The organism is Ruegeria sp. AD9 (assembly GCF_056542305.1).
The window spans coordinates 1-57,671 of the sequence record NZ_JBQFZP010000019.1 but is presented as its reverse complement, the minus strand read 5'-3'; the positions used below and the strand labels follow the sequence as shown (position 1 = coordinate 57,671).

51 protein-coding genes and 1 pseudogene (1 of these 52 running past the window's edge) are annotated in these 57,671 nt (G+C 56.7%); 25 read left to right on the top strand and 27 right to left on the bottom strand.

The annotated features are described in order from the left end of the window. Positions 1-795: the 3' portion of a LysR family transcriptional regulator gene (locus ACR0AM_RS19160; RefSeq protein WP_209504392.1), read on the top strand. 84 nt of this gene lie to the left of the window's left edge; 795 of the gene's 879 nt are visible here — the last part of the coding sequence; the start codon falls outside the window, past its left edge; it ends in the stop codon at positions 793-795. A gap of 164 nt (positions 796-959) precedes the next feature. Here the strand turns inward: ACR0AM_RS19160 and ACR0AM_RS19155 are convergent, their stop codons facing one another. From ACR0AM_RS19155 to ACR0AM_RS19110, 10 genes are all read right to left on the bottom strand, one after another. After that, the gene (locus ACR0AM_RS19155) at positions 960-2,114 is read right to left on the bottom strand and encodes a Gfo/Idh/MocA family protein (RefSeq protein ID WP_209504393.1); all 1,155 of its coding nucleotides are present in this window, start codon (positions 2,112-2,114) and stop codon (positions 960-962) included. Beyond that, on the bottom strand, positions 2,114-3,169 hold the full coding sequence (locus tag ACR0AM_RS19150) for a sugar phosphate isomerase/epimerase family protein (protein WP_209504394.1): 1,056 nt from the start codon (positions 3,167-3,169) through the stop codon (positions 2,114-2,116). The genes ACR0AM_RS19155 and ACR0AM_RS19150 overlap by 1 nt, the downstream gene beginning before the upstream one ends. 27 nt (positions 3,170-3,196) lie before the next feature. Then, the gene (locus tag ACR0AM_RS19145) at positions 3,197-4,255 is read right to left on the bottom strand and encodes a LacI family DNA-binding transcriptional regulator (protein ID WP_209504395.1); all 1,059 of its coding nucleotides are present in this window, start codon (positions 4,253-4,255) and stop codon (positions 3,197-3,199) included. Positions 4,256-4,262: 7 nt separating this feature from the next. Next, on the bottom strand, positions 4,263-5,885 hold the full coding sequence (locus tag ACR0AM_RS19140) for a dihydroxyacetone kinase subunit DhaK (protein WP_209504396.1): 1,623 nt from the start codon (positions 5,883-5,885) through the stop codon (positions 4,263-4,265). Positions 5,886-5,896: 11 nt separating this feature from the next. Next, positions 5,897-6,889, bottom strand: coding sequence for an ABC transporter ATP-binding protein (locus ACR0AM_RS19135; RefSeq protein ID WP_209504397.1), 993 nt, complete (start codon positions 6,887-6,889; stop codon positions 5,897-5,899). After that, positions 6,882-7,979: an ABC transporter ATP-binding protein gene (locus tag ACR0AM_RS19130; RefSeq protein ID WP_209597607.1), complete on the bottom strand. Its 1,098-nt coding sequence runs from the start codon at positions 7,977-7,979 to the stop codon at positions 6,882-6,884. Before ACR0AM_RS19130 ends, ACR0AM_RS19135 begins: the two co-directional genes overlap by 8 nt. Before the next feature lie 2 nt (positions 7,980-7,981). Then, complete coding sequence (locus tag ACR0AM_RS19125) at positions 7,982-8,170, bottom strand: hypothetical protein (RefSeq protein WP_209504399.1); 189 nt, start codon at positions 8,168-8,170, stop codon at positions 7,982-7,984. Further along, a complete protein-coding gene (locus ACR0AM_RS19120; RefSeq protein WP_010442361.1) occupies positions 8,167-9,105 on the bottom strand; it encodes a carbohydrate ABC transporter permease in 939 nt (312 codons plus the stop codon). The genes ACR0AM_RS19125 and ACR0AM_RS19120 overlap by 4 nt, the downstream gene beginning before the upstream one ends. Then, positions 9,102-10,049 (bottom strand): carbohydrate ABC transporter permease, encoded by a 948-nt coding sequence (locus ACR0AM_RS19115; RefSeq protein ID WP_170332156.1) that lies wholly within the window; start codon positions 10,047-10,049, stop codon positions 9,102-9,104. Before ACR0AM_RS19115 ends, ACR0AM_RS19120 begins: the two co-directional genes overlap by 4 nt. A gap of 79 nt (positions 10,050-10,128) precedes the next feature. Next, entirely contained in the window at positions 10,129-11,448 is a 1,320-nt protein-coding gene (locus ACR0AM_RS19110; protein ID WP_209504400.1) for an ABC transporter substrate-binding protein, read from the bottom strand. Positions 11,449-11,667: 219 nt separating this feature from the next. On the opposite strand from ACR0AM_RS19110, the pseudogene ACR0AM_RS19105 reads away from it, so the two are divergent. Continuing rightward, positions 11,668-12,564: pseudogene (locus ACR0AM_RS19105) on the top strand (IS5 family transposase). Between the two features lie 168 nt (positions 12,565-12,732). Here ACR0AM_RS19105 and urtE read toward each other — a convergent pair. Genes urtE through urtA form a run of 5 tightly spaced genes read right to left on the bottom strand, consistent with a single transcriptional unit; the run spans position 12,733 to position 18,695 of the window. Beyond that, a complete protein-coding gene (gene urtE, locus ACR0AM_RS19100) occupies positions 12,733-13,428 on the bottom strand; it encodes an urea ABC transporter ATP-binding subunit UrtE (RefSeq protein WP_209504401.1) in 696 nt (231 codons plus the stop codon). Between the two features lie 3 nt (positions 13,429-13,431). Continuing rightward, entirely contained in the window at positions 13,432-14,172 is a 741-nt protein-coding gene (gene urtD / locus ACR0AM_RS19095; RefSeq protein WP_209504402.1) for an urea ABC transporter ATP-binding protein UrtD, read from the bottom strand. Next, positions 14,169-15,398 (bottom strand): urea ABC transporter permease subunit UrtC, encoded by a 1,230-nt coding sequence (gene urtC / locus ACR0AM_RS19090; RefSeq protein WP_480623723.1) that lies wholly within the window; start codon positions 15,396-15,398, stop codon positions 14,169-14,171. Before urtC ends, urtD begins: the two co-directional genes overlap by 4 nt. Positions 15,399-15,401: 3 nt before the next feature. Next, positions 15,402-17,354: an urea ABC transporter permease subunit UrtB gene (urtB, locus tag ACR0AM_RS19085; protein ID WP_480623722.1), complete on the bottom strand. Its 1,953-nt coding sequence runs from the start codon at positions 17,352-17,354 to the stop codon at positions 15,402-15,404. A gap of 60 nt (positions 17,355-17,414) precedes the next feature. Then, on the bottom strand, positions 17,415-18,695 hold the full coding sequence (gene urtA, locus ACR0AM_RS19080; protein WP_209504405.1) for an urea ABC transporter substrate-binding protein: 1,281 nt from the start codon (positions 18,693-18,695) through the stop codon (positions 17,415-17,417). Positions 18,696-18,988: 293 nt separating this feature from the next. Between urtA and ACR0AM_RS19075 the strand changes: the two genes are divergently transcribed. From ACR0AM_RS19075 to ureG, 8 genes are read left to right on the top strand one after another with little or no spacing between them, the layout of a single operon-like run. Continuing rightward, positions 18,989-19,912, top strand: a complete 924-nt coding sequence (locus ACR0AM_RS19075) for an urease accessory protein UreD (RefSeq protein WP_480520396.1) — start codon at positions 18,989-18,991, stop codon at positions 19,910-19,912. A gap of 1 nt (position 19,913) precedes the next feature. Continuing rightward, positions 19,914-20,216, top strand: a complete 303-nt coding sequence (locus tag ACR0AM_RS19070; protein WP_209504406.1) for an urease subunit gamma — start codon at positions 19,914-19,916, stop codon at positions 20,214-20,216. Positions 20,217-20,232: 16 nt separating this feature from the next. Further along, complete coding sequence (locus ACR0AM_RS19065) at positions 20,233-20,394, top strand: peptidase M23 (protein WP_209504407.1); 162 nt, start codon at positions 20,233-20,235, stop codon at positions 20,392-20,394. Next, positions 20,391-20,696 (top strand): urease subunit beta, encoded by a 306-nt coding sequence (locus ACR0AM_RS19060; protein ID WP_209597619.1) that lies wholly within the window; start codon positions 20,391-20,393, stop codon positions 20,694-20,696. The genes ACR0AM_RS19065 and ACR0AM_RS19060 overlap by 4 nt, the downstream gene beginning before the upstream one ends. Further along, complete coding sequence (gene ureC, locus ACR0AM_RS19055) at positions 20,696-22,405, top strand: urease subunit alpha (RefSeq protein ID WP_480520394.1); 1,710 nt, start codon at positions 20,696-20,698, stop codon at positions 22,403-22,405. The genes ACR0AM_RS19060 and ureC overlap by 1 nt, the downstream gene beginning before the upstream one ends. 18 nt (positions 22,406-22,423) lie before the next feature. Then, entirely contained in the window at positions 22,424-22,876 is a 453-nt protein-coding gene (ureE, locus tag ACR0AM_RS19050) for an urease accessory protein UreE (RefSeq protein ID WP_209504410.1), read from the top strand. Beyond that, on the top strand, positions 22,860-23,513 hold the full coding sequence (locus ACR0AM_RS19045) for an urease accessory protein UreF (protein WP_209504916.1): 654 nt from the start codon (positions 22,860-22,862) through the stop codon (positions 23,511-23,513). Before ureE ends, ACR0AM_RS19045 begins: the two co-directional genes overlap by 17 nt. After that, entirely contained in the window at positions 23,510-24,160 is a 651-nt protein-coding gene (ureG, locus tag ACR0AM_RS19040) for an urease accessory protein UreG (RefSeq protein WP_480520392.1), read from the top strand. Before ACR0AM_RS19045 ends, ureG begins: the two co-directional genes overlap by 4 nt. Positions 24,161-24,746: 586 nt before the next feature. Here ureG and ACR0AM_RS19035 read toward each other — a convergent pair. The 3 genes from ACR0AM_RS19035 to ACR0AM_RS19025 are packed head-to-tail and all read right to left on the bottom strand — an operon-like array spanning position 24,747 to position 27,114. Continuing rightward, on the bottom strand, positions 24,747-25,406 hold the full coding sequence (locus ACR0AM_RS19035; protein ID WP_480623725.1) for a homocysteine S-methyltransferase family protein: 660 nt from the start codon (positions 25,404-25,406) through the stop codon (positions 24,747-24,749). 1 nt (position 25,407) lies between these two features. Then, on the bottom strand, positions 25,408-25,728 hold the full coding sequence (locus tag ACR0AM_RS19030; protein ID WP_480623721.1) for a hypothetical protein: 321 nt from the start codon (positions 25,726-25,728) through the stop codon (positions 25,408-25,410). A gap of 3 nt (positions 25,729-25,731) precedes the next feature. Next, positions 25,732-27,114 (bottom strand): FAD-binding oxidoreductase, encoded by a 1,383-nt coding sequence (locus tag ACR0AM_RS19025; RefSeq protein ID WP_480623720.1) that lies wholly within the window; start codon positions 27,112-27,114, stop codon positions 25,732-25,734. 161 nt (positions 27,115-27,275) lie between these two features. Here ACR0AM_RS19025 and ACR0AM_RS19020 point away from each other — a divergent pair, with 161 nt between their 5' ends. Both ACR0AM_RS19020 and ACR0AM_RS19015 read left to right on the top strand, forming a co-directional pair. Then, positions 27,276-28,298, top strand: a complete 1,023-nt coding sequence (locus ACR0AM_RS19020; protein WP_480623719.1) for a GlxA family transcriptional regulator — start codon at positions 27,276-27,278, stop codon at positions 28,296-28,298. A gap of 320 nt (positions 28,299-28,618) precedes the next feature. After that, entirely contained in the window at positions 28,619-29,200 is a 582-nt protein-coding gene (locus tag ACR0AM_RS19015; RefSeq protein WP_480520390.1) for a TMEM175 family protein, read from the top strand. A 144-nt stretch (positions 29,201-29,344) separates the two neighbouring features. On the opposite strand, the gene ACR0AM_RS19010 is transcribed toward ACR0AM_RS19015, so the two are convergent. Next, complete coding sequence (locus ACR0AM_RS19010) at positions 29,345-30,670, bottom strand: metal-dependent hydrolase family protein (protein ID WP_480623718.1); 1,326 nt, start codon at positions 30,668-30,670, stop codon at positions 29,345-29,347. A 250-nt stretch (positions 30,671-30,920) separates the two neighbouring features. On the opposite strand from ACR0AM_RS19010, the gene ACR0AM_RS19005 reads away from it, so the two are divergent. Then, positions 30,921-32,135 (top strand): carbohydrate porin, encoded by a 1,215-nt coding sequence (locus tag ACR0AM_RS19005; RefSeq protein WP_480623717.1) that lies wholly within the window; start codon positions 30,921-30,923, stop codon positions 32,133-32,135. A gap of 811 nt (positions 32,136-32,946) precedes the next feature. On the opposite strand, the gene ACR0AM_RS19000 is transcribed toward ACR0AM_RS19005, so the two are convergent. Next, complete coding sequence (locus ACR0AM_RS19000; RefSeq protein ID WP_480476172.1) at positions 32,947-34,134, bottom strand: carbohydrate porin; 1,188 nt, start codon at positions 34,132-34,134, stop codon at positions 32,947-32,949. Between the two features lie 231 nt (positions 34,135-34,365). Continuing rightward, positions 34,366-35,802 (bottom strand): amidohydrolase family protein, encoded by a 1,437-nt coding sequence (locus ACR0AM_RS18995; RefSeq protein WP_480476174.1) that lies wholly within the window; start codon positions 35,800-35,802, stop codon positions 34,366-34,368. 60 nt (positions 35,803-35,862) lie between these two features. On the opposite strand from ACR0AM_RS18995, the gene ACR0AM_RS18990 reads away from it, so the two are divergent. Both ACR0AM_RS18990 and ACR0AM_RS18985 read left to right on the top strand, forming a co-directional pair. Then, positions 35,863-36,963 carry an AraC family transcriptional regulator gene (locus ACR0AM_RS18990; protein WP_480623716.1) on the top strand — a complete coding sequence of 367 codons (1,101 nt, stop codon included), beginning with the start codon at positions 35,863-35,865 and terminating at the stop codon, positions 36,961-36,963. A 484-nt stretch (positions 36,964-37,447) separates the two neighbouring features. Further along, positions 37,448-38,974 carry an amidase gene (locus ACR0AM_RS18985; RefSeq protein ID WP_480607559.1) on the top strand — a complete coding sequence of 509 codons (1,527 nt, stop codon included), beginning with the start codon at positions 37,448-37,450 and terminating at the stop codon, positions 38,972-38,974. Positions 38,975-39,201: 227 nt separating this feature from the next. On the opposite strand, the gene ACR0AM_RS18980 is transcribed toward ACR0AM_RS18985, so the two are convergent. Both ACR0AM_RS18980 and ACR0AM_RS18975 read right to left on the bottom strand, forming a co-directional pair. Beyond that, positions 39,202-40,569: a sensor histidine kinase gene (locus ACR0AM_RS18980; RefSeq protein ID WP_480554984.1), complete on the bottom strand. Its 1,368-nt coding sequence runs from the start codon at positions 40,567-40,569 to the stop codon at positions 39,202-39,204. Beyond that, positions 40,566-41,234, bottom strand: coding sequence for a response regulator transcription factor (locus ACR0AM_RS18975; RefSeq protein WP_480505559.1), 669 nt, complete (start codon positions 41,232-41,234; stop codon positions 40,566-40,568). The genes ACR0AM_RS18980 and ACR0AM_RS18975 overlap by 4 nt, the downstream gene beginning before the upstream one ends. Before the next feature lie 139 nt (positions 41,235-41,373). On the opposite strand from ACR0AM_RS18975, the gene ACR0AM_RS18970 reads away from it, so the two are divergent. The 5 genes from ACR0AM_RS18970 to ACR0AM_RS18950 all read left to right on the top strand — a co-directional run bounded on the left by ACR0AM_RS18970 (position 41,374) and on the right by ACR0AM_RS18950 (position 46,931). Beyond that, positions 41,374-42,462, top strand: coding sequence for a tricarboxylate transporter (locus ACR0AM_RS18970; RefSeq protein WP_480554983.1), 1,089 nt, complete (start codon positions 41,374-41,376; stop codon positions 42,460-42,462). 74 nt (positions 42,463-42,536) lie between these two features. Further along, complete coding sequence (locus ACR0AM_RS18965) at positions 42,537-44,567, top strand: tripartite tricarboxylate transporter permease (RefSeq protein ID WP_480623715.1); 2,031 nt, start codon at positions 42,537-42,539, stop codon at positions 44,565-44,567. A gap of 10 nt (positions 44,568-44,577) precedes the next feature. Next, on the top strand, positions 44,578-45,666 hold the full coding sequence (locus ACR0AM_RS18960; protein ID WP_480623714.1) for a 4-oxalomesaconate tautomerase: 1,089 nt from the start codon (positions 44,578-44,580) through the stop codon (positions 45,664-45,666). Between the two features lie 51 nt (positions 45,667-45,717). Then, the gene (locus ACR0AM_RS18955) at positions 45,718-45,954 is read left to right on the top strand and encodes a hypothetical protein (protein ID WP_480623713.1); all 237 of its coding nucleotides are present in this window, start codon (positions 45,718-45,720) and stop codon (positions 45,952-45,954) included. Further along, positions 45,951-46,931 carry a D-2-hydroxyacid dehydrogenase family protein gene (locus tag ACR0AM_RS18950; RefSeq protein ID WP_480554978.1) on the top strand — a complete coding sequence of 327 codons (981 nt, stop codon included), beginning with the start codon at positions 45,951-45,953 and terminating at the stop codon, positions 46,929-46,931. The genes ACR0AM_RS18955 and ACR0AM_RS18950 overlap by 4 nt, the downstream gene beginning before the upstream one ends. Here the strand turns inward: ACR0AM_RS18950 and ACR0AM_RS18945 are convergent. Beyond that, the gene (locus ACR0AM_RS18945; RefSeq protein WP_480487417.1) at positions 46,900-47,964 is read right to left on the bottom strand and encodes an AbrB family transcriptional regulator; all 1,065 of its coding nucleotides are present in this window, start codon (positions 47,962-47,964) and stop codon (positions 46,900-46,902) included. The two genes, ACR0AM_RS18950 and ACR0AM_RS18945, sit on opposite strands and share 32 nt — an antisense overlap. Before the next feature lie 78 nt (positions 47,965-48,042). Between ACR0AM_RS18945 and ACR0AM_RS18940 the strand changes: the two genes are divergently transcribed. From ACR0AM_RS18940 to ACR0AM_RS18920, 5 genes are all read left to right on the top strand, one after another. Continuing rightward, complete coding sequence (locus ACR0AM_RS18940; protein WP_480484186.1) at positions 48,043-48,723, top strand: GntR family transcriptional regulator; 681 nt, start codon at positions 48,043-48,045, stop codon at positions 48,721-48,723. An 11-nt stretch (positions 48,724-48,734) separates the two neighbouring features. Next, positions 48,735-50,129, top strand: coding sequence for an FAD-dependent tricarballylate dehydrogenase TcuA (gene tcuA / locus ACR0AM_RS18935; RefSeq protein ID WP_480623712.1), 1,395 nt, complete (start codon positions 48,735-48,737; stop codon positions 50,127-50,129). After that, entirely contained in the window at positions 50,119-51,198 is a 1,080-nt protein-coding gene (gene tcuB, locus ACR0AM_RS18930; RefSeq protein ID WP_480623711.1) for a tricarballylate utilization 4Fe-4S protein TcuB, read from the top strand. Before tcuA ends, tcuB begins: the two co-directional genes overlap by 11 nt. A gap of 612 nt (positions 51,199-51,810) precedes the next feature. Further along, positions 51,811-53,472, top strand: a complete 1,662-nt coding sequence (locus tag ACR0AM_RS18925) for a caspase family protein (RefSeq protein ID WP_170417841.1) — start codon at positions 51,811-51,813, stop codon at positions 53,470-53,472. Between the two features lie 360 nt (positions 53,473-53,832). Then, a complete protein-coding gene (locus ACR0AM_RS18920) occupies positions 53,833-54,249 on the top strand; it encodes an Hsp20/alpha crystallin family protein (protein ID WP_170617576.1) in 417 nt (138 codons plus the stop codon). Positions 54,250-54,365: 116 nt separating this feature from the next. Here the strand turns inward: ACR0AM_RS18920 and ACR0AM_RS18915 are convergent, their stop codons facing one another. The 3 genes from ACR0AM_RS18915 to ACR0AM_RS18905 form a co-directional block, all read right to left on the bottom strand. Next, the gene (locus ACR0AM_RS18915) at positions 54,366-55,883 is read right to left on the bottom strand and encodes a bifunctional aminoglycoside phosphotransferase/ATP-binding protein (RefSeq protein WP_480490425.1); all 1,518 of its coding nucleotides are present in this window, start codon (positions 55,881-55,883) and stop codon (positions 54,366-54,368) included. Between the two features lie 43 nt (positions 55,884-55,926). Further along, the gene (locus tag ACR0AM_RS18910; RefSeq protein ID WP_480623710.1) at positions 55,927-56,508 is read right to left on the bottom strand and encodes a c-type cytochrome; all 582 of its coding nucleotides are present in this window, start codon (positions 56,506-56,508) and stop codon (positions 55,927-55,929) included. Positions 56,509-56,677: 169 nt separating this feature from the next. Continuing rightward, complete coding sequence (locus ACR0AM_RS18905; RefSeq protein ID WP_480623724.1) at positions 56,678-57,448, bottom strand: AMP-binding protein; 771 nt, start codon at positions 57,446-57,448, stop codon at positions 56,678-56,680. Positions 57,449-57,671 lie beyond the last annotated feature (223 nt).

Genomic DNA, 57,671 nt, shown 5'->3' with positions numbered 1-57,671 from the left:
CAACCAGCGCTTACCAAGGGCGTCAAGTCATTAGAGACCGAACTTGGCGCACAGGTTTTTCATCGGGAAGGCCGGAAAATTTTGGTCAGCGACTTTGGAAAGTCAATGCTGCCGCATCTACAGCACATCGTTGACGAAGCAGAAGCTACACAAGCGCTGGCTCAGAATTTTCGTTTGCTTGAAAAGGTGCCGTTGCGCTTAGGTGTCCTTTCAACAATTGGGCACGTTCGCCTTGCACGGTTTCTAGCTCAATTCGAGAAAAACCACAGCGGCTTGGAGTTGTCAGTCAATGAAGCAAGCGCGTCGGATCTCAAGAAAAAACTTTCTGATGGTGATATCGATGTCGCTTTGATGACGCTGACTGAAGAACTGGAAGAAGAGTTTAGGGCTAGACCACTTTACGTCGAAAGATATGTGGTTGTTTTTCCGCCGGAGCACCGCCTTGGACAACTAAACTCAATTTCGCTCCAAGATTTATCTCGAGAAAACTATGTAGATCGTTTGGCTTGCGAGTTGCGCGAGATGGTAATGTCCGTTTGTCAGTCAAAAGGAGTGGAACTTTACGCTCGCTTCCGTTCTGAGCGCGAAGATTGGGTACAAGCAATGGTTGCTGCAGGCATTGGTTTTGCTTTCATGCCTGAGTATTCGGTTACTCTGCCGGGCTTGTTGCAGCGCCCGCTTGTGGAGCCAGAAGTTTCAAGAACTATCGCGGCCTTTACAGTCCCTGGCCGAAAATACTCGCCGGCTCTCGATGCGCTGATGAGGTTTTCGCAGACTTTTGCATGGCCGGGATAAAAAACTTCGGTTTTGGGCCTGCTCTGAAACCCGATTTTCCTGCCGTTTGTAGTTAGAGTTTTTCGCTCGTATTTTCCTTTGGTCGTTCCAAGAGTTTGCGACACTTTCATTAAACGGCAAGTTAACGTGACAACCCCCGTCTGCCCTATGCCCACAACCAGATTCTAAGCTAAGTCGATCCAAGCCGCATTCCTTGAAGAGCTTTGCACGCATGCGGCCACAAATTTAACGCCATTGAGCCCGTCATAGACTGTTGGATAAACAACCGAAGCGTCAGGTGAAATACCATTTCGGAAAGCTTGGATCGCTTCAGCAGCCTCTCCATAGATATTCGCGAACCCCTCAAGATATCCCTCGGGATGTCCCGGAGGAACTCTACTCAACCGGTTGGCTGCATCAGCAGCACTAGCTCCATTTCGTGTGATTAGACGCTTTGGTTCGTTGTATGGCGTGAACCACAGGTAATTGGGATCTTCCTGAGCCCACTCCAACCCGCCTTTTTCGCCATAGACGCGCAAACGAAGTGCGTTTTCGTTGCCGGGAGCCACCTGAGAAGACCACAGCATACCGCGCGCTCCGCCTTTGAAGCGAAGTAAGACGTGGGCGTTGTCATCGACTTTGCGCCCCAGCACAAAGGCCTGCAAGTCTGCCGCAAGGCTTTCCGCTTTTAGCCCGGTCACGAAGCAGGCAAGGTTGTATGCATGAGTTCCGATGTCACCGGTTGATCCACCCGCGCCCGAGCGTTCGGGATCGGTTCGCCATTCCGCCTGTTTGAAATCCTGCTGCTCGGTCAGCCAATCCTGTGGGTATTCAACCTGAACCACGCGGATCTTGCCAATGTCGCCGTTGGCAACCATTTCACGCGCCTGCCGAACCATTGGATAGCCTGTGTAATTGTGGGTCAAAATGAATAGGGCATTCGCACTTTCTGTTGCTTTGACCAGCTTTTTCGCATCGGCAAGGGTCGAGGTGAGTGGCTTGTCACAAATTACATGAATACCGCGTTTCAGGAACTCACGTGCGGCTGCATAATGAACGTGATTTGGCGTGACAATTGAGACTGCCTCGATCCCAGATTTCAGTCGGGCTTCCCTAATCGCCATTTGTTTGAAGTCTTCATAGACCCGTTCGAGCCCCAATGCCTGACCACTTTCAAGAGATTTCTCTGGCGTCGAAGACAAAGCACCGGCAACCAGCTCGAACTTGTCGTCCAATCGCGCGGCGATGCGATGAACACCCCCTATGAAGGCGTCGTTTCCGCCGCCAACCATGCCAAGCCGAATGCGTCCTGAGGTTTCTTCACTGCGTCCTGTGACCATCACTCAATCCCCAGCATTTTACGATTGGCGGCTTCGTCAGCGCCACCGTCGGCGAAATCATCAAAGGCTTTCTCGGTCACACGGATGATGTGATCTGACACAAATTGAGCACCTTCACGCGCTCCATCCTCGGGGTGTTTGAGGCAGCATTCCCATTCGACCACAGCCCAGCCATCAAAGTCATTCGCGGCCATTTTTGAGAAAACTGCACCGAAATCCACCTGACCATCGCCCAGTGAGCGGAACCGCCCGGCCCGATCTACCCAGCTTTGATACCCGGAATAAACACCTTGCCGCCCGGTCGGGTTGAACTCGGCATCTTTGACATGGAACATCCGAATTCGATCTTTGTAGATGTCGATGTTGTCCAGATAGTCGAGGCATTGCAGCACGTAATGCGACGGGTCGTATAGCATGCAGGCCCGTGGGTGATTGCCTGTCCGCTCGAGAAACATCTCGTAGGTCACACCATCGTGGAGGTCCTCTCCGGGGTGAATTTCGTAGCAGACATCGACACCGCATTCATCGGCGTGATTCAGGATGGGCACCCAACGGCGCGCAAGCTCATCAAATGCCGTTTCAATCAAACCGGCAGGGCGCTGCGGCCAAGGATAGACATATGGCCATGCCAACGCGCCTGAGAATGTCGCATGTGCCGAAATGCCTAAATTTTTCGAAGCGGATAGCGCTTTGTTGACCTGGTCTACGGCCCATTCTTGACGGGCTTTAGGGTTTCCTCTGACGCTTTCCGCTGCAAAGCCATCAAACGCACTGTCATAGGCTGGGTGAACGGCAACAAGCTGACCCTGAAGATGCGTTGAAAGCTCGGTGACTTCGACGCCATTTTCTTGGGCCTTGCCTTTGAACTCATCGCAGTAACCGACGCTGGATGCGGCCTGTTCGAGGTCGAACAACCGGCCATCCCAACTGGGAACCTGAACGCCATTGTATCCACAGTCAGCCGCCCATTTAGTGATCGCGCCCCACGAATTGAACGGCGCTTCGTCCCCGGCAAATTGTGCAAGAAACAAAGCTGGACCTTTGATTGTCTTCATTGAATTTCCTCCCCAAAACCTGAGTCTCTATGGCGGTAAATTTTCCTTCAGATAGATGTCGATACGGATACGTTCCTGGGCTTTGTTGAATGGCACTTTGTCTGAAGTTGCACGCAGCAGACGGACGGCTGAACGAACAATGTGCCCAGTGTCTTGCGAGATAAGAGCGTCAAATGTACCGAGCGTAAGCGCCTCACGACTAAGCGGAGTAAGCTCATGAGCTATGATCACCAGATCTTTGCTGAGCTTGTTTTCTGAAAGAAATTGAATCAGTCCTGCATTGCCTGCTGCGGAGGAATAAATTCCAACCAGATCCGGGTAGGTTTCAAAGATCTCGGGCATCATCTTGTAAATCAGATCCGGGTCATCCCGGCCCTCGACAGACGCTACGACTTCGAGGTGTGGAAATTCCTCAGCTACAACTAGATCAAAGCCTTGACGGCGCTCTAGGTGGTCACGTGCCAAACGGGATCCTGTAAGTACCAAAACCTTGCCGTCACGATGCACAAATCGTCCCATCAGCTGAGCTGCGGTTCGCCCTGCCGAAACGTTATCAATTCCTACAAAGTGGTCTCGCTCAGAACTCGGCAAGTCAGACACCAACGCAACCACCGGAACGCCTTTGTCCCTGAGCCTTTTTACAGCATCACGAACAGAAGGCGTTTCGGGCCCAAAAACGGCAACGCCATCAACATCCGAACTGGCGACAGCATCCAAAATATTGACGATATCTTGCGGCTCAAACGGAGCTACCTTTTTTATCGCAATGCGAGTTCGCTCGATAAATTGGTCACGTGACTGTTCTGCGATCTGACTGCTGATTGCCTCCACAAACTCGTTGTCCGTGTCCGGCAGAACAAAGAGGAAGTTGTAAACTCGGTTTCGCGCAAGGTTGGCCGCAGCGGTGTCGCGCACATACCCCAGCTCGTCAATTGCCTTTTGTACTTTCTGTACGGTAACGGCCCGCACACCGGGGCGTCTGTTCAAGACCCGGTCAACAGTCGCCAGACTGACACCGGCGACGCGCGCGAGGTCGTTGACGGTTGGCTTTTTCACCAATTCTAGTTTTTGTTTTTGGTCTTCCACGTGTTCTTCAGCCCTCAATCTCCCGCGCCAAGCCTTCAAACAACAAAGCAACAGCCTCGGCACCGGGATCGTTATGTCCAACTAGGTTTTCTTCGGGAACATAGGCCGCGCGGCCTGCCTTCGCACGACGAATATTCGCGGTGTTGTTCGCGCCTTCGCGGGCAGCCTCGGCCGCATCGGTCAGTCCAGACGGGAGGGCGGCAAGTGCAGGTGCCAGAGCGTCAATCATTGTCCGGTCACCGACCTTGGCACCCCCAACCTGGCTCACGCGATTCAGGCCTTCGACCAGAGACTTCGATACCGAAGCCCCGCTTGCACAGGCATCTCCGGCTGCATTGAAGAAGATTGCGAGTATCACACCGGACGACCCGCCCATTGTCTGGCTTAACTCATTGCCCAACGCCGGAAACAGTTGCGTCAGATCAGCAAGAGGCATGCGGTCAAGGCTACCTTGCAATGCTCTTGCGGCGGTGGCCAGTGTGCTTCCTGTATCGCCATCTCCGGACTTCGCGTCCAGCTCGTTCAGAGACTTCTCTGCGTTGATGAGCAGCTCAGATAAGCGGGTGATCGTTTCCCTCGTGGTGGGATTGTTCGAAGGGATTGGATCGATTGGTGTCAGGCCATCAGGCAACGGGGCTACTTTGATCGGGTCGATGGAATTGACGCCGGGCCATGCGGCCAGATCAACAGGTGCTTCAAGAGCTGACAATTCGTCCTGATCCACAGGCAGAATGGATACCGAAAACCCGTGCATATCCAGCGACGTCATCATCGGTGCCGGGCCAATGATATGGTGGGCAATACCAGTTTCGGACAACGCATGCGTGAGGACAGCCATTTCCAGAGGAGTTGTAGAGCCCAGGTTGTTGACCAACGCTACACAATGCCCGGCACCCACCCTTTGCTTCAGCTTCTCCACCACCGTGGACATGGCCGATACAGCATTTGAAAATTCGACTTGTTGTACACCGGGCTCGCCGTGGATGCCCAAGCCGAGTTCCGCTTTGCCAGGGGCAATCCGGTCTTCTTTTGGAGAGCCCGGAACAGTGCAGGTGTCCAAGCTCATTCCGATGCTGACAACCTTTGCTATGGTACTTCTTGCTGCTTTGGTAACGGTGTCCAGATCGGCACCCCCTTCAGCAAGCGCTCCGGCAATTTTGTGCACCAATAACGTACCTGCCACGCCACGTGGTTGCGGAAGGTCGGGCAAGGCGATGTCATCATCAACTACGACCATCTCTACTTTGCGGCCCAATGCACGGGCGCGTTCAGCCGCCAGTCCAAAATTCAATCGATCACCGGTGTAATTTTTGACGATAAGCAGGCACCCGGCCTCACCCGTGACCGCAAGAATGCCCGCCAGAACTGCCTCGACCGAGGGTGAGGCGAAAACTTCGCCGCAGACCGCGGCTGTCAACATACCGGCGCCAACGAAACCTGCATGGGCGGGCTCGTGACCAGACCCTCCGCCAGAAACCAAGGCGACTTTCGACTTGTCCCAATCCGACCGGTAGACAACCTTGATATGCGGGTATCCGTCCAGCCGTGTAAGCTGCCCGCCTGAGGAAGCCAAAAGGCCATCTATCGCCTCGGTTACCAGGGTTTCTTTTGTGTTGAGGAACTGGGCCATGCTTTTGCTCCTTAATTCACGCGCGCGCCAGACGCGTCAAAATACAACGGGTTATGGGGGCGAATTTTTATAATTTTTCCAGAGGGGTAATCCTGATGAACATCAATCAGGGTGACAACCGGGTGGCCATTCAGGTCCAGGTGCAGCCGTGTTTGGTCGCCCAGATGTTCGGCACGTATGACACGCGCTTCACTGCCCTCGCCTTCAATGATGTTTTCCGGGCGAAGACCAATCTGTGGTCCTTTGTGATCGCCTCCGAACAACTCGGACGGCAGGATGTTGATTCGCGGCAGACCCAACCTGCTGGCAACGTAAACACTGCCCGGGTTTTCGTAGATATCCCGGGGTGTCCCGTATTGAACCAACCGGCCGTTCTCTAAAACGCCGATATGCGTAGCCATTGTCATGGCTTCGACCTGATCGTGGGTCACGTAAAGCAAGGTTGATCCCAGATCGGCCTGAATCCTTTTCAGTTCGACCCGCAAATCCGCCCGAAGCTTGGCGTCCAAAGAGCTGAGCGGCTCGTCCATCAGGAAAATCTGGGGATCGCGCACCAGTGCCCGTCCAATTGAAACGCGCTGCATTTCGCCGCCAGACAGTTCAGTGGCTTTGTTGTCCAGCTTGTGCGGGATCTGCAGGATCTCCGAGACTTCGTTGACCTTCCTGGCGATCTCATCCTCTGGCGTCTTCAGGATCGGTGACCTCAGAGGGAAGGACAGGTTCTCACGCACCGTCATATGGGGGTACAGCGAGTATTGCTGGAAGACCATCGCCACATCACGCTGGGCAGGTGTATCTATCCCAACGTCACGCCCGGCAATGCGCACCGTTCCGGAATCCAGTTTCTCAAGCCCGGATATCAATCTCAGCGTCGTTGTTTTTCCCGCGCCCGTCGGACCCAACAAAACCACAAAGGCACCGTTGGGGATCGTCATTGAGATATCATCCACCGCTTTGATTTCGCCGAATGACTTCGAAATGTTTTCCAGAACGACTTCAGCCATTGCTTAGTACCTCGTCGTTCAGAGCGGACCTCAACGCGCGTCCGGTAGAATTTTCGAAAAGGGTCACTGCGGATGAGCGGAACTTCAAGCCAACCGTCTCGCCGGGGTTAACGGTTTCGCGCGCATCAATGCGGGCTTTCAGCTCTCCGTTCGGGCTTTGCAGCGTCACGATCTGGGTGGTTCCAAGATATTCTGCGGCCAGGACCTTGGCTCGGTAGGCACTGGCATCCGACAGAAAAACATGCTCAGGGCGAACACCGAAAACCAAGTCACCTTCCGCCCCTTCCAACAGTGTGGGTACGGCTTCGTCGTGACCATTCAGTCGCACCGTTTCCGAGCCAGGCGCGACCTTTCCCTGAAACGGCAGGAAGTTCATCGAAGGAGACCCGATAAAATCTGCAACGAACATCGTAGCTGGTTTGTCGTAGATTTCCTGAGGTGTGCCGAATTGCTCGATCACAGCGTTGTTCATCACCACGATCTTGTCCCCCATTTGCATGGCTTCCAGCTGATCATGTGTGACGTAAACAGTGGTCGCCCCCATGCGATCATGAAGCGCGCGCAGTTCTTCGGCCATGTGCTCACGAAATTCGGCATCCAGGGCACCAAGAGGTTCGTCCATCATGAACGCCTTGGGTTCGCGAACAATCGCGCGTCCAAGCGCCACGCGCTGCCTATCGCCGCCTGACAACCCACCTACCGGGCTATCGAGGATGTCCTTGATCCCCAGAATTCCCGCGACTTCTTCTACTTTGGCTTTGACAGCAGCACGCGGCATGCCCTGCGATATCAGGGGGTAGCTGATATTTTTTCGCACGTTCATGTGCGGATACAGCGCAAACATCTGGAACACGAAGGCAATGTCTCGCTCCGATGGGGGGCGCTGGCTGATCTCCTCGCCGTCCAGGTAGATTTCACCCGACGTCGGAAGTTCCAAGCCTGCGATCATCCGCAGCGTCGTCGTCTTTCCGCAGCCGGATGGCCCTAGCAACATGAAGAACTCACCGTCCTCAATCGTGAACGAGCTTTCGCGGACAGCCGTGAAATCGCCGAACATCTTCTTTACGTTTTTAACTACGATCTGGGCCATTTCTACTCCGGGAAATGGCTGACGATGATGAACATGACGGTTCCGATCAGCGTGACGATGAAAGAATATGTGAAGGCCCAAAGGACAAAGGGCTGCATAAGCATGAAGACACCCAGAGCGATGAGGATGGTCGCGATCATCTCCCATGGGCCCCGGCGAAAACGCATCAATCCGGTAAGAAACTCGCTCATTTGCGCACGGCTCCGAATGTGATCCCACGCAGCAGGTGTTTGCGCATCAGGATGGTGAAAATCATGACAGGGATCAGGAAGATCGTGGCACCTGCCGCCACTGCAGGCCAGTCCAGGCCGCCAATACCGATAATGGTTGGGATGAACGGTGGTGCAGTCTGCGCGTTCGCGGATGTCAGCAGCACGGCAAACGCGTACTCATTCCAGGCGAAGATCAGGCAAAAGATAGCTGTTGAGGCTATGCCGGTCGCGGCTTGCGGCAGCACCACTTTGTAAAACGCCTGAAACCTCGTGTAGCCATCTATGAGCGCGGCTTCTTCGTACTCTCTTGGGATTTCGTCGATGAAGCCTTTTAGCAACCAGACCGCCAAGGAAATATTCACGCCCGTATACAGCAGGATCATCCCCAGATGCGTGTCGCTTAATCCAAGGTTTCTGAACATCAGGAAGATTGGGATGGCGACAGCGACCGGTGGCATCATCCTTGTACTCAGGATAAAGAACAAAAGGTCGTCCTTGAGCGGGACCTTGAACCTGCTGAACGCATAGGCGGCCAGCGTACCAAGGAAGATACTCAAGAACGTCGAGCCAAATCCGATGATAACCGAATTCATAAAGCGCTCGCCAAACTTTGATGGCCCGACAATCACCATGTCGTATTGGCGGACGATCTCATCGGCCCAGTTCTGCGGCGGGTTCGCTTCCAAAAACTCCTGCGTCTGCCGCGTGCGCGTGGTGAAGAGATTTACATACCCTTCAAGCGTTGGGTCAAAGACCACTTTGGGTGGGTAGCTGATCGCATCGGCTGGAGACTTGAAACCTGTCAGTAAAATCCAAACCAGCGGGATCATTGTGATCAGCGCATAAGTGATGACCAGAAAACCGGCGATCCACTTGGAACGGTTCGAAGGTTCGGTTACGGAAAAACTGCTCATCTCTGTTTCACCTTGTTCAAGGCTTTGACGTAGATCGACGCAAGGCCGAACACGGTGACGAAAAGGATGATCGCATAGGCCGAGGCGTAGCCCGTACGCCACTTCTCAAACGCCTCCCGCTTGAGATTGATTGAGGTGAGTTCCGTTACAGAACCGGGCCCTCCGCCGGTTAGCTGAACCACCAGGTCGAACATCTTGAAGTTCTCGATCCCTCGAAACAGCACGGCAAGCATCAGGAACGGCAGGACCATCGGGATGGTGATCGTAAAGAACTGCCGCAGCTTGCTGGCCCTGTCGATCTCAGCCGCCTCGTAGATGTAATCGGGAATGCTGCGCAGCCCGGCCAGACAGATTAGCATCACGAAGGGGGTCCACATCCAGGTGTCGACAATAACGATCGCCCAAGGGGCCAAAGTAACGGATCCCAGCATTTCAAAGCTCGATGGATCTTTGCCTGTGAACCATGACACGATGTAGTTAAACAGCCCGATTTGAGGTTGATACAGGAACTTCCAGAAGTTCCCGACGACTGCAGGAGACAGCATCATCGGCAGCACGATGATCGTGGTCCAAAGATCGTTGCCCTTGAATTTCTTGTTGATCAACCAGGCCAAAGTAAACCCGATCAAGACCTGGAAAAAGATCGTCCAGAACAGGAAGTGCGCCGTCGCCTGCATATTTAGCCAGGTGTCCGAGTCTGTCAGAATACGCTCGTAATTCCTGAGCCCGACATCTTTGACTTCGCGCCCGATCCGGTTGGCCTTGTAGTTGGTAAAGCTCAGTTGGATGGTCCAGATCAACGGAAAGATGTTGATCGCCAGCAATAGAAAAATCGTCGGGGAGATGAATATCCAGGCGATCGCGCGGTCGGATAACCCTCGGATTTTTCGCGCAACTCGCTCGGGCGTTGCCTGGGCAACGCGATCTACGGTCCGGTCAGACATCTCTTTGCCAGTTCTTGTTGGTTTAGGACTCACGGGTGAAGGTGGAGCGGGATTGCGCCCGCTCCTGCCTGTGTCCGGACTACAGCTTGCCTTCGTCTTCGAAGACTTCAGTCCAATCTTCGATCAAAAGATTAAGAGCTTCTTGAGCTGTACCTTGATCAGCAACGACGTAGTCGTGGATGCGTTTCTGCATGGCCAGCAGGAGTTCTGCATAGGCAGGCTCTTGCCAGAAATCCTGAACCCCAGCCATTGCTTCCAGGAAGTCACCGGCAAACGGTTGGCTGTCCACGAAACCAGGATCTTCCAGCACTGAGTTATGCGCCGAGTAGCCGCCTAGCTCCCACCACTTGGCCTGCACTTCAGGCTGTGCGAACCACTTGATGTACTCAAGTGCAGCGTCCTGTTTGTCAGAGTAGCTGACAACAGAGATACCTTGTCCGCCCAGCGTCGAACCTGCCTGATTTTGCGGTGGGTTCACAAAGAAGTCGATCTTGTCACCGCCGGTATTGGGGTCAGCATAGAGACCTGGGAAGAACGCAAACCAGTTCATGGCCATGGCGACCTGACCGGACTTGAAGGCGTCCAAGCTCTCACCCATGTAAGAGTTGGTATATCCCGGAGGCGTCGCCGTTTCGTAGAATTCCTTATAGAATTCCAGCGCCTCTACCGCTTCGGGTGAGTTTACGGCGCCTTCCATGTCATATGAGCCCGGGGTGTTTTCGTATTTAAAGCCCCAAGGATACAGTGCTCCGGTCACACCCATGGTGATCCCTTCCGAGCCGCGCTCGGTAAAGATAGCTGCGCCGTAGACTGTCTTGCCGTCGATCTCACGACCCTGAAAGAACTGGGCGATCTGTAATAGTTCTTTCTGAGATTCAGGCTCACGTAAATCCTGACCAGTTGCTTCTTTGTATGCGGCTTGGATTTCAGGATTTTCGAACCAGTCCTTGCGATAGAACCAGCCATTCGCATCGCCCATCGCAGGCAGGGCATAGTAATTGGGTGTGCCCTTGGGCCAAGTTGAATAGGCGTAGACAGTGGCCGGCGCGAAATCGTCCATGCTGATGCCTTCAGCATCGAAGAAGTCGTTCAGTTTGACATAGTGGCCATTTTCAGCGCCACCGCCGATCCATTGGCTGTCACCAATAAGCAGATCGCAGAGCTTACCACCGGAATTCAGCTCATTCAGCATCCGGTCCGCAAAATTTGGCCAGGGAACAAATTCGAAGTTCATCGTGTGGCCGGATTCTGCTTCGAATTCTTTTGATAGTTCGACAAGCGCGTTGGCCGGGTCCCATGCAGCCCAACATAGCGTCAGATCTTCAGCATTTGCCTTGGTAGAAAGAGTAGTAGCGGCAAGGACTATTGCGCTGGCCGAGGCCAGTTTTGTGTAAGTCATCCATTCCTCCCTTTTTGCGCCGTCAATCGAGGATGTGCGAATCGCGGCATACTTCCAAGGCTATTTGAGGTACGCACCTCATGTCCAGATTTTTTTGAGGTTCGTACCTCAAACTGTCAGAAGAGGCCGTCAGATATTCTTTTAGCTGTTGATTGGCTTTGTTGCGCAAAGGTTGGGTGAGGGATTCATCTTGTGAATCCAGCGTGGTAGCTGGACTGCATGAGCAGACCTATCCCGCCGAGCTACAAGACCAAGAACTGGCCAGCCTACAATGAAGCCCTCAAGCAACGTGGCTCCCTGGCGATCTGATTTGATCCGGACATGGTTTGGGTACCACCGCCGACCGGTAAGCAAGGCCGGCAGCCGCAGTATAGCGGCGCTGCGATTCAGACATGCCTGACGACGATGAAGGTCCTCTTCGGCATGGCCCTCAGGCAGACCACGGACTTCGTGGAGAGCCTGCTGCGCCTGGTCGGCCTCGACTGGTCGGTGCCGGATTTCAGCACGCTGAGCAGGCGCCAGAAGACCCTGGCGGTTTCCATACCCTATCGCGGCTAGCAAGGTTCCCTGAACCTTCTGATCGACAGCGCCGGCTTCAAGGCGGAGGGCCAAGGCGAATGGCATGCCCGCAAGCATGGCCGCGCGAAACGCCGTCTCTGGCGCAAGATCCACATCGGCGTTGACGAACAGACGCTGGAGATCCGCGCCATCGAAATCACCGGTAACAACATCGGTGATGCGCCCATGCTGCCTGAACTACTCAGCCAGATCCCGGTCGATGTCGAGATCGCCTCGGTCACCGCAGACGGGGCGTATGACACGCGCAAATGCCACGATGCCATCGCAAACCGGGGTGCCCACGCCGTTATCCCGCCGCGCAAGAACGCAAAACCGCGAAAGCCATCGACAGCAGGCGCTATCGCCCGTAACGAGGCGCTGTGCGCCTCGAAATACCTTGGCCGTGCCATCCGGCGAAATTGGAGCGGATACCACCGCCGCAGTCGCGCCGAAACGAAGATGCACTGCGTGAAGCTGTTGGGGCAGAGCCTCATGGCGCGCGACTTCGAGCGTCCAGTCGCCGAACTCCCAATCCGTGCAGCCGTCCTGAACAGCTAAACCGCGCTCGGCATACCGGTCACAGAGCCCACAGGATAAGTACGTCCGGGGAAAAGGGAAGTCCGGGCTTCAGGCTCTTCGCGCAACAAAGCCTAGCTGGAGTGCTAAATTGCGCCCCTTAAACCCTGAAGCTTCTCGCCGCTCAATAGGCTGGTTCCTTTATGAATGTCAAACCGTTACGCCTTGCAGAACCTGTTCCCGCGATAGCTCGTCCCGCGTGCCTTGCATCAGGACCGCGCCGCGCCGCAGGACGATGAACTTGTCGGCAAGATCATAGGCGAAATCGAAATACTGCTCGACCAGAATGATGGCCATCTCTCCTTTGGTTCGGAGGTGACGAATTACTTCGCCGATCTGCTGGATGATGTTGGGCTGAATGCCTTCGGTTGGTTCGTCCAGCAGCAAAAGTTGAGGCTTGGCGATCAGCGCCCGGGCGATGGCAAGTTGCTGTTGCTGGCCACCCGACAGATCACCCCCGCGCCGGTTCTGCATTTTCTTCAGCACCGGGAACATATCGAAGATCTCGTCCGGAACGAAATGTTCGCTTGCTGACAGGCAGGCAAAACCGGTTTCCAGATTTTCGCGCACAGTCAGCAACGGGAAAATCTCGCGCCCCTGCGGCACATAGGCCACGCCTTTCCACGCCATGCGATGGGCTGGCAGAGGCGGCAGGGCCTCGTCATTCAGCATCAGATCGCCGCCCGAGCGCGGATGCGTGCCCGAGATCGCCTTGATCAGGCTGGTCTTGCCCACACCATTGGTGCCCATCACGCAAGTCACCTCTCCTCGCGCGGCCTCCAACGAGATACAGTTGAGGATTTGCGAGTGCCCGTAATGCAGGGTCAGATCGGTCAGTTTCAGCATTGTTTAGCGCCCCAGATAAACGTCGATGACATCCTGATTTGATGTGACATGATCCAGCGAACCTTCGGCCAGAACCGAGCCTTCATGCAGAACCGTGACCCGACAATTCAGGCGGCGGACGAACTCCATGTCATGTTCCACAACCACGACGGCGCGGGTCTTGGCGGCCTGTACCAGCAGGTCGGTTGTGTGTTCGCGTTCTTGCGAGGTCATCCCGGCGGCGGGTTCGTCCACTAGCAACAGACGTGGTTCCTGCGCCAGTAGCATCCCGATTTCCAACCATTGCTTTTGTCCGTGGCTTAGTTCGCCGGATTTGCGGAGCAGTTCGCCATACAGGCCAATCTCAGCGGCCAGTTCCTCGACCTTCTCCAGATGATCCGTCGAAGGGCGATAGAACAGCACACCCAGCCAGCCCCGTTTATTCTTCAACGCCATCAGCAGGTTTTCCTGCACGGTCTGGTCCTCGAACACGGTGGGTTTCTGGAACTTACGCCCGATGCCGGCTTGCGCGATCTTGGCCTCGCTCATTCGCAGCAGGGAAACGGATTTCTCACCCCAGGTTACCCGGCCCTCGTCAGGCCGGGTCTTGCCGGTGACAATATCCATGAAGGTCGTTTTACCTGCCCCGTTCGGCCCGATAACCGCGCGAAGCTCGGCCTTGCCAATCTGGAAGGACAGGTTGTTGATGGCGCGGAACCCGTCGAAGGTGACTGAAACGCCGCTGACCTCCAGCAGAGTGCTCATTCCAAGGCCTCCATTTCGCGCAATGCGCTTTCATCGGGTCCAAGCGGGGCACCGTAGCGTTGCGGCGCGCAGTGGTTGGTCCAGAGGTCGAATAGCCCTCCAATACCCTTTGGTGCGAACAGGGTTACCAGCACGAATGAGACGCCCAGCAGCACCTGCCACCAGTCGACCCATTTGATCGTGTAGAACCCAAGTGGGATGTCCGGCGCTTGTCCACCTGTGAACCATGTGCTGAGCAGGCTGACAAACGCCGCGCCGATGACCGCTCCATACAGGCGACCACGCCCGCCGATGGCGACCCAGACGGCAAGATATATCGAGGCAATGGGGGCCATCTCCTCGGGGTTGATGATCCCCGCCTGCGGATAATACAGCGCGCCCGCGATGGCGGCGATGCAGGCGGTCAATGTGAAGACAGCCAGCTTGTAATTCTCGACCGAATAGCCAAGGAACCGCACTCGCGCCTCATTATCGCGGATGCCGCGGATAACCGAGCCGAACTTGCCCGCCACGATCCATGCCGCCAGCATGTAGCCCAGCCCCAGGGCCAGCGCTGAGGCCCAGAGGAACCAGATTGACACCAAGTCCTGCGAGGCCGTGACGCCCGGCAGGTTCTGCAGGCCCGACAGGCCGTTGTTGCCACGCATACCGCTGTCGTTCTGGAACAGGTACAGCGCCAGTGCCAATGTCATGGCTTGGGTCAGGATCGACAGGTAGACACCCGTGACCCGGCTGCGGAACGCCAGCCAACCAAAGATCAGTGCCAGAAGGCCCGGCACCAGCACGACCAGCGCCAGTTGCAGGAACAGGCTGTCCGAAAAGGCCCAGATCAGCGGGAATTCGGACGATCCGACGACGCCGAAGATTTGCGTGCCGATGGCATCCACGACCTCGGCCGATGTTGGCGGAATGTCGGCTTGGGAGAGCGACTCCACCACGATCAGGCGGGTACGTTCATACATCAGCCACATGCCGATCATGTAGCCGCCCAGCCCGAAGAACGCGAAATGGCCGAGGGACAGGATGCCCGTAAATCCCCAGACCAAATCCATGGCCACAGCGATCAGGCAAAGGCACAGGGTCTTGCCCAGCGTTTTGACAAAGCTGGTCGAGATCACGCCAATCCCGAACCCTTCGGACAGGACGGTGACGCCCAACGTGAACAGGGAGAGGATGGCCAGAAAGACCAGTACCGATGGGTTTTTGGCGACAAAGCTGCGTTCCATGGCTCAATCCCCCGCCGCACGACCTTTGAGGGCAATGATGCCCCTTGGCCGGAACTGGATGAAAATGATGATGAAGATGATCATGTATGTTTGCGCGGCGAGGGTGTTCGAGGGGTTCATCCACTCGATCCCCTTTTGCAGGAAGCCGATCATGCCCGCACCTGCCAGCGCGCCCCAGATGTTTCCGACGCCGCCAACAACCACGGTCATGAAGCTTTGCACGATATAGTCGCTGCCCAGATCGGACGTGACCTTTGCGAACAGACCAATCGCAACCCCGGCAATCCCGGCGATGCCCGAGCCCAAGCCGAAGGTCAGCATATTCACCCGCCCCGGATTGATACCCATCGACCCGGCCATGCGTGGGTTCTGTGTCACCGCGCGCATCTCAAGCCCAAGCCGCGTGCGCTTCATAATGTAGAGGAACAGTCCCAAAAAGATCGTCGCCAGCACAAAGATCGCGATGCGGATATAACTGATCGAAACCACATCGTTCAGCACCCACGCCCCATCCAGCCAGCCGGGCGCGGTCAGCGGGCGGGCCTGCGTGCCAAAAATGTTCTTGGCCAGCTGTTGCAGTGCGATTGAGATGCCAAAGGTCGCCAGCAGCGTCTCAAGCGGACGGGCATAGAGCCAGCGGATAACTAGCCGCTCCATCGCGACGCCCATCGCGAAGGTGACGGCAAAGGCCATCGGGATGGCGACGATTATCGACAGCGTGTGGTCGGGGATGAACTGCTGCACCACGTATCCGGTATAGGCGCCCATCATGATGAACTCACCATGAGCCATGTTGATCACACCCATCACGCCGAAGGTGATCGCCAGACCGATGGCTGCCAAGAAATAGATCGACGCCAATGAGATCGCGTCCAGTGTCAGGTCGAGCGTCTGGTTCAGGCCGACCTTCAGCTCGATCTGTTCAAGTGCCTGCACTGCAGCTGCGGTCACTTCGGGCGAGGGTTCCGTGTAGGTATCAATGAACACATGTTCAGCCAGCGCCGTGTTTATGTCGGCCTCGGTTACCAAGGCGGGAACGACCCTTGCCTCTGCCAAGGCTACATATGCCCGAGCGCGCGTTTCATCTGTATTCAGTTGCGCAAGCGGAATGTCACCAACGCGACCCCCGTCAATATTGGCCGCAAGAGCTGTCCGGATATCATCCCGTGACAAGCGTGGGGGCGCCAGATTGCCAGTGACCAGCAAGTCATAGGCCTCATCGCGCGTCAAATCACTCGAACCCGGTTCTAAAACGGCGGCGATATTCACATTAGACGGAAGTTCCGGTGCTGCTTGTCGCGTCGTCGCGATCAGTGGATTTAATGCGCCACGGACGTCCACGCCCAGATCGTCGGACATCTGCTCAATCGCAGCCACGCGCGCCGCGGTATCTTCGTCATATCCAATCGTCAGCAACCGTTCGAGCCGTTGTTTGTGAGCTTTCAGATCAGCATCAGCTTCATCGGCAATCGACGCGCGTAGGGGCTCCAGCAAAGCACGTTCGGGGTCACGTTGGATGGATTGCAAAGCGGCCAGCCGCCGAGCGCGGTCCGGATCTGTTAGCTGGTACTGCACCAGAGCCGTGCCAATCATCGCGCGGATGCCGCTATTGGGCTTCAACTGCTTCAGGTTGGATTTCTCGAAAATACCAACGACCTCGCCAGTATCGAAATCGGTAAGCTCATACGACCGGCCTTCGACCTTTTTGCCTGCAAAGAACAGGCCGTCCGACTTGCGCATCCACACGTCCTTGGCGGCCCATGTCTCAAGCATCACCTGCGCTTGCGGCAACCCGCTGCTGGCAATCGCATCAATCGCGGGCCCGATTGTCTTGCGTGAGCTTTTGGCGATGATCTCCTGATGCTCTTGCAGGATCGGTTGCAGACCGGCCTCTTGCGCGTTGGCGGTCAGGTGGGCGCATAGAATTGCGAGGCCCGCAAGGAAAAGTCGTAACATGTGGTGAAACCCGAGTGTCTTTGGGGGCAAGGCGGGCATCACACCCACCTTGCGTGTCGGTTAGTAGTTCGACAGGGTCTGAACGCAGGTCTCGGTCTCGGTGTTGTACATACCGCAGCCCAGCTCTTTCCAATCCGATACCAGCACCGCCGATTCCGGTAGGAAGTCGGTCCAGGCGTCGCCCGGCACAACGTCGGTTTCGCTGATGATGTCGAACTGGCCGTCTTCCTGAATCTCACCGATCAGAACCGGCTTGGCCAAATGGTGGTTCGGCAGCATGACAGCGGTTCCACCGGTCAGGTTCGGGAATTCCTGCCCGTACATCGCGGCGCGCACGGCATCTACGTCGGTCGAACCGGCCTCGGTCGCGGCGTTAACCCACATGTTGAAACCGATGTAATGTGCCTCCATCGGGTCGTTGGTCACCCGGTCTTCGCCCATGGTAGCTTTCCATGTTTCAACAAATTCAGTGTTGGCGTCGGTATCCGCCGACTGAAAGTAATTCCAAGCAGCCAGATGGCCCACAAGGTTGGTTGTATCCAGGCCCGACAGTTCTTCCTCTCCGACCGAGAACGCAACGACCGGAATGTCATCCGCCGAGACGCCAGCCGCAGCCAGTTCCTTGTAGAAGCCGATGTTGGCGTCGCCATTGATGGTTGAGATCACTCCGACCTTCTTACCATCCGCACCCAGCGCAACCACATCCGCCACGATCTTGGACCAGTCGGAATGGCCAAAGGGCGTGTAGTTGACGAAGATATCACCGTCCGCGATGCCCTTTTGCTTCAGATAGCTTTCGAGGATATTGTTGGTGGTGCGGGGATAGACATAGTCTGTGCCAAGCAGCGCGAATTTCTCAACGCCAAGCTCGTCGAGGAAATAGTCGGTCGCCGGGATCGCTTGTTGGTTCGGCGCGGCACCGGTATAGAAGACGTTTTTCGAGCTTTCTTCACCCTCATACTGCACCGGATAAAACAGAAGGCCGTTCAGTTCCTCAATCACCGGCAGCACCGATTTGCGGCTGACGGACGTCCAATTGCCAAAGATCACATCCACCTCATGCACGGTCAGTAGCTCACGCGCTTTTTCCGCAAACAGCGGCCAGTCGGATGCAGGATCAACCACAACTGCCTCAAGCTGCTTGCCCAGCAGGCCGCCTTTGGCGTTCTGCTGGTCGATCAGCATCAACATCGTGTCTTTCAGCGTGGTTTCCGAAATCGCCATAGTGCCTGACAACGAGTGCAGTACGCCGACTTTGATCGTGTCTTCAGCAGACAGAGCGGCCGTTGCCATGGCGGCAAAGACAACCGATCCGAAGAGCGTGGATTTGAGAGATGTCATGTAATTCTCCTGGCGGGGCGGGCACAGAAGCCTTGCGTTGACACGCTGTCTTCTACTACCTGATCCCCGCAACTGTATGTTGCGTTACGTGTGGCGGTTGTGTCCGAGGTCCAATTCGCGCAGCCGTCACACACCCCCGGCGGTCGTTAGCCCGGCAGGCCCCACATCGATTCTGCATTGCAGCGAAATAGGCAAATCTGGCCCCATAGCATTCTGGCAAAGTGGACTGATATGCCCGATTTTTGATCTACATGCTGCATGCGTGATTAAAAATTGCACTTACGGTACGGGACTTGGTCGAAAATCTGCACCTGTCGATAGAGTTTCGACATCCCAAAGGTGAAAAAGCGCCAAACGTTCATGACGCGAAAGCCGCTGCCATCACTCAATTCACGCCCATATCGTCAGCGTCACATGCGAGACCGCCACGCGCTGAAGGCCGGGTTACGCTGTCGGCCAAACTGTTCCACGGGCGCAGTGTGATTGATCGCTTGCGGCCGGCGGGTTCGTTCAAATGTCTCTTCCCACGCGGACACGGCAGCCAATTGGACGCCGTGCTTTTGAACACGGCTGGTGGTGTTACTGGCGGTGATGATTTCCGGTTTTCAGGCCGCGCAGGCCGGGGCACCGAACTGACAGTGACCACGCAGGCTTGTGAGCGGGCATACAAAGCACAACCCGGTCAGGCCGCACGCATCGTCAACACTTTAACCGCCGGTCCGCAGGCAAGGCTGAACTGGCTTCCGCAAGAGACGATCCTGTACAGTGGCAGCGCATTAAACCGGCGCTTGCGTATTGATTTGGCCGAGGATGCCTCGGCCCTTATGGTTGAACCTTTGATCTTTGGTCGTACCGCGATGGGTGAAACTCTGACGGATATCCGCCTCAGCGATCGGATCGAGATTCGGCGCAACGAAAGGATGGTGTTTCTGGACGCCACCCGGTTCACCGGCGACCTTAGCGCGCATCTGGCCCGTCAGCACATTGCAGATGGCGCGGGCGCGATGGCCTTAGTCGCATTTGCCTCGCCCAGGGCCGAAGGGCATCTGAAGGCAATCCGCCAGATGCTGCCCGATACCGCCGGGGCCAGCCTGTTTCAACCTGACCTGCTGGTCGTCCGACTGCTGGCCAAGAACGGGTATGCCCTGCGCCGAAGTCTGATGCCCGTGCTTCGGCGACTGAACAACGACTCGCTTCCAAGATGCTGGACAATCTGACATGAACCTGACTCCCCGTGAAAAAGACAAACTGCTGGTCGCCATGGCCGCTGAAGTTGCCCGTAAACGACTGGCCCGTGGTGTCAAACTGAACCATCCCGAGGCGATTGCCCTTATCACCAGCGCCGTGGTTGAAGGCGCACGCGACGGGCGGTCGGTCGCCGATATGATGCAAGCCGGGGCCGAGGTGATCACCCGCGCGCAATGCATGGAAGGCGTCCCCGAGATGATTCACGAGGTTCAAGTTGAGGCCACCTTTCCCGACGGCACCAAGCTGGTGACCGTTCACAACCCTATTCGCTAAAAAAAGGAACACTGATATGACCCGCATGCTTTTCCCTGTTCTGATCCTGGCTGGCCCCGCCGCCGCGCATAACGGCACGCATATCCACGCGCATGGCACGGACTATGCCGCTCTGGCCGTGGGCCTCGCGATTGTCGCGTTGGCTGCTGTTGCCTTGATGGTGAAGCTAAACAAATGATCCCCGGCGAGCATTTCCCCGCTGAAGGCGAAATCACGTTCAACCTGGGCGCCGAGCCGTTGACGCTGATGGTCGCCAATACTGGCGACCGCCCGATTCAGGTCGGCTCGCACTATCATTTTGCCGAGACCAACCCGGCGCTGGAATTCGACCGCGCTGCCGCCCATGGCCTGCGTCTGGACATCGCCCCCGGCACCGCCGTGCGGTTCGAACCGGGACAGGAACGCGAGGTTTCGCTGATCCCGATCGGCGGCGCACGCAAGGTCTATGGGTTCAATCAAAAGGTCATGGGGGCGTTGTGATGCCAGCAAAAATCAAACGCTCCGACTATGCCGCCATGTTCGGCCCCACCACCGGCGATAAAATGCGGCTGGCCGATACCGACCTGATCATCGAGGTCGAACGCGATCTGACCATCTATGGCGAAGAGGTCAAGTTCGGCGGCGGGAAAGTGATCCGCGACGGGATGGGGCAGTCTCAGGTCACACGGGACAAGGGGGCGGTGGATACAGTCATCACCAATGCGCTGATCGTGGATCATTCGGGTGTCTACAAGGCGGATGTCGGTCTGAAAGACGGGCGTATCGCCAGGATCGGCAAGGCGGGGAACCCCGACACGCAGCCAGGTGTCGACATTATCATCGGCCCCGGCACCGAAGCCATCGCGGGCGAGGGGCGCATCCTGACCGCAGGCGGGTTCGACAGCCATATCCACTTCATTTGCCCTCAGCAGATCGAAGACGCGCTGCATTCCGGCCTGACCACCATGTTAGGCGGCGGCACGGGTCCGGCCCATGGCACGCTGGCCACCACCTGCACCCCCGGCCCCTGGCATATCGGACGGATGTTGCAGGCGGCGGATGCCTTCCCGATGAACCTCGCCTTTGCGGGCAAGGGCAACGCCTCATTGCCAGCTGCGCTCGAGGAACAGGTCAATGCCGGGGCCTGCGCTCTGAAACTGCATGAGGATTGGGGCACGACCCCTGCCGCCATCGACTGCTGCCTGTCGGTGGCCGATTCGATGGATGTACAGGTGATGATCCACACCGATACTCTGAACGAATCCGGTTTCGTCGAAAACACTGTCGCCGCCATGAAAGGACGCACCATCCACGCCTTCCACACCGAAGGCGCAGGTGGCGGCCATGCCCCTGACATCATCAAGATTTGTGGCGAGAATCACGTTCTTCCCTCCTCGACCAACCCGACGCGACCTTTCACTGTAAACACGGTCGAGGAACATCTGGATATGCTGATGGTCTGCCATCACCTCGACAAGTCCATCCCCGAGGACGTAGCCTTTGCCGAAAGCCGCATCCGGTGCGAGACCATCGCGGCCGAGGATATCCTGCACGACATGGGTGCGTTCTCGATCATCGCGTCTGACAGCCAGGCCATGGGCCGGGTCGGAGAGGTGCTGATCCGCACATGGCAAACCGCCGACAAGATGAAGAAACAGCGAGGGCGTCTGACCGAGGAAACCGGTGAAAACGACAACCTGCGGGTCCGCCGTTACATCGCCAAGTACACCATCAACCCGGCGATTGCCCACGGTCTGAGCCATGAAATCGGCAGCATCGAGGTAGGCAAGCGCGCCGATCTTGTCCTGTGGAACCCGGCCTTTTTCGGCGTGAAACCCGAGATGGTTCTGCTGGGCGGTACAATTGCCTGCGCGCAGATGGGTGACCCAAATGCCTCGATCCCGACACCGCAACCTGTTTACAGCCGTCCGATGTTCGGGGCTTATGGGCGGTCGGTGGAGCACTCGGCGATTACCTTTGTCTCGGCAGCAGCGCAGGCGGACGGGATCGGTGAAACTCTAGGCCTGGCCAAGAAAACAGTCGCCGTGCGGAACACACGCGAGATTGGCAAACGCAATTTGCTGCTAAACGATGCGACGCCCCATGTCGAAGTAGACGCGGAAACCTACGAGGTCCGCGCCGATGGTGAATTGCTGACCTGCCAACCTGCCGAGGTGCTGCCGATGGCGCAGCGATACTTTATGTTCTGAGATACAAGGAGCACCAAGATGACCACCGCGATCAAAACCGCTCGTATCTACCACGACCATGCGCATGCACCCGCTCATGCGCAGGTCTCGCTGGACTATGATGGCCGCTTCCTGCGCCGCAAGATGCTGGCCACGGATGATGGCGAGGCGTTTCTGGTTGATCTCTCCAACACCAAATCGCTGGATCATGGCGGGGTTCTGGTATTGGAAGACGGTCGTGAGATTGAAATCGTCGCGGCCCCCGAAGAGCTGCTGGAGGTAAAGGGCGACCACCTGCTGCGCCTTGCCTGGCATATCGGCAACCGGCACACACCCTGCCAAATCGAATCTGACAGGCTGCTGATCCAGCGCGATCACGTCATTCGCGACATGCTGATGAAACTGGGTGCCGATATTCGCGAAGTCGTCGAACCCTTCACCCCCGAAGGCGGGGCCTATGGCCACGGCAGGACCCATGGTCACGCCCACTAGCTCTGACATCCTGACACTGACCCAATGGTTGTCCCCCGCCTATCCGGTTGGGGGCTTCGCCTATTCCCACGGGCTGGAGGCAGCGATTGAACTGGGCCGGGTCGCCAGCGCAAACCAGACAGGCGACTGGGTCGCCACGATACTGCAACATGGCTCGGGCTGGAATGACGCGCTATTTCTTGTGGCCGCGTATAACGCCGATGACAGGGCCGCGTTGGCCCGAATCGATGCCTCCGCCCGCGCCTTTTGCGCCGGGTCGGAACGGCTGATGGAATCCGACCTTCTGGGTCAGGCTTTCGGATCCGTGACCGGAGATATCTGGGGGCTCGACCTGCGGCGCCTCACCTACCCGGTCGCGGTGGGCCGTGCCGCGCGGATGCAGAATCTGCCGCGCCCGCTGGTGTCGCAGATGTTCCTTCAGGCCTTCATGAGCAATCTTGTGGCCTGCGCAACCCGCCTTGTCCCTTTGGGACAGACCGATGCTCAGCGGCTGATTCGTGATCTGACCCCGCTCTGCACTTCGATTGCGGAAACAGCACAACACACGGGCCTTGATGAACTGGGTTCAACCGCATTCCTGTCCGATATCTTGTCGATGAAACATGAAACTCAATATTCAAGGATATTCCGAACATGAGCAGTATGAACGGCCCCCTGCGCGTTGGTATCGGCGGCCCGGTTGGCGCTGGTAAAACGACCCTGACTGCCGCTTTGGCAGAGGCCCTGGGCGAGGCCTTTTCGATTGGTGTCATCACCAACGACATTTATACGCAAGAGGATGCCGAAGCGTTGATGCGGATGCAGATTCTGCCCCGGGACCGGATTATCGGTGTCGAAACCGGCGGTTGCCCGCATACCGCGATCCGCGAGGATGCCTCGATCAATCTGGCCGCCGTGGCAGAGATGCAGGCCCGTCACCCCGGCTTGGATATAGTTCTGATCGAAAGCGGCGGCGACAATTTGTCGGCCACATTCAGCCCGGAACTGGCGGACCTGACACTCTACGTGATCGACGTTGCAGCGGGTGAGGAAATTCCGCGCAAGGGCGGTCCTGCGATAACGAAATCGGACATTCTGATCATCAACAAAACAGATCTCGCCCCCCATGTCGGCGCGTCGCTCGAAGTGATGGAGCGCGACGCCACGCAAATTCGAAAGGGCCGACCTTTCGTGTTTTCGGCCCTACGCCACCGAACGGGCGTTGACGCGATCGTCAGTTTGTTAGCGCAGATTGGGGGTCTGAAAATTGCAGATGGATGTGTTGCAGAGGCTTCTGGCGGTTGACGTGTGCCTTTGACGGCGGAATGACGACCGAACCATGTAGCTCGTAGTCCGCTCACAATTTCGTTCTTGGGCGCGGCGAACCGGCCCGATCGCCGATACAGTGCTCCACCGCAAGGTGTCGTGCCGACACCCCCCGAGGATGAACGCAATCGTCATCAATGGGTTATCTTCGGCAAGTCTCCGAAAGAGCTCGTTTGTCTCGTTGCTCGAAGGGTCCACCAGTACTTGCAACCAGTCTTCGCCTTGCCTCAGTTTTCCACTTCAAAATTTGTTGGCGTAACCTGACCATGTTGATCAGTTTATGGGATATGGCCAAAGTATAGAACCCGCCTGAGCATTGGACTTTAGACACTAGGCGACGTGTTTGGGCGGCCAAGGAACCTAGTCATTTGAAGCAGCTAAGTCTGAGTACCCGAGTCCTCAGAACGTCCGAACTTGTGGGCGAAATCGGCCCGAAGCGGACGTTCATCGACACATGTCGCCGCTGCGGTGCGGTCCGTCGAACCGGCCGTTCGCTGCAGGCGCAAATTTTCAGGGTGCACGAACTCACAGTCTGCGGGACAAACCGGCCGCAAGCACATAAAACTTAAACGGCAGGTTCGTTCCGCGCTGCCGCATTCTCACACGTCAAAGCCAGCGCGCGGGCGATCTCGCGCAGATGGACGTGGCCGGTGCCGCAGCAGCCGCCGAAGATGTCCATATGCGGATAGCGCGTCCGCAGGTCGCCCAGTTGCTGGCCAAGTTCCACAGGGTTGCCATCTTCGATATGGCCCAGTTTGCACAATGCGATTTTCTCCATCTTGGAGGCATTGGGCCGCACGCCACGCAGGCGGTTTATCCAGTTGCCATCGGTCAGTGCCGGTTCGTATTCCAATGGGTGCGAGCAGTTGAGCAGGTAATAGTCCGGGGCGGCGTCCCCGGCTTGACAGTCAATCTCAGTAATGGCGTCCGCCAATGTAGGCCCGGAGCGCAGCCGATGAGAACTGTCTAGCGTCAGTAAAACGGTCAGCGGAACGCCTATGCCCGCCGCAGCGCGGGACACGCCGACAGCCTCGGGAATGTTGTTGAAGGTTGCCGCGCAGGCGAAATCCACATTTGCCGCTTTCAGCGTTTCCAGTTGCACCGAATGATAGTCTTCAGCACTTTCGATGGCAATTTCGGTGTTCAACCCATAGGCATCGCCACGCGGCCCAATGCAGCCGCCGATCAGAAGTTGCGGGATCTGGCCAGCATAGGGCTTTGCGATTTCACGCAGGAACTCGATGCTGGCGATATTGGCCTCGGCCAGACCAGCGGGAGAATAGCCCAGCTTTGCCCCCCCAATCGGGACTGGCGCGACAATCCAACCCGGTCAGCATGAACGACAGGCCAAATTCGGCGGCGACGTCCAGCATGTCTGACATGACCTGTCGCATGGCCGTTACTGCCTTGGGATTGTCCAGCAGCGGGAACATGGCGAACTCAGGCAGTTCGAAACCGTGGCGATACATGATTTCAGTTTCGGTGCCTCCTTCGGTCAAGAAAATTGCGCCGGTGCCAGTGGCCGGGGTTGGATTAGTGCGGGTCATGCCTCACGCCTCCGGCTTGATGTTCTGGTTAAAGCGAAAGCGGTTCTGCGGGTCGTATTTCGCCTTGATTTCGACCAGCCGTTGATAGTTTGCCCCGAAGGTCGCACGGGTCAGCGCATCATTGTCTTCGCCATGGCCGGGAAAATTGAGATAAGCTCGGCCCTCGTGCCCGAAGCGTGCGGCACTTTCCCAGCCATCGCGCGCCCAGGCAATGTTTGCAGCGTCGTCTGCTGCATCCGGCCAGACGCCATCGAGCGAATACATCCATCCGAAAGAGCGGTCGCCAAAGGCGGTGGCATCTGCAGGCACGCGCGCAGTGGCCCCGCCGAAGTTCCAAAGTGAGGAGATCGAGTTTTCCGACGGCGCGGCCTCAGCATTGGCCATGGCAAGATCAATCATCTCGTCAGAAAGATCGGTCAGGTAGCGCGCCTTCCAATAGCAACGGAAGTCACCGGCGGGCATCAGCGTGTCAAACAGCGTCTGAACCTCGCAATAGTCCATCCGGCCCGAGAAATCGGTGACCATGTTACCCAGCTCTCGCAGGGGTTGCATCAGCACTTCGCCTTCGGCCGCGTCTCCGTTGTACACGCAGGCCAGAGTATAAACGCGCTTGCCCCAGCTTTCCTCGGGGAAGTCTTCGCCGCCTGCGGTGGAAAACTCACACAGTGACCCGATCAGCCCGTCATGTTTGAGCATAAAATCCCGCCAGGCGCGGATCGGGCCAGGGCCATCTTCAACTGCGTAAATCGGGGCGGCGAACATTACTTCGGGCCCGGCCGGGTGTAGGGAGAATTCGAACCGGGTCACCACACCAAAGTTACCGCCACCGCCCCTGAGCGCCCAGAGAAGCTCTGGATTCTCATCAGCGCTGGTATGAACCAGTTGGCCATCGGCCGTCACCACATCCGCCGCCACGAGGTTGTCAATCGACAGCCCGTGCTTGGCCCGCAGCCAGCCGATGCCACCCGAGAGTGTCAACCCTGCCACGCCGGTATCCGAGATAAGTCCGCCGGGGGTGGCCAGCCCATGGGTCTGGGTGGCCTTGTCCACGTCACCCCAGAGTGCGCCGCCCTCCACCGAAGCGATGCGTCGTTCGGCATCAACACTGACACCTCGCATCTGGGTAAGGTCAATCATCAATCCGCCATCGCAAACCGCATGGCCCGCAACGTTATGGCCGCCCGCGCGGATTGAAATGCCCAGATTATGGGATGCGGCATGGCGCACAGCTGCCATCACATCCTGCGCATTCTTACACCGCGCAATCAGCGCGGGTCGCCTGTCGATCATCGCGTTCCAGACGCCGCGGGCCGCGTCATAGCCGTCTGCCCCTGCTGTAAGAAGCTCACCTTCAAAGCCGGTAATATGTGTGTCTGGGGTGCTCATGATCAAATCCTTTCCTTCATATTCAGAAAGGCTAACGCATCGGGCTTGGCGCGCTCAGTGGCAATTTTGCCAGTTTTGCGGCATACTGGACAAGCGATTATGGCAAATCGGCCGGAACCGGGCCGTTTTGGACATTTGTGCCGTAAGGGGGAATTGAGAAAATGGCAAAAAAGCCGCAGATCTTGTTGCTGGCCGCGCCAGAGACTTCGGCTTCGGTGCTTTATGGGCTTTATGATGTGTTGATGTCGGCGGGGGCTGTTTATCTGGATATGGTGATCGGCAAACCAGGGGATGAGTTGCTGGACGTGAAGATTGTCACCGCCAACGGAAAGCCATTCCGTTGTATTGGTAATATCCCGGTGGAGCCGCACGCCGCCATCGGCGATATAGAGACCCCTGATGCGGTGGTTGTCTGTGACATGTACACCACGATCTACGATGTGCCTCACGGGCGCTACCCGCGTGAGATTGCCTGGCTGAAGGCGATGCATGCAGGCGGGGCGCTGTTGTCGTCGGTCTGCTCGGGATCGCTACTCTTGGCCGAAGGGGGCTTGCTGGATGGCCATCGCGCCACAGCGCATTGGGCCTATCGTGACATGTTCCAACGGCATTTCCCCAAGATTTCGTTCCAGACGGAATCGGTGCTGTGCCTAGCGGCGGAGAGAGACCGGATCGTCACCGCCGGGGGCGTCAGCGCCTGGCATGATTTGGTGGTCTACCTGATTGCACGCTTCTGTGGTTATCAGGTTGCGATTGAAACCGCTAAGGTGTTCCTGATCGGAGGGCACGCCGAAGGCCAGTCACCATATGCGGTGATGACAAGGCCCATGGAATCCAACGACGGCCCGATCACCGACAGTCAGGAATGGATTGCAGAACATTACGCTACCCCCAACCCGGTGGAGAAGATGGTTGAACGTTCAGGCCTCAACCCGCGCACGTTTTCACGCCGCTTCCGAACGGCCACGGGCTTTGCCCCGATCGAATATGTGCAGGCGCTGAGGGTTGAAGAAGCCAAACAGATGCTGGAAATGGACCAGATGAGCAATGACGACGTGGGGGCCGCCATCGGCTATGACGATCCGGCGTCCTTTCGACGGGTTTTTAAACGCGGGACCGGCATGACACCCGCTGCCTATCGCAAGAAGTTCCAACGGATTGCCCGGATCGCACAACCGGCTTGAGCACGGCATTGCAGACATTGGTTGGGAATGCAGAATTATGCACTTTGGGCTCTTCGCGGTCATCGGATGCAACGCAGCATCCGCTAAGCTGTACGATTGCGCCATCTTCGAGGACGGCCCAATCCCGACCTTCGCCTCACCTTAACGTTGCTGCAGTCGCAGCCTGCTTACCGGCCATTCGCAGCGCGTGCAAAATCTGGAGATGATCGAACTCACACTCTACGGACAAATCCGCGGTACATGAATACAAGAGACGAGGCGCCATCAAGGTTTACCCTGCGAGCCTGACAAAGTAGCGTGTGCTCGGAGGAGTTTGCCCAATGCAAAAGTTCGACGTCGCTCGATTAGCAGCCCTGTCTGACGGTGTATTTGCGATTGCTATAACTCTTCTTGTCCTGGATCTGGATCTTCCGACCGGCACGGAGAAATCTGTTGGAACACTGATCCTTGCGGACCTTCCGAAGCTGTACGGCTGGCTGATCAGTTTCTTGGCCATCGGTGCGCTTTGGCTCCACCACCATTACATCGTCGCGCAGCTCCGGTTGGCCGACATCACGGTCCTGTTGCTCAATCTGGCCTTGCTCCTGTTCATCTCCGTCGCGCCCTGGACCACCTCGCTGATCAGCGCATACGGCGATAGCCCGGTGTCGGTAATATTGTTCTCGGGCACGCTCGGAATGGGATGGTTGTCGATTGCAATGATGGCAATGCATGCGCGCGACCGCAGCCTCCTCGTCCCGGACGCACCCGCACCGGAGCCGGGACTGGCAACAACCTTGCTTTCAATTCGGGGCACATTGATCGCGATCCTGTCCATTGCACTGGCGTTTGTTGACACCACGCTGGCAATACTTGTCTGGGTCTCGCTAATCGTGATGCACCCATTTGTCTATTACCGCTGATCGCGACCCGCAAGCCAACAACTCCCGACTGGGAATTCCGCAACTCATACCGTTGCGCAATGCCAAAGGTGGAACTCAGAATGCGCGCCGATCAGGGATGGACGGCGCGCATGGGCATATGGGCCGAGCATTCGACCGACGGCCTCACTCGAGCGTGTTCTTGTGGATAACCCCGTCCTTCATGATCAAATCGAAGTTCTGGTCCGGGTCCGCCATCAAGCTTAGATCATCCAGTGGGTTGCCGGCAACGATGATCAGGTCGGCTAAGGCACCTTGGGAAATGACGCCCTTCTCCTTGGGGTATGGGTCCCGCGGCCCTGACAGCTTCAGAAGCTGCGCATTGTCATAGGTCACCATCCGAAGCGCCTCAAAGGGCGTGTAGCCGAAATGCGACCCAAGAAGTGCCACCATCTTGTTCTGCTGGATACCGCCACCTGGCGAAAACAGTATATCGGTCCCGAAGGCGACCTTCAGGTCGTGTTTTTTTGCCAATTCATAGGCTTTTGCGGTTCCCTGAACCATTATCTCTTGCTTGGCTTTCACGAACGGGTTTGCCGCGTATTCCGAGTCATCCTCAATTGCAAAGGGTTGCAGAGAGAGCCAGATGTCCTTTTCGGCGAGAAGTGCCATGGTTTCATCGTCCAGAAGCTGGCCGTGCTCCACGACCTTGACCCCGGCTTCTACAGCTGTTCTGACGGCGGTGGGCGTGTAGGCGTGAACCGTGACGTAAGTGTTCCATGTGCTGGCCACCTCGACGGCCGCTTTTATCTCTTCCAGCGTGTACTGCTGCACATCGAGAGGGTCGAAACTCGACGAAGTGCCGCCACCTGCCGCCAATTTGATTTGCGTGGCACCCATCCGAAGTGCCTCACGCACGCGCTTGGTAACCTCGGGCACGCCGTCTGCCGTCATCAGGATCGCATTGCGTTCCCAGTAGTCCAGAGGGTCAGCCGGATTGGCAGGGACAGCGTTTTTGCTGCGGAAGTCAAAATGACCGGAGGTCTGGCTGATCGGCGGGCCCGATGGATAAATTCGCGGGCCCACAAGCTCGCCTGAATCCACCAACTTCTTGATTGCGAAGGGATTGCCGCCCATGTCTCTCACAGTGGTAAAACCGCGCATCACGGTGGCCTCAGCCCCAATCGCACCGCGCAGCGCAACCTCCGACACATCGCCCGCTGCAAGGATATCGACAGGAATTTCGGCAAAGCTAACGTGCCAGTGATTGTCGATCATGCCGGGCATCAGGGTTCCACCCTTGCCATCGATCACCGTCGCATCGCCTGGGTCGATCTCGTCGGTCGAGACGCTTTTGATTGTGGTGCCCTCTATTAGAACATTCGCGTTTTCGATCAGGTCGGGGTTCTGTCCATCAAAAACGGAGACGTTGGTTACCAGGACATCGGATGTCGACTGCGCTTGAGCCGTTCCCGCCAACATTATGGAAATTAATAAAAAAAAGCTTCTCACCTTAGATTCTCCTCGCCGCCAACTCGATTAGACTCTATGATAGAGCAACAAGTCGAACAACATTTTGGGGTGTGACAATCTGGGCAGATGTCGGCGTCTGATCGATTTTGCGTTGGCACCTATAGTGGGCGGACATCTTGGCGCTAAAGGCGCTCTGAGTGGTTGCAACCGACGGGGATTGAAAGGTGGATCGGAAATGGCACAACGCACGGCGAGCGCTGCGTCTGCTTTTCAGGGTCGGGGCGCGCGCATGACAGCGGTGATCGCTGGCCGCGGCTGTGCCGTCCGTTTCTGCCTGACGCTGCTAATCTCCGTCGGCGCAGCGGAGTATACCTGTGCCGAGGTGCTTGGCGGGCCTTCATCGGTCCGGTCCGATTTACTGCTCTCCTACGCGCCGCCCGATCCGAACTATCGCTTCGATTTCCCACGCAACCTGGTCCCCGGTTATTTCGACTGGAAGGACAGGCTCGAAGCGCGGGGAATCAAGTTCAACTTCGAGTATCTTTCGCTTGGCCAATCGACCAACGCGGCGTTTGGACCGGGTAAGGCCGTCGGCGGATTGGCACGGCTTTACGGCACTTGGCAGGCAACCTCCAACGGGTCGCTGACATTCAAGGTCGAGAACCGCCGCAGCTACACAAGCGTATCGCCGCAAGGTCTCGGAGAAGCATCCGGGGCGCTGTCGGTGACCGGCACCGTGTTCAGCGACGCTGGCACGATTCTTACCAATCTGTTTTGGACGCACACCGCTAAAGACAAGCGTTGGGCGGTTCGCTTCGGCTTGATCGACGTCACCGACTATCTCGATTCCTACGGTCTCGTCAGCCCGTACGCCGCCTTTCAAAATGCGGCCTTCAGCACCAGTCCGACGATTGCCGCGCCCAGTCAGGGTCTTGGCGTTGCCGGGGCCGCACAACTAGGTGACAACTTCCTTGTTTTCGGATCGGTGGCAGATGCCAATGCCGACCCGACGACCTCGCCGGACTTTGACGTTGTAGTGGATGGAGATCTCTTCAAGAGCCTCGATTTGGTCTACACGACGGATGTCGGTCTAGCCTTCTACAACAATGCTCATGTCACGATATGGCATTCGGATGCCGCCAGTGATGGCAGCCGTGCTGAGGACTACGGAGCGACTGTTTCGTTGTCAGCGATTTTGCAGAACGGATTTTACCCGTTCTTTCGGGCCGGGCGTTCGCGCGGAACAGCGGCCCTTTACGACCGTTCCATCTCTACCGGATTGGGGTATTTCGCGTCCAATGGCGATCTCGCCGCGGTCGGCTTTGACTGGTCCGGCGCCCGAGATATCGAGGGGACCCAGTTCACGGCAGAAGCGTTCTACCGGTTTTCGCTCTCGCCTGGTCTGGAACTGACCCCGTCGATCCAGTTCATCAATAACCCGCTGCTCGACCCTTCGGGCGACGGCATTACCCTGATCAGTTTACGCGGACGTTTCGTGTTCTGAGATATGTGGTGTGGCGCAGGCGAGCGACTGTCAGAAACCGTCCGTCAACCCGCCTTCGGTTAGTTGCGGCGCGCACGTCCAGATCCCGCCATTGCCACGGAATGTTTCAGTCCGCATGAACTGCGGCTTCCGGTCGTGAACGCGTCTTCCGTGAATTCTCGTCAGAATTTCACATGGTCGGCATTCTACTCGTCGATACTGAGCGTAGCATCGAACTTGATGAACTCGGAGCCGACTTGCCCGGTGCGGAATGTCGGGTGTTAGAATCTTCGTCTGAACGTCCGCTCTATCGGTTGTCGCATTCACAGGACGCACATGCGGCGGAGGTCCGCAGTCCGCCGCAGGTGCCGGGCACGGTGGTCTTGATACGTCTTCACCGGACTTTGAAGCCTTTTGCAGCGAAATGGCGCTTGGTCCGCTTGTGAGACATCAAGCTGCCGCGCGGCGAACGACCGCTTCCGATCTGGCCCTTACGGCGATGCTCGAACGACCGCTTTTGTGAAACCAAGCTGCGCTGCAGCGATGGGCTGACCGTCTGATGGTGATCTGGACGATCAGGCTTGCCGCTCGTACATCGGTCCGATTGGTCCCGCATCTGAGACGTCGGAGGCATAAGTGCCGAACGGCAGCTGCCTGCGGGAGCAGTCGTTCGGGCACAAAAGCGGACTTCATCACGCGGTCCGGCCTCCTCAAATGGCTGCTGAACCCGGCTTTGCGGACATCTGACCGAACCGCTCAGATGTCTCAGAAGAGCCCGAAGCGGCCGCTCCTCGCCCAACGAAATGGCCATCCTCAAAAGTCGTATCAGCTGCTAGAAGACAACCCGTGCACGCAGACCCACGATCGTGATGCTGGACTGCCCCGGATTTAACAGCGGATTGTTGATGAGCTGGACCGACGGTGTGATCTGGAGGTTAGGGGAAATCGAGAAGCGATAGAATGCTTCCAGCGTTGTCTGGCTGCCGGGAATGCCATTCGCCTCGGCCCAGTTCAGCCCTAGTCCAGCTAGATCTGTATTGCGGCCATAGTAGCCCAGACCGATGGAGACTGAGTTTTCGTAAAGAGCCGCGGTGCCCTTTGATTTTCCGGCGCGCACGAATGGCATCCATTTGTTGTCGACAAACCAAGCGGCGGAAAACGCCGCACCGTAGTCCTCAGGTCGGCTGCCGTCGTCCGCGGCATCTGAATGCCAAAGCGTGAGATGGATGTTGTCGAAATAGATGCGGTCCATTCCACTGGTGTAGCCGATCTCGATACTCTTGAAGAGATCGCCATGGCTAAACACATCCAGATCGGGTGAGGAAGGATCGGCATTTGCATCGGCGACGCTGCCAACGAGGTAAAAGTTGTCGTTGAGCTTTAGGCCTCCGGCGATCCCAAGTCCCGGATTAGGCGCGTTGATGGTGGGATTGGTGTTGAAGGCGAGGTTCTGAAAACCGGAATAAGGGCTTACCAAACCATAGACATCCACAAAGTCGGTGACGTCAATCTGGCCGAATTGCAATGTCCACGACCCGTCCTGCGCCCGCTGTGTCCAAAATAGGTTGGTCAGCATCGTGCCATTGTCATTGAACGCCGTGCCGGTGATTGAGAGAGCGCCGCCATCCAGCCCGAAGAACTGCGGAGCAACAGCGCCATAGGCATGACGGTTTTCAATCTTGAAGGTCAAAGAGCCTTGTTCCGTTGCTTGCCAACTGCCGTAAAAGCGGGCGATACCACCTCCGGTTTCTTCTTCACCAAGGTCTGCGTTGGACCATTGTCCAAGAGACAAGTAATCGAGATTGAACTTGAAACCGTCTTCGGCCAGACCTTCTTTCCAGGCGAACCAGCCGGGCGCGATATTGCGGGGAAAGTCCGAGCGGAACTGCGGATCGGTCAGACCGTCGCCGGGGGCCAGATCCGCTTGGGTAGATGATGGGCCAGATAGTCCCTGCGCGGACGAGACGTCCGGAAAAAGGACCATGGCGGCAACAGCCACGATTGATCGAAGGATGGTCATTGCGATTCCTCTGCGGATCACTTCTCGGGGCGCTGGTTTATCCGCGATTTGATTTTGTCTTTCAACTTCCTGGGCGATTTCGCGTCGTCGCAGCGCATTGATGCTCTGCGAAAACTGAAACGACACGGAAGAGGCACACATCTAAGTGGCACATGTCGAGCGGTCCCAAGGCCTAAGAAGGATCAGACGGGGCAACCCGTTAAGAGGTCGCCCCAGCGCTTGTCTCAAGACTTACGGATAGGTTTTCGGTTCCCGAACCGCTGGCCGGTACATGATGCTGTCGGTATCGACCATGGTGTTCTTGTAGGCGCGGCCATCCTTCATCACGAGTTGCAGCTTGCTCTCATCCAGGATCAGGTTGATGTCCTCAAGCGGGTTGCCGTCCCAGATCAGGATGTCGGCATAGCTGTCAGGTGCGATCTGGCCCAGGTTATAGGTCGGATAGGGGTCTTTTGGACCAGACCACTTGAGCACGATCCCCGCGTTGCCGGTCCAGTGCTTCAAGGCCTGCGCAGGGCTGAAACCCGCATCGACGTTGCAGGTGATGTCCTCCTTGATCTTCTCGACCAGTCCAGGGCTGAACATGTCCGACCCCCCCACAATGAACATGCCGTACTCATTCATCCACTTGGACATCCGGCGCACGCCTTCGCCGGCCGCTACGCCCTTGAGCTTCTGTTCATGTGTGAAGAATGCCGGCATGGAATCATAGCTACCGAAGGACTTGACGCTCATAAAGCACTGGAAGCTCCAGACAATGTCCTTGGTTTCATTGTATTTTGCGACCATTTTCTTCACCATGTCCTCGGAGATCAGGAAGCCATGTTCGAAAGAGCGGGTACCGAGCCTCAGGTGCCTCTCGTAGCTTTCGTCGTGGTACGCATGCACGGCCACATAAGTGCCGTTGTCACGTGCGATTTCGACTGCCCGGGCAACTTCGTCCTCGGCGAGCCCAAGAATCTCGAGCGGATCGAACTCGCTTGCAACTCCTCCGCCACCCATGACCTTGAGAAAGGCTGCGCCCCGGCGCAAGTTCAGACGCGCAGCACGCGTGACATCATCCACTCCGTCGACCACCCAGGTGTTGCCGGTCGCCTGCCCCATATCCTGACCGTTCTCGAGCGTCGACGGCGGAACGTTCCGCCCGGCCCAGTCGCTGTGACCGCCGGTCTGGCCGATCGCGCCACCGGAGGAATAAACCCGCGGGCCGCGAATGAGGCCCATATCGATGGCCTTGGCGACATCCAGCGGATCGCCGGCGATGTCCCGAACCGTCGTGATCCCCTTCATCAGCATGTGATCGTTCATGTATTGGATGGCAATTGCTCCACCAGCCGCGCCGTCCCAGCGGGTCTGATAGGCTGCTGTGCCTTCGGGCGGGTTGAGCATCACGTGTTGGTGCATATCGATCAGACCGGGCGTCATCACTTTTCCAGTTGCTTCGATGACGAAGGCGCCCTCTACCTCGATCGGATCGGTCGAGACCTGCGTGATGACGTTACCCTCGACGAGCACGTTGGCATCCTCGATCAGGTCCGGGCCGAACCCGTCGAACACATCCACATTTGTGAACAGGATCGGTGGTGGCCCCTCTTGCGCATGCGCGACGACGACAGGGGAAAAAGCGAAAACGGTCGCGAGCAAAACAGATTTGATTGAACTGGGCATGACTCTGGCCTCCTTTGTGGCGTATTCCAAAGAGGATAGACGAGAAAGCGTTCAAGCCGGTTGCCAGTTTCGATTCCAAAAAGTCGATTCTTAACCCTAAAAGTGGCAACACTCTTTCAGCCATGCATGCTAGGCTTTCCTCAGGAGACGCCAATGCCACTTCAGACCAACTACGAATTGCACCGGGAAGGCTTCATTCGCCTCGCGCTGGTGGCTCCCTTTCTGAACTACCTGGAAGAGCGCGGCATCCACCCGCGTCCGGCGCTGGACAAGGTTGGATTAAGTGCCGATCAAATCAATGACACGGGCGTTTATGTCCACTCCGAACTCGTCTTCGGGCTCTTGAACGGGTTATCGGACCTGGCTGGCGACAAGTATCTCGGCCTTCGCGTGGGCGAAGCGTTCAACCTGCAGGCCTGGCCTCCTTTCGCGACGGCCCTGCAATCAGCAACCACCCTGTTCGAGTTCCTTGCCAGTTTTGTAAGCCTTGTCCCACAAGAGTCGAGTTCTGTGCGCCATAGCTTGATCGTGGAGGCAGAACGAGCGATCTACCGGATCTCGCGACTTCAGGAACCCGCGGTCGCCCCTGTCCAAGTCACTGGTTTCGGAGCGGCGATATATGTCCGGCTGTTGCAATCTGTGGCCGGCGACATATGGAACCCCGCAGAGGTTGTATGGGAAACCCGCTATATTGCCTGCCTGCCACCAAACTATGCCGGTGTCCAAACCCGGTTCATGCCTGACCCTGGCATGCAGCTAAGTTTTCCCGTCGATTGGCTGTTTCGGGACGTGTCGAAGATGCCTGATAACACACCGCCGAAACGGCTAGCCCTTGATGACGAGGTAACGATCGTTGCGGCCATGCGGTCCATTTTGCGCGACAAGCTTGATGAACCAGATCTTAGCTCTGACGCTATCGCGGGTTTTCTGGGTATTCAGACTAATCGTTTGCACAAAGCCCTGAAGCATCATGGCACGACCCTGCCTCGCGAAATCAAGCGCCTAAAAATCGATCTTGCCGAAGACCTTTTGCGTAACAGCGACAGGACCGCAGCTGAAATCGGCGCGAAGTTGGGTTATGTGGACAAGGCCCATTTCACGCGATTCTTTAAGTCCCAAACCGGGATGACACCGACGGCCTTTCGATCCAGTTCGTCGTAAATGCAATCCGCAGCCGGGTCGGTAACGACAGCGTCGTTCTCTTCAGGCAGTCGCCGCCGACAAGACCGTTTCAATACGAGTGGCTGGTTTGTCCGCAACTCGGACATCGGCACCCGAAAACTTGCTGCGCAGTGAATGAATGACCGCTTTTCTTTCTGCGGTGCGGCTCAGGGATCTGGCGACTAGTTCGCTGCGCATGCGAGGTTCAGAGATGGAGCACTTCCGCTTTGGGCTCGGTGCAGACGTTCGCCCGATTATCGCGAGCGACCGCAATGCCGACTAAGCGGTCATAGGCAAATAGTGCATGGAGCGAGAAAGCAATTGACCAGCATGCAGCCCGTCCGTCGCGCTATTTTCTTCTGCACTCAGCCTTAAAACACAGACTTCACGGATATTCCATTTGTCGCTGCCTCGGTTCACATTTTCGGTGCGGCATGTAACAGTTCAGATGTTTGTCGTCGATCATGAACCGGAGGCCGATCCCTTGGCATTTCCCAAAAAACGCCTGACGCGCCGAAAATTCCTTGGAACAGTTGGGGCAACAGGTGCCTTTCTTGGCAGTGTGAGCCTTTCGTCAAATTCTTCATTTGCCGGAACGCGGCAACTTGACGACCTGGTCGAATACGATGCAGTCGGGCTAGCGCAACTTGTAAAAACGAAAGAAATCTCTGCGATCGAACTCGTCGAGCGGGTTATCCGCCGGATTGAAGCACTGAACCCCATAGTCAATTGTATGGCGACACCTACCTTTGACCGCGCGCTGGAAAAAGCGCGAGAAATATCCCCGGATACGTTTTTCGCCGGTGTGCCAACGATGCTTAAAGACATGGTTGATGTTGGGGGTGTCAGACGGACAGATGGCTCCCGGCTTTGGGCAACGAATATTCCGCAGAAGTCCGTCGCCTATGTCGATGCTCTGGAAGCATCGGGGCTTAACATGATCGGAACAACCGTTGCCCCCGAGTTCGCCAACGGTCTTGACAGTGAACTCTACGGGATGGCGATCAATCCTTGGAACCTTGACTATTCGTGCAATGCCTCAAGTTCTGGCGCGGCCTGTGCGGTTGCAGCGGGAATAGTGCCGCTTGTGCATGGCACAGATGGCGGTGGGTCAAACAGGCTTCCCGCCAGTGCCTGCAATGTCATTGGTTTCAAGCCCTCTCGGGGCCGCATGATGTCAGGCGAACAGGACGGCAGCCACGATACGTTCAAGACGAATGGACCGATTTGTAGAACCGTGCGCGATGCGGCTGCATTGATCGATGTCTGCGAAGACAAAGCCGGTCCTTTTCCGCCGATCGGTTTCATCGAAGGACCATCGAAACGCCGTCTGAAGGTCGCGTATGCCCGGATGGGCACCAAAGGTGTTGAACCCGTCGCTGCCATAGTGCGGGCACAGGACGCCGTCGCAGAATTATTGCGTGAACTCGGGCACGAAGTGACTGTCATCGAACATCCGATCGACGGAGCAGAGTATCTTCGCATGTTCCGCTATGCGTTTTTGCCAAAGTTTGCGCCGCTGCTCTCTTTGGCGCGCAGCACCAGTGGTCAGACATCGCTTGATACTGGGCTCCTGTCCAACTGGACGGCAACAACGATGCTGGAGGGGCAGTCCTATTCCACGGAACAACGGCAGGAAGGGTTGGATTATTTCAATGACATTTCGGCCAAGTTCGCGGCAGTTTTTGCGAACTACGACGTTATCTTTAGTGCCACTTCCCCTTCCGAGACATTGAAGCGGAGTGCGGTCAGCCACCGTGACGACTTCGCGTTCAAAGCCCATCTTCTTGAGAATTTGCTGGCGCTGACTTCCCCGGTGAATGCCGTGGGCGATTGCGCGATCTCACTTCCGCTTTCATTCTCCTCTGAAACAAACATGCCGGTTGGATCAATGTTCCATGCAGCAGCCGGAAACGACGCCACGCTTGTCGAGCTATCTTACGAACTTGAACAGGCCAGACCATGGAAAGAAAACTGGGCGCCATATTCCGCCAAGTTTATTCCAGTATGACCATAAACGAGGTCCGCATTGGGCTCGAAGCGGACAGTCGGCAAATTTGGTGGAGCGTCTGCTTCGCGGACCAAGCGCCATTTCGCTGCAAAAGGCTTCAAAGTCCGGTGAAGACGTATCAAGACCACCGTGCCCGGCACCTGGGGTGGAAACCGGTCATTCGCTGTAATCGAAAAACTCTCTTTGATTGTGACAGGTTTCGGGTTCCGAGCAGAAATTGAAACAAACTACAGGGCTATGGGAAGCTGAAGCGTGACGCTTGCTCCTTTTTCGACTTGGTTGATCGCGGCCACTCCTCCGTGGCGCTTCGCTACAGCTGAGACAATCGACAACCCTAAACCGCTGCCTTCGGAATATTCCAGCTGCGAAAATCGACTGAAAACGGCTTCGCTTTGTTCGGGTGAAAGGCCGGTTCCGTCATCGGATACGGTAAGCTTTACGTTCTCGCCATCAGAGCGCAGCGCGACTGAAATTTGGCTCAACTTAGTCCCACCGTGCTTAACTGCGTTGTCCAGCAGGTTTTTGATGGCCTCAGTTAAAAAAACCTGATCTCCTGAAACCGGAATTGTCGAGTCCGGCATCGTAACATCAAACTCGATCCCTTTTGCGAGGATCTGTACACCCATGTCAGCGCAGGCTTCTTCCACAACCGCACGGAAATCAATCTTGTCCATCTGATCCTGATGCGTAGGTTGCCGCAACCGCTCCAACGACAATAGCTGCTCGGCCACCGTAGCGGAGTTTTTCGCTGCCGACACAAGCTCGATAATCCGTTTGTCCTTGTCCTCATCCGATCTTGCGTCCCGCAACGCCTCGGCCATGGACTGGACCGCTGCCGCCGGATTTCGCAGCTGGTGCGCGGCTTCTGAGATAAACACCTGATGGGCGTTGATGCTGTGCTCGACCTGTCCAAACAGCCGGTTCAGGGTCTGAACAATACCATAAACCTCGACCGGGACCGGGCGTTTGATTTCGCTCAGGTCGTCAGGTGAGCGTAGGTCGATCGCATCCTGCAAATCCAGCAAGGGCCGCAACCCGCGTGCGACCCCGAACCACACGACAACAGCAAGGGTGGCCAGCAAGATACCCATCAGGATCGCCGCGCGGATCGACAGTTCGTTGGCAAAGGCGTTGCGATCGGCAACGCGTTGCCAAGCTGTTACTGTCGCATCGCCCACCAGGTTATCAAGTGTGACGCGCTCGGTCATTTTCAGTACGCGCACCGGCTCATCCCGATAGATCGCCTCGAAAAACCTCGGCTGGTACGCGTCTTGCTCAGACGGGTTTGCAGCGGCCGGAGGGTATGCATACCCTGTGACGTAGATGCCACCGGGTCCGGTCACGTGATAAAAAATCTCTCCGCCCGATGCGTCGCGGATCAAGCTGCGCGTGGTGGGCGACAGGGCATCGCCTTCTGACACCGCCACATCGCGAGAAATGGCCAGACCGGCGGACAATAGGCTGTCGTCAAAAAGCTCCTGTGCCGTTTGTTGAGCAACCGTGTAGCGCCAGTATCCAAGCAGGATTGCGAGCAGCACCAATGGCGTCAGGATCAGAATGAAAAGCCTGAGCCTGAGTGAGCCGTGCCGGATCACTTCTGCACCTCTAGCAGATATCCAAGGCCACGGGCGGTCTTGATCCGGATGCCAAGGTTCTGAAGGCGTTTTCGCAGTCGTGACACATGCGGCTCGACGGCCGAATCGTCGACATCGGCTCCCACGCCGTAGACGTAGTCGATCAACTGACTTTTGGGGACGATCCTGCCGCGACGTTCCAGCAGGCATTCAAGCACAGCCATTTCCCGACGCGGCACATCGAGAACTTGGCCCTTTGCGCTCACCTGCCGGGCGGTGCGGTCGAATTCCAGGTCTCCGATCGTTTCGCGCGCACCGTAATCCAGTTGTTTGCGGCGGGACAGGGCACGGATGCGGGCCTCGAGTTCATCCATCTCGAAGGGTTTCACTAAGTAATCGTCGGCGCCCATATCCAGACCCGAAACGCGGTCGCTGGTCTCGGTGCGCGCGGTCAGCAGGATGACGGGCGCGCTGTCACCCCGGTTGCGAAGGGACCGCAAAATCTCAAGCCCAGACCGACCCGGCAGGTTGATGTCCAGAACGATCAGATCTGCGCCTTCTTGCTCCAGATACAAATCGGCCGCGCCGCCATCTGTCAGCACGTCAGCGGCATGGCCCCGATCCCGCAGGCGATAGGCAATGGCGTTGGCAAGGGTCTCATTATCCTCGACGATGACGATCCGCATCAGGTCTCCCGCAAGTTTCGCGCAAGGTTGGCGCCCCATGATTGCCAGATGGGAGGGGGAATCAACCCCGCAGTTCTAATTGCAATCACGGTGGCGCGGAGGGCGCCGACGTGGTTGTCTGGTCAACAGGGAGGAACCAATGGCCATTTCCAACTTCACTCGTCGTGCCGTCGTGGGGCTGATCGCCGCTGCCGGATTCGCTGCACCTGCCGCTGCCGAGGTCGATTTCTCGGGCAAGACCATCGAATGGGTCATTCCGTTCTCGGAAACGGGCGGGTCGGCTAAATGGGCCAACTTCTTCGCGCCACTATTATCCGAGGCATTGCCCGGTCAGCCGACTGTGGTGGTCAAGTTCATGCCGGGCGCGGGATCAACCAAAGGCGCGAACTGGTTTCAGGAAAAAAGCCATGATGACGGTACCCTTTTGTTTGGCACGTCCGGGTCTACTCAGTTCCCGTATCTGCTGAGCGATCCCCGCGTACGCTATGAATACAACGATTGGATTCCGGTAATGGCATCTGGAACGGGTGGTGTTGCGTATCTGAACGCCGAGGACGGAGCCAAGTTTGACGGCTCTGCCAATGCGCTGAAGGACACCAATTTCATCTACGGCTCGCAGGGTGCAACCCGTTTGGACCTTGTGCCTCTGCTGGCCTGGCAGATGTTGGGTATGAATGTGGAACCGGTATTTGGGATCAAAGGCCGCGGGGATGGTCGGCTGATGTTTGAACGTGGTGAAGCCAATATAGATTACCAGACGTCCTCGGGCTATCTGGGTGGTTCGGTCCCGCTGGTCGAAGCCGGTCAGGCCGTTCCCATGATGACTTGGGGCGCATTGGATGCTGATGGCAATATCGTTCGTGACCCGACCTTCCCGGACATTCCGACTTTCAAGGAGGTCTGCGAGGCCACCGATGGCTGCGAAACCAGTGGTGAGGCATGGGACGCATGGAAAGCCTTCTTCGTGGCAGGTTTCCCGGTTCAAAAGCTGGCCTTCCTGCCCGGTGACACGCCGCAAGAGGTCGTCGACGCCTATACCGCAGCGTTTCAAGCAGTGACCGAGCGGGGTGATTTTGCTGATATCTCCTCGAAGCACGTCGGCAAGTATCCGGTGTTCGTCGGCGACGGCTCGAAATCTGCTCTGCAGACGGCGACCAATGTGGATGACAATGCCAAGCAATACGTCCTGAACTGGCTGAAAGAGGCCTACGGCGTCGAGCTGAACTAAGCTGACACGTCGTCGCGCCCAACGAAGGGCGCGCGTTTCTCTACATACAAAACAGTTTATGAAAGGCGGCCGCTATGGAGGTTTTCGCCACCGCTCTACCTGCGCTTGGTGACGCGTGGGGTTTGATCCTGCAACCCATCGTTCTGGGGTATCTCATTCTCGGCGTCGTCATGGGGCTGGCTGTGGGCGTCTTTCCGGGGCTTGGCGGTATTGCCGGTCTGTCCCTGCTGTTGCCTTTCATGTTCGGAATGGACCCGATCCTTGGTCTGGCGCTGATGATCGGGATGGTCGCGGTGGTGCCGACCTCGGACACGTTTGCGTCCGTCTTGATGGGCATCCCCGGCAGTTCTGCTTCGCAGGCCACCGTGCTGGACGGCTTTCCGATGGCGAAAAAGGGCGAGGCTGCACGGGCCTTGTCAGCAGCCTTTTCCTCGTCCCTATTCGGAGGGCTCGTCGGCGCGACCTTCCTGACCATGTTCATACTTATCGCGCGACCCATCGTTCTGGCCTTCGGCCTGCCCGAGATGTTGATGATCACAATTCTCGGCCTGTCGATGGTCGCCATTTTGGCCGGGCGGATCCCGCTGAAAGGAGTCGCCGCCGCCGGTCTGGGCCTGATGGTCGGCACGATTGGTGAGGCGGATGCAGGCGGTTCGCTGCGCATGGCAACTTACGACATTCCTTATCTGACGGACGGTTTGAAGCTGGTCATCGTTGGCCTGGGTATCTTTGCGGTGCCCGAGATCGTATCGCTGCTGCGTCAAGATCGGTCGATTGCCAACGGGGCCTCACTGGGCGCCGGTTGGCTGGACGGCGTCAAAGACTGGTTCGCAAATATATGGCTGTCGGTGCGTTGTTCGATCATTGGCGTGATTGTTGGAGTCATTCCCGGCCTCGGCGGCTCGGTTGTCGACTGGATCGCCTACGGTCACTCGGTGCAATCCACCAAGGACAAGAGCAATTTCGGCAAAGGCGAAGTGCGCGGCGTCATCGGCCCGGAAAGCTCGAACAACGCCAAAGAGGGTGGAGGGCTGGTGCCAACTCTGCTGTTTGGCATCCCTGGTTCAGGCTCGATGGCGATCTTCATCGGCGCGGTGGCTTTGCTGGGGTCAGGCGATATCGAGGTCGGTCCGAGCATGCTCAAGGACAATCTCGACATCACCTATTCGATCGTCTGGCTGCTGGCGTTGGCCAACGTCGTCGGGACCATCCTGTGCATCGCGGCATCGGGCGGGATCGCCAAGCTGACCACGATCCGCTTCACCTATCTGGCGCCGTTCCTGTTCATGTTGATCAGCTTTGCGGCGTTCCAATCCGGCCAAAACTTCGAAGACTTGCTGGCCCTGTTCGTGATCGGCCTGATCGGCATCTTTTTACGCCGTTTCGACTGGTCGCGCCCGGCCTTCCTGATCGGTTTCGTTCTGTCGAACCCGGTTGAGAAGTTCACCAATCAGGCGTTCCAGATCGCCTCATTCCGGTTCCGCAAAAGCTTTGGCGAGGGGATGGAATATGTCTTCAGCCCTATCGTCATCGTGCTGATCGTGGTCACGGTTGTTTCGGTCATTCTGGGTATCCGGCAGGCCAAGATGATCATGGCCGAGGGTGATGTTCAGGCCGGTACCAAACGCGCGCCGCTTATCTTTCTGCTGGTGATCATGGCCTATCTGATCGTCGCATTGGTCAACGCCAACATGATCCCCGACTACAATATGACCGACAAGATCATCCCGCTGGTTATCGGCAGCGTCTCGCTATTCTGTTGCGTGATCCTTCTGATCCAGATGATGCGACGTCCCGAAGGCGACGTGATCTTTTCCGACAAGGAAATCGCCGGTGAAGACGCCAGCGCACCCCACGGTCTGTGGTCCACTCTGGCGTGGTTCGCCAGTATGATCGCGGCCACGTGGGTGGTGGGCTTCATCCTCGCCCTGATAGGGTTCCTGATCGCCTTTCTCCGTATCCGCGCCGGGTCCAGCTGGCAGATGACTCTGATCCTGACCGCCTGCGGCATCGGGTTCATGTGCCTGATGGCGGGCGCTCTGAACCGCGATTTCCCGCCAGGTCTGTTGCAGGACATGGTCAGCCTGCCCTGGCCGTTGAAGTGAGGGGTTCAAAATGACTCAAACCGCAATCCCTTATATCTTGATGCGTGGCGGCACGTCGAAAGGCCCGTATTTCCGCCGCTCGGATTTGCCTGAGGATCTGGACGCGCTGGCCGAGGTGCTGATCGCCGCTCTTGGGTCCGGGCAGTCGCTGAACATCGACGGCATCGGCGGCGGCGCGGCGGTGACCACAAAGGTCGCGATGCTGTCGGTCGGCGAGGATGACTGGGCCGATATCGACTATTTCTTCGCGCAGGTCTCGGTCGAGGACAAGCTGGTCGATTTCAAACCCACTTGCGGCAATATCCTGTCTGGCGTTGCCCCTGCTGCCATCGAGATGGGCTTGTTCAAACCGCAGGGTGATGAAACTGAAGTTCGCATTCGGGCCGTCAACACTGGGGCTCGGATCGTGGCCAAGGTGAATACACCCGGGGGCGAATTGACCTATGAGGGTGATGCGGAGATCGCCGGCGTTCCCGGTCATTCAGCGCCGGTGCAGTTGAGTTTCATGGGCGTGGTGGGCTCGGCCACCGGAGCGTTCCTGCCTACGGGCAACCTGCGCGATGCAGTTCAGGGCGTCGAACTGACCTGCATGGATGTCGCTATGCCGATGGCTATCGCCCGCGCCACAGACTTCAGATTGACGGGCTATGAGAGCGCCAATGAGCTGGACGCAAACCGCGCGTTCTTTGACCGGATGGAGGCCGTTAGGATCGAAGCAGGGCAGCGGATGGGTATGGGGGATGTGTCCAAATCGGTCACCCCTAAGTTCGGCCTTGTTGCTCCGGCCAGAGAAGGCGGAACGCTCGCAGTGCGGTATTTCATGCCGTGGAAAACCCACCCGACCATGGCGGTCACCGGCGCGCAATGCATGGCGTCTTGCGCTTTGACTCCCGGAACCGTCGCCGACGGTTTGCTGGATCGCCCCACGAACAGCCCGGCTGAAGTCGTTCTGGAACACGCCTCGGGCAATATCGACGTGTTGGTGGATTTTTCCACCACCGACGGGTTCACAGTGAACGCGGCGGGTTTGGTGCGGACCGCGCGCAAGTTGGCGGACGGGCATGTTTATGTGCCTGAGTCTGTTTGGAACGGGAGTTGATCAAGTGCAACCCAAATAGTATACTATTGTATACATAGTGGGAGGGACACGATGGACAACTACTCGGAATGCCTCGATATCGCGCGTCAGGAACTCATGTTGGCGCAGTTGGCCCTACGGCGGGACATCGCGGACTACCCGACACCGATTGCTGGCTGCGATGAGCAGTTCAACCATCTGCTGGATCAAAGCGAACGGGTCCGCAATGCACTTTCCGCTCTCAACACATGTCATTTTGTGCCGACGCCAAGAAAACTGAACACCGAGCAGGGTATAGAAAGCCGATGAAGGTCCACATTCTTGATGACTGGTTTGACACGCTGCGTGGCCTGCCTTGTTTTGAGAAACTCACCGGTCATGAGGTGACGTTATGGACGGATCATGTCGAAGAAACTGACACTCTGGCCGAACGACTGCATGACGCGGAGGTGCTTGTCCTGTTCCGCGAACGTACCAAAGTCACCCGCGCTTTGCTGGAGAAATTACCAAACCTGAAACTTATCAGCCAGCGCAGCGTTTATCCGCATGTCGATGTCGAAGCCTGTACAGATCAAGACGTGCTGCTGTGCTCAAACATGCACGGCGGAACGCCGTCTTATGCTGCAGCTGAACTTACTTGGGCGCTAATCATGGTCGGGATGCGGGATTTGCCCGCACAAATGGCCTCGGTCAAAGCAGGGCACTGGCAGGCGGGCGTGGGCAAGACGCTGCGGGGGCGTCAGTTGGGGCTCTATGGCTATGGCCGCATTGCTCGCGCCATTGCAAGTTATGCCGAGGCCTTTGGGATGAATGTGGTCTGGTGGTCATCCGTAGAAGGCCGGGCGCGTGCGCAGGCGGATGGCGCACAGGTCGCGCCCAGCCGTGAAGCGTTCTTTGGCAGCAGCGATGTTGTCTCGGTCCATGTGCGCTTGAAACCGGATACGCGCGGGATCATCACCGCATCGGATTTCGCACAGATGCAGCCGGAGGCGCTGTTTGTGAACACCTCGCGAGCCGGGCTGATCGCACCTGGTGCTTTGCTTGAGGCGCTGAACGTCGGTCGCCCCGGCAAAGCGGCGATTGATGTGTTTGATTCCGAGCCACTGATTGATCCGACCGACCCGCTTTTGTCACATCCCAACCTGATCGCGACCCCACATATCGGCTTTGTCACTGAAGACGAGTTCGACCTGCAATTCGCGGATATTTTCGATCAGGTGAACGCCTATGCCGAAGGCGCTCCGATCCACATGATCAACCCCGAGGTTTGGACCAACGCAGAATAAGATTCGCGGCGATGGGCGCACCGATGATCACCAGCACGATCCTTGTCAGATGGTGGGTGATCACAAAGCCCAAATCCGCGCCCGAGACGATGGCCAGCACCGTCATCTCTGCCTGCCCACCGGGCGCGAAGGCCAGAAACGCCTCGACAGGTTGGCCCAGTCCCAAGGTGGTGACAACGGCGGTGAAAGTGGCTGCCAGGACGGCAAGGACAATGACATAGGCGAAGCCCGCTGCCACTACCCGGCGTAGTTCGACCCATGTGACACCTACGAATTTCACACCAATTCCGCAGCCAATGAAAAACTGCGCTGCAAGGATGGCCTCGCGAGGCGGTCGGGTATGAATTAAGTCGCCCAGTGACAAGGCGGCTGTAAGGATCATTGGCCCCAGGATTGACGCCCCGAACAGGCCGATCCGCTCCCCGCCTTTCCAGCCGATAATGGCGGCCAGAACCATCAGCGCCAATTCATGTATTGGCAGGTTGTGCGCGGGCTCGCCAATCGGATTGGTGAGTTGGGCATCATAGAACACGGTGAGGAACAAGGGGGCCAACGTCACGATGATCAGCACGCGCGTACCGTGGATCAAGGACAAGGTACGCGGATTGGCCCCCGCCTCAGTGCCAAAGATGATCATGTCTTGCAAACCGCCCGGCATGGCTGCGTAGAAAGCCGTTGTGGAGTCAAAGCCCCAGAATTTGCGAAAGAATGGCACACCTACCAGCGCGATTAGCAGGATGAAGAACGGGATCAGCGCAATTGACGCGGCCATTTTTGGCAATTCAGCAAACAGAGCCGGCGTAATCGATGCCCCTACCGCCACGCCCAGTATAGTGCGGGCGGCAACCGAGACCTGTCCAAAGCCTTCCATCGGTGCGTGCGCAAGAGCTGCAATCAAACATGCGCTCATTGGCCCGAACAGAAAAGGTAGCGGCAGGTTTAGCGCCCAAAATACCCCTGTGCCCAACACCGCCAGGCCGAGCGTGACGGCCCGTTTCGTCAGAAGAGAGGGGGTATCAGTTTGGCTGTGCAAGGTAAGCGTTCCAGCTTCGTTGACTTATAATGTATCCATGTGTATACAACTGGACGCAAGATGACAAGAGAGCCTGCGATGACCCTTCAGGACGACCCGTTACAACCTGGCCCACAAGGCAATTCTGCGTATCAGCGCCTGCTGGGCGAGATTCGCGAGGGCACTCTTTTGCCCGGCGACCGGCTGCGTGAGATTGAGCTGTCTGAACGGTTGGGCGTCAGCCGTACCCCGGTACGCGAGGCGATAAGGCAGTTGGAGGCCGACGGGCTGGTCACGCATGTGCCACGGCAAGGTGCCACCGTGCGCAGTCTGGATTACGCCGAGGTCATGGAACTCTATGAGATGCGCGCCGTGCTTGAAGGGACAGCGGCCCGTCTGGCAGCCCGCGCGGCGTCTGATGTCGAACTGGACGAGCTTGAAGTTCTGAACGACCGGCTGGCCGAGGCGGGTACTGGCCCCGATGCGGCCCAAATCAACAAGATCTTTCACGAAACACTTCTGGATGCGGCCAAGAACCGATTTCTGGCAAAATCCATGTTGTCCTTGCAAAAGGCGCTGTTGATCCTGGGTCCCTCGCAATTGCTGGATAGCGACCGCGCCGAGGCCGCAGTGGCCGAGCATCGGCGCATCATGGCGGCTTTGAAGGCCCGCGATGGCGCAGCGGCCGAGACAGAGATGCGCGCGCATATTCAGGCTGCGCAGCGGATGCGCATCCGCGCGTTGCAGGACCGCGACCGCTCAATCGACGAAAGCCAGTAGGTAGACAGGATATGGCCACCCCAAAGGAAGCTTACGATATCGCTGTGATCGGTGGCGGCAATGCGGCTCTCTGCGCTGCGATGACTGCAGCCGAGGCAGGCGCCCGTGTTCTGATCCTTGAAACGGCGCCAAAACCTTATCGCGGCGGAAACTCACGCCATACGCGCAATTTTCGCTGCATGCATTCGGGCCCGTTGGGTCCGCTCGTCGAGGCGTATCGCGAAGACGAATACCTCTCGGATCTGCTGAAAGTCACCGGTGGAAAAACCGATGAACATCTTGCCCGGTTGGCGATCCGCACGTCGGAAGAATGCCTTCCCTGGATGCAAGAACACGGGGTCCGGTTTCAGCCGTCGCTTTCCGGCACATTGTCATTGGCACAGACCAATGCGTTTTTCATGGGGGGCGGCAAATCTCTGGTGAATGCCTATTACCGCACGGCGGCAGGTTTGGGTGTAGATGTGCTGTACGAAGCCGCCGTCACGCATTTGGAACTGAATGGTGATCGGATCGAGTGGGTCGACTATAGCTATGAAGGCCAGTCTCATCGCATCGCGCCCAAGGCGGTCATCGTTGCCTCCGGCGGCTTTCAGGCCGACACGGATTGGCTCACCCGAGCCTGGGGTGAACCTGCCAAGAACTTCCTGATCCGGGGAACGCCTTACAACCGAGGCGTTGTCCTGTCTGATCTGCTGGACCAAGGAGTAGAAAGCGTTGGCGACCCGACCCAATGCCACGCCGTTGCCATCGACGGGCGCGCGCCGAAATTCGACGGCGGCATCGTCACCCGTCTGGACTGCGTTCCGTTTTCCATCGTCGTGAACAAACATGCCGAGCGGTTCTATGACGAGGGCGAAGACGTCTGGCCCAAACGCTACGCGATCTGGGGCCGTTTGGTGGCGGCGCAGCCGGATCAGGTGGGATATGCCATCATCGACGCCAAATCGCTGAACCTGTTCATGCCGTCCGTGTTCCCTCCGCTAAAGGCGGACACGTTGGACGAATTGGCCGGGATGATGGACCTGCCCGCGGAGAAACTGAAAGCAACCGTCAGCGCATTCAACGCCGCCTGCGGTAACACCAGCGGGTTTCATCCGACCGAACTGGACGGGGTGGCGACCTCGGGCCTGATCCCGCCCAAGACCAACTGGGCGCGCCCAATTACCGAACCGCCGTTTTACGGCTACTCGATGCGGACCGGCGTGACCTTTACCTATCTTGGGTTGAAGGTTGACGAGACAGCCCAGTGCTCGACCCCAAGCGGCAAGATCAAAAACCTTTGGGCGGCCGGGGAAACGATGGCCGGGTCCATCCTTGGGCAAGGCTATCTGGCGGGCTTTGGCATGACCATCGGAACTGTCTTTGGACGCATCGCAGGACGAGAGGCCGCCGCTTATGCAAACTGATCTTATTCAGGAAGCCCGCCGCCAGGCCGAGATCTGCAACGCCTGCCGCTATTGCGAGGGTTATTGCTCGGTCTTCCCGTCGCTGCACGCAGCGCGCGCGTTCTCGGATGGGGACATCACGCAATTGGCCAACCTGTGCCACAACTGCCGGGGCTGTTACTACGCCTGTCAGTACACCGCCCCGCACGCGTTTGACCTGAACCTGCCCAAGGCGCTGGCTGAAGTGCGGCGCGACAGTTGGGAAAGCTTCGCCTGGCCGCAGCCGCTGGCACGCCGGTTCCACACCCATGGCGGAGCCATCGCCCTGGCGTTGGTGGTCGGATTTGCCCTGTTGTTCTGGGCGACCCGCGCCATCGGTTCCAGTGGAGGCGAAGGGTTTTATGCCGTCCTGCCCCACAACGCGATGGTCGCGATCTTTGCGCCTGCATTCCTGCTTCCTCTGTTCAGTATCGCCTTCAGCCTGAGGCGCTATTGGGCAGAGGTTGGTGGCAAACCGATCCAGATGTCTGATCTGACGGTTGCGCTCAAACGCGCGGGCAAGATGCAGGATCTGGCCGCAGGCCATGGCGAGGGTTGTAACTTCGAGGACGAAGACCGGTTCAGTCAGGGCCGACGTCACATCCACCACGCTGTTATGTATGGTTTTCTGCTGTGCTTTGCGTCGACCTCGGTGGCGACGATCATGCACTATGTCTTCGGAATGTACGCGCCTTACGGGTTCTGGTCGTTGCCGAAACTGTTCGGGATTTCCGGGGGGCTTCTGCTGACGGTGGGGTGCGGTGCGATGGCGCTGCTCAAGCTAAAGTCAGACCGAGACCTCGGCGATCCGTCGGCCTGGGGCGGGGATATCGGCTTCATCCTGTTGCTCGGGTTTGTGGGGCTCAGCGGGCTGGTTCTTTACGCCCTCGGTTCAACACCTCTGATGCCCGCACTGCTGGCCATCCACCTCGGATCGGTCCTGACCTTCTTCCTGCTGACGCCCTACACAAAAATGGCACACGGCTTCTATCGGCTTGCGGCGCTGGTCCGAGACGCACAACGAAAAAGAGATGCGTCCATGGTCCGTTAACAGCCCGTCGCGTCTGAGTGAGCAGAAAGAACATGCAATAGGATCAAATATGATTGTGAAGAACTCTGCGTTGCGGCACTTCGAGTGGCGGTCAACGTCCGGAATGGGCCGTCCATTGTAGGACCAACGGCAGCGACGCACGCTTCGCACGTATTTGGGCCGACCGCAGCAATTTGCACTCTGGGCTCGAAGCGGACAGTCGGCAAATTTGGTGGAGCGTCTGCTTCGCGGACTCTGCTGCCGTTGCCAGTTCAAAAATGAATGGCAGCTGTGCGCGATTCGCGCAGGCAGCGAAAAATAGCAAGGGCGGGAAGTGGAAGTTCGCTGCAGTCGCTACGCATGCTCGCAGGAAATGCGGAAGCTGACGTTTAGATAGCTTCCCAAGCGAGCATCTTTCTGTCCCGCCGCAAGGCGGCTCCGAGTTCGTACTTCATATGAATGGTCCATGCCGAAACTGGCGCAATGGGCGGGAAGCGAACCTTCGTCGTGTCAATCCCGAACTCCGCTATGCGGCCTAAGCCGAGCTAGAGCTTGTCCACGCCGGTCATATTGATTGAATTCCGAAAGTGTGGAAACGTTCATATGGTAGACGCGTTAACGGCGATATTTCACATGAAGCGTATCCTGTTCTCAGTTGTGTTTTGTTTTCTGCCTGCGATGGTGCTGGCGGACAAAGTTGCCTTGGTAATTGGCAATGCGAACTACCAACATGTCAGCAATCTCAAAAACCCGTCGAATGATGCGATCGACATTGCAGAGGCATTGCGCAGGATCGGGTTTGAGGTCACAACAGGTCTTGATCTGGATTACCGCGACATGCGCCTTGCCATACGTGACTTTGGAGAAAAGGCAAAAAACGCCGAGTCGGTCATCGTATACTTCGCCGGCCACGGCATCGAGTTGGACAACACGAACTTCCTGATCCCTGTCAGTGCGGAACTGCGGAGCGACCGTGACATCGAACTCGAGGCAATCCGCCTCAACACATTGATTAGCTCCATCGCGGGCGCACCCGGCTTGAAGATCGTGTTGGTTGACGCCTGCCGCAACAATCCATTCCTCGCGACTATGGAGCGCACAAACAGCACCCGCTCAATTGGACGCGGACTTGCACGTATCGATCCGGGAGGTGTGTTGGTTGGATATGCTGCAAGGAGCGGAACGCTGGCGCTTGACGGCGATGGCCGCAACAGCCCCTATGCTCAGGCTCTGCTCAACCACATCGAGGAACCCGGACTTGAGATTGGCAAGTTGTTTCGGCGAGTCCGCGACAGGGTTTACACTCTGACAGAAGGCTATCAGGAGCCATTTACTTATGGCTCGCTTCCCGCCAGAGACATTTTTCTTGTTCCAGATGCGGCTGCAGGCTCGACGCCAGAGGAAGAAATTGAGCGTGTCGAAGACCAGATTTATGCGGACTTTGAACTTGCGCGTTCGCTCGGAAGGCTTGATGCGATCGAGATGTTTCTGGAGCGATACGAAGGCGAAAGGGATCATTTTGCAGTCGCGCTCGCCCTTTCGTTGCGGGACGACTTGCTTGCTGAGCACCAGAAGGACGAAGTGCCGGGCAACAGTAGTACTGCGCGAGACAAAGTAGCAGCTCTTGTGCCGACATCGCCTCAAAGCGCGAAGGATGATACAGAGACGCGCAGCCTGATCCGTGATATACAAACTGAGCTAAATCGCGTTGGCTGCAGCGCTGGCACAGCGGACGGTGTTGCGGGCCCACGCACGAGATCTGCTTTCTCTCGGTATATCAGCGCTAGAGAGAATCTTGGACTGACGCCTGAGAGCCTCGAGACCAGTGAAACTCTTGCCGCACTTCGAGGAGAGCAAGGAAGAGTCTGTAATCAGTTGGTCGCGCCGTCTTTCGCGACTTTTGATGGTGACTACATTGTCTTAATCAGACGCAGATGGGACGATGATTATTGGCAAACAACCAGTCGGCCCGACAAGGCCTATTTCCCCGGAAAAATCGAGCCACTTGCAGCCTTGCGCATCAATCGCAATGGAGACAAGCTGACCTTGCTATCTGCCCAAGGCTTTGCGGCCGAAGGGCCTTGGTTTAGGGACTTCACTGGCAAATTCGATGACTCCGGTCAGTTGAAATTGCGTTTCACATTGAGTTCGCATTTCGGGCAGGCGACACCCTATAAGGTCAATATAAGCGTCAAACTGCCCGAAGGACTTTCGCCAGGAAGAAGGCTTGTCTACGAGCCGCGCAGGATTGACGGGCAGTTTTTTCTGAATTTTCTAATACGCCGTGTCAGTTGAAACTTTAAAGCGATGTCCTTGCCTGCTCCGCAAGAAGACCGTCGCTCTGGGCTCCTCGTCGCTGTTCGCCGCAGATTTCGCCAAGGTCTTGTTTGGGCCGTCCTTACACGCATCAATGTCGGAAGTCAGCGCTTTTTAGCTATTCATGCGTGATGCAGCATTTGCAACTATGGGCTCAAAGCACTCGTTCGATGCAACTCTCACCAACAACCGCTTTGCGGACAAAGCGGACACTCACTCCATGGGACTCCAATGACCGCTCTGCGGACTTTGCAGCCATTCCCTTTTGATCCGCATCAAGGACGTGGAACGGCGACCAGCTCAATATCTCTCCAACCTATCAGAGAGGAGAACATGGAAATGGTTGAGAAATCTCACACCAGCGGCTTCTGGCCTTCGCTTTATGAACCCCTTCGGCAGGTGGGGACGCGAGTATCCGAATGGTTGGCCCCTGCATCGGAGGCGTCAGGTTCGGATAACACTTACCGTATCAGCGTCGAACTGCCAGGGGTGGCTGAAGAAGACATCGACTTGAGTGTTCATGAAGGTGTTGTAACGCTGAAGGGCGAAAAGCAAACCAAGCGCGAAGAGAAAGGTGAGACATGGTTCTTCTCCGAGAGGCAGTATGGCTCTTTCAGCCGGTCTTTTCGGCTGCCGCCGGACGCGGATGCCGACAGTGTCGATGCACTCCTGAAGGATGGAGTGCTGACCATCAATATTCCTAAGGTCACACTGGCAAAGTCGGAAGATACCAAGGTGCAGATCCGCAGATCCTAGGGCCAGCCGAATGATCTCGGGGCTGGTTTTGTAGTACTTTAATGGCGATCTTTTATTCATAAGCTGAGGCTACGAAAGCCCCCTGCTCCGCCTCTAGCCAAGTTCTTCTGACAATTTCAGGCCAACGTTTTCAAAATCTTCAACCGCGTTTCTTCTATCGTACAAGAGGTCTTAATATGGTTCCAATCAATCGGACCCAAGTGCTTTTGCAACTGCCTTTCAAGCACTCTCGGAGTCGCATCAGAAGCTGATTGAGGCCGTGTTTGAACGCGTCGTTTGAGTTCTCCCGGCGCCGCGGTTAACCAGATGCCGTCGAAGCGAACACAAGCTTCCCGCGCGACCTGTTCGACTTCCTCCCTTCGGCCTGGGCGATCGTAAACGGCGTCGACCACCACCGCGCTCCCACCGCTCAAAAGTGAGCCGGCTCTCTGCGCCATTGAACCATAAACTCTATCCGAAACCTCAGGCTCATAGGCATGATCCGGTAACTTGGTGTGTGGATCGCACCCGAACATTGCTTTGCGGGTCTTGTCACTTTCTATCACTCTTGCGCCCGGTGCAGATCCGATGGCAGGAGCAATTGCAATCGACATAGTCGACTTGCCGCTACCACTAAACCCGCCGATCGCGACCAAGCGCGGCTTTGAGGCACAAAAGAGAGACATTGCCAGCTCGTAGTAACTGCGGGCTTCTTGCCGCTTGGCGTTTGCGTCTTCGATGTGTGGGTCTTCGGATTGGGTCGCAAGGACATGCGCTCGGACCGCTGCTCGAAGAGCAATAAAAAACGGCAAACAAGGGTAACCGTCTTCTTCCTCTGTAATATCTAGATAGTGATTTACGACGAGGTTCGCGAACTGTCGTAAATCCCTGTGCCAAAGGTCCATAGCTAGGAAGGCGAGATCGTAAAGAACGTCAACAGTCGCCAGTTGGTCATTGAAATCGATACAGTCGAAGAGTCTCGGGCGACCGCCGAAGAGGCAAATGTTTCGAAGATGAAGGTCGCCATGGCACAGTCTAACGCAACCACGCGCGGCGCGTTTGTCGAGGATAGGTGCCCTCTGCTTCAAGTCCGCGTGAAAAGCCCCGTCAATTAGGTCAACTTCAGCCTTGGAAAACACCGAACTTTGCTGAAACCCCGCATGATTAATTTCCAGGACGGCTTCGATATTTTCACGCCCATTGGCTTGGACTTTTTTTGCCAACTGATGAGCTTTGGCGATCGTCTTGGCCAGGACACTCATTACGTTGGAGGTCAACTCTCCCCGCACAGCCATTTTGTCCAGAATTGCATCTTGATCGAAGCGTACCATCTCAACAACTGCGTCAACAAACTCGCCCTGCCCGTCCAAATTCAACACTGAACCGCTTCGAGTAATGTGCCGTACGCCGAGATAGATTTCAGGCGAAGTGATTTTGTTAAGTTGCAACTCCTTTGCGCATGCCTCTGACCGAATTTCAGAAGTTGAGAAGTCTGCATAAGGCAAATAGACCGCCTTCTTGAGCTTGTATGCTCGATCTCCGGCGAGAAATACGATTGATATATGTGTTTCGATAACGTCGATTTTCTCATTGATGCCGTACGTGGCTGGGTCCGAAAGGAAAGCCACCACTTCGCTTTGGTCTTCAACAATCATCTTTGCCTCCGGCGACCTAGAAAAGTCTTTTTCGGCTAGGTGTTCACGGCACGTACCTAAGCGGCTTGGGAGATTGAATGCTCTCCAGGTACTCGGTCAACGCGATGAGTTTGGCAGGAACTTCTGCAACCAAGCCATTTCCCGTATCAAATTCGACCGTGGAGCCTTCGCTTAGCTCGGCGATAACGGGCATGTCCTCACGTGGGGTCGTTGTTTTTAGATAGCCATCCAAGATTGACATCACTTCTAGCATAGGCCAAACACCGCTTCTTCGGTCGGCAATCTTGGTCAAATCCGGAGGTTGTGTTTTCACGGCCGTCGCCGCAGGCCCATTTCCCTGTGCATCAACCCCATGGCATTTGGCGCAGTGTGCGATGAATAGATCTTCGCCTTGTGTCGGAACTGTTTCCGCCAAACTCTGAAACGAATAAAACACGGAGCCAACCAGGATTACTGCCGTAAGTTTTTTCATAGTCTCAAGCCCACTAAAATTGAGTCTTTTGCCCTTTAAGATTTGAAACAAGGCGGTGTCCTTATGGGTACCAACTCCGCTTTTTTCACCGACTTCGAAAACGGCTATTGGAGCGGGCAGCAAAAAGCGAAAAACAGCTTCGCTACTTAACATTCCAATCTTAGCATTCGAGTCCCGTCCGACTCCTTGATGTGGGTCAGATGAAGATGGACAAGATTCGTTTGAAAGTTCACACCGTTTTCTTATTTGCCACCCGATTTTAGACAAAAAGAACCTGCATTGCGCGCGCCAAAGGTGGTTAGGCGCAACAAGAAATTTGTACTCAGCGGTAAAGATCTGAGAGTGCTTTCTCATACCTTGCTAGAACTCTAGCTCGCTTAGGCTTTAGTGTCGGCGTGATTAGACCGTTTTCTAGACCCCAGGGTTCAGTCTCGATGACAATGTCGCGGATGCGGGCAAAGGGCGGGGTATCTTCCAATCTATTTGTTAGATATTCAACCAAATTCCGTCGAACTTCTTCGGACATTGGGTTAGCTAAGGAAACATCCGTCTTTTCGCACCAAGCTTGGAATTTCGGTGCATTTACAACGACAACCGCCGAGCACCATGGCTTGCTATCACCCAACACACAGACCTGTTCGATCAGAGGATCGGCAGCCAGAGCTGCTTCTATAGGCGTTGGATTGACGTTTTCCCCGGTCGATAGCACGAGGATGTCCTTTATTCTTCCCCTTATATAAACACGCTCATCGATTATCTCGGCCGCATCGCCTGTACGAAGCCAATGATCTTGATCGAAGGCATCGTTTGTCGCGTCTGGGTTATTCCAGTAGCCGATCATAGCGCTCGGTGAGTGGATCAACAGTTCTTGCCGATCACCTATTTTTAGTTCGCTGCCCGGAAGCGTGAAGCCGACGCTGTCACAGCGACGATCATCAATTGTCGACCCGGTTACTGCAGGTCCAGCCTCTGTGAGTCCGTACCCCTGAAGCAGCGGGATTTCCATTGCTGCGAAAAACCGAGACGTATCTGCGGACAAAGGCGCACCACCGCAAACCAGCATTCTAATATGCCCCCCAAAAGCTTCGTGCACACGCCTGCTGACACGTCTACCGATCAGGGTCCAATAAAGGTTAGCCACTGTCCGCCATCAGCACCCATGGAACAGACTAGGTTGATTGCGTAGCGGAGGATTTCAGGCTCATCGTAACCATCAGAGAGTGGAGATTGTCCGTCATCGAATGATTTGGAACACGAGCGTTTGATTGGCTTAGGAGGATCAGGCTCGCCGTAGTTTCAATCTACGCCGCGTTCTG

Bases quoted from the DNA above. Each gene is read 5' to 3' on its own strand.
- ACR0AM_RS19140 (WP_209504396.1), bottom strand. From the start codon at position 5,885: ATGGCCCAGTTCCTCAACACAAAAGAAACCCTGGTAACCGAGGCGATA.
- ACR0AM_RS19025 (WP_480623720.1), bottom strand. From the start codon at position 27,114: ATGAGCACCCCAGACACACATATTACCGGCTTTGAAGGTGAGCTTCTT.
- ACR0AM_RS18955 (WP_480623713.1), top strand. From the start codon at position 45,718: ATGGACAACTACTCGGAATGCCTCGATATCGCGCGTCAGGAACTCATG.
- ACR0AM_RS19155 (WP_209504393.1), bottom strand. From the start codon at position 2,114: ATGGTCACAGGACGCAGTGAAGAAACCTCAGGACGCATTCGGCTTGGC.
- ACR0AM_RS18925 (WP_170417841.1), top strand. From the start codon at position 51,811: ATGAAGCGTATCCTGTTCTCAGTTGTGTTTTGTTTTCTGCCTGCGATG.
- ACR0AM_RS19130 (WP_209597607.1), bottom strand. From the start codon at position 7,979: ATGGCCCAGATCGTAGTTAAAAACGTAAAGAAGATGTTCGGCGATTTC.
- ACR0AM_RS19045 (WP_209504916.1), top strand. From the start codon at position 22,860: ATGGTCACGCCCACTAGCTCTGACATCCTGACACTGACCCAATGGTTG.
- ACR0AM_RS19070 (WP_209504406.1), top strand. From the start codon at position 19,914: ATGAACCTGACTCCCCGTGAAAAAGACAAACTGCTGGTCGCCATGGCC.
- ureG (WP_480520392.1), top strand. From the start codon at position 23,510: ATGAGCAGTATGAACGGCCCCCTGCGCGTTGGTATCGGCGGCCCGGTT.
- ACR0AM_RS18975 (WP_480505559.1), bottom strand. From the start codon at position 41,234: ATGCGGATCGTCATCGTCGAGGATAATGAGACCCTTGCCAACGCCATT.
- urtD (WP_209504402.1), bottom strand. From the start codon at position 14,172: ATGAGCACTCTGCTGGAGGTCAGCGGCGTTTCAGTCACCTTCGACGGG.
- ACR0AM_RS19065 (WP_209504407.1), top strand. From the start codon at position 20,233: ATGACCCGCATGCTTTTCCCTGTTCTGATCCTGGCTGGCCCCGCCGCC.
- ACR0AM_RS19135 (WP_209504397.1), bottom strand. From the start codon at position 6,889: ATGGCTGAAGTCGTTCTGGAAAACATTTCGAAGTCATTCGGCGAAATC.
- ACR0AM_RS19020 (WP_480623719.1), top strand. From the start codon at position 27,276: ATGGCAAAAAAGCCGCAGATCTTGTTGCTGGCCGCGCCAGAGACTTCG.
- ACR0AM_RS18915 (WP_480490425.1), bottom strand. From the start codon at position 55,883: ATGATTGTTGAAGACCAAAGCGAAGTGGTGGCTTTCCTTTCGGACCCA.
- urtC (WP_480623723.1), bottom strand. From the start codon at position 15,398: ATGGAACGCAGCTTTGTCGCCAAAAACCCATCGGTACTGGTCTTTCTG.
- ACR0AM_RS18960 (WP_480623714.1), top strand. From the start codon at position 44,578: ATGACTCAAACCGCAATCCCTTATATCTTGATGCGTGGCGGCACGTCG.
- ureC (WP_480520394.1), top strand. From the start codon at position 20,696: ATGCCAGCAAAAATCAAACGCTCCGACTATGCCGCCATGTTCGGCCCC.
- ACR0AM_RS19060 (WP_209597619.1), top strand. From the start codon at position 20,391: ATGATCCCCGGCGAGCATTTCCCCGCTGAAGGCGAAATCACGTTCAAC.
- ACR0AM_RS19015 (WP_480520390.1), top strand. From the start codon at position 28,619: ATGCAAAAGTTCGACGTCGCTCGATTAGCAGCCCTGTCTGACGGTGTA.
- ACR0AM_RS18970 (WP_480554983.1), top strand. From the start codon at position 41,374: ATGGCCATTTCCAACTTCACTCGTCGTGCCGTCGTGGGGCTGATCGCC.
- tcuB (WP_480623711.1), top strand. From the start codon at position 50,119: ATGCAAACTGATCTTATTCAGGAAGCCCGCCGCCAGGCCGAGATCTGC.
- ACR0AM_RS18995 (WP_480476174.1), bottom strand. From the start codon at position 35,802: ATGCCCAGTTCAATCAAATCTGTTTTGCTCGCGACCGTTTTCGCTTTT.
- urtA (WP_209504405.1), bottom strand. From the start codon at position 18,695: ATGACATCTCTCAAATCCACGCTCTTCGGATCGGTTGTCTTTGCCGCC.
- ACR0AM_RS19005 (WP_480623717.1), top strand. From the start codon at position 30,921: ATGACAGCGGTGATCGCTGGCCGCGGCTGTGCCGTCCGTTTCTGCCTG.
- ACR0AM_RS18940 (WP_480484186.1), top strand. From the start codon at position 48,043: ATGACCCTTCAGGACGACCCGTTACAACCTGGCCCACAAGGCAATTCT.
- ACR0AM_RS18965 (WP_480623715.1), top strand. From the start codon at position 42,537: ATGGAGGTTTTCGCCACCGCTCTACCTGCGCTTGGTGACGCGTGGGGT.
- ACR0AM_RS18950 (WP_480554978.1), top strand. From the start codon at position 45,951: ATGAAGGTCCACATTCTTGATGACTGGTTTGACACGCTGCGTGGCCTG.
- ACR0AM_RS19115 (WP_170332156.1), bottom strand. From the start codon at position 10,049: ATGTCTGACCGGACCGTAGATCGCGTTGCCCAGGCAACGCCCGAGCGA.
- ACR0AM_RS19030 (WP_480623721.1), bottom strand. From the start codon at position 25,728: ATGACCCGCACTAATCCAACCCCGGCCACTGGCACCGGCGCAATTTTC.
- ACR0AM_RS18920 (WP_170617576.1), top strand. From the start codon at position 53,833: ATGGTTGAGAAATCTCACACCAGCGGCTTCTGGCCTTCGCTTTATGAA.
- urtB (WP_480623722.1), bottom strand. From the start codon at position 17,354: ATGTTACGACTTTTCCTTGCGGGCCTCGCAATTCTATGCGCCCACCTG.
- ureE (WP_209504410.1), top strand. From the start codon at position 22,424: ATGACCACCGCGATCAAAACCGCTCGTATCTACCACGACCATGCGCAT.
- ACR0AM_RS19150 (WP_209504394.1), bottom strand. From the start codon at position 3,169: ATGAAGACAATCAAAGGTCCAGCTTTGTTTCTTGCACAATTTGCCGGG.
- ACR0AM_RS18910 (WP_480623710.1), bottom strand. From the start codon at position 56,508: ATGTTAAGTAGCGAAGCTGTTTTTCGCTTTTTGCTGCCCGCTCCAATA.
- ACR0AM_RS19120 (WP_010442361.1), bottom strand. From the start codon at position 9,105: ATGAGCAGTTTTTCCGTAACCGAACCTTCGAACCGTTCCAAGTGGATC.
- ACR0AM_RS19000 (WP_480476172.1), bottom strand. From the start codon at position 34,134: ATGACCATCCTTCGATCAATCGTGGCTGTTGCCGCCATGGTCCTTTTT.
- ACR0AM_RS19110 (WP_209504400.1), bottom strand. From the start codon at position 11,448: ATGACTTACACAAAACTGGCCTCGGCCAGCGCAATAGTCCTTGCCGCT.
- urtE (WP_209504401.1), bottom strand. From the start codon at position 13,428: ATGCTGAAACTGACCGATCTGACCCTGCATTACGGGCACTCGCAAATC.
- tcuA (WP_480623712.1), top strand. From the start codon at position 48,735: ATGGCCACCCCAAAGGAAGCTTACGATATCGCTGTGATCGGTGGCGGC.
- ACR0AM_RS19125 (WP_209504399.1), bottom strand. From the start codon at position 8,170: ATGAGCGAGTTTCTTACCGGATTGATGCGTTTTCGCCGGGGCCCATGG.